The organism is Ectopseudomonas oleovorans (assembly GCF_029845265.1).
Lineage (GTDB): Bacteria > Pseudomonadota > Gammaproteobacteria > Pseudomonadales > Pseudomonadaceae > Aquipseudomonas > Aquipseudomonas oleovorans.
In genome coordinates, this window is sequence record NZ_JAOCLK010000033.1 from 1 (window position 1) to 55459 (window position 55459).

General features: G+C 57.2%; 37 protein-coding genes. 12 read left to right on the forward strand and 25 right to left on the reverse strand.

What is annotated here, in order from left to right:
- Nucleotides 1-275 precede the first annotated feature (275 nt).
- Nucleotides 276-1685: a tyrosine-type recombinase/integrase gene (locus N5J71_RS16090; protein WP_128651136.1), complete on the forward strand. Its 1410-nt coding sequence runs from the start codon at nucleotides 276-278 to the stop codon at nucleotides 1683-1685.
- 20 nt (nucleotides 1686-1705) lie between these two features.
- On the opposite strand, the gene N5J71_RS16095 is transcribed toward N5J71_RS16090, so the two are convergent.
- The 11 genes from N5J71_RS16095 to N5J71_RS16145 all read right to left on the reverse strand — a co-directional run bounded on the left by N5J71_RS16095 (nucleotide 1706) and on the right by N5J71_RS16145 (nucleotide 28393).
- Nucleotides 1706-3796 carry a UvrD-helicase domain-containing protein gene (locus N5J71_RS16095; RefSeq protein WP_279649094.1) on the reverse strand — a complete coding sequence of 697 codons (2091 nt, stop codon included), beginning with the start codon at nucleotides 3794-3796 and terminating at the stop codon, nucleotides 1706-1708.
- Nucleotides 3793-10113: a DEAD/DEAH box helicase gene (locus N5J71_RS16100; protein ID WP_279917219.1), complete on the reverse strand. Its 6321-nt coding sequence runs from the start codon at nucleotides 10111-10113 to the stop codon at nucleotides 3793-3795. Before N5J71_RS16100 ends, N5J71_RS16095 begins: the two co-directional genes overlap by 4 nt.
- Nucleotides 10114-10115: 2 nt before the next feature.
- Nucleotides 10116-11789, reverse strand: a complete 1674-nt coding sequence (locus N5J71_RS16105) for a DUF262 domain-containing protein (RefSeq protein ID WP_279649092.1) — start codon at nucleotides 11787-11789, stop codon at nucleotides 10116-10118.
- An 88-nt stretch (nucleotides 11790-11877) separates the two neighbouring features.
- Nucleotides 11878-12648, reverse strand: a complete 771-nt coding sequence (locus N5J71_RS16110) for an SMODS domain-containing nucleotidyltransferase (RefSeq protein ID WP_121391685.1) — start codon at nucleotides 12646-12648, stop codon at nucleotides 11878-11880.
- Complete coding sequence (locus N5J71_RS16115; protein WP_213159135.1) at nucleotides 12648-13187, reverse strand: SLATT domain-containing protein; 540 nt, start codon at nucleotides 13185-13187, stop codon at nucleotides 12648-12650. Before N5J71_RS16115 ends, N5J71_RS16110 begins: the two co-directional genes overlap by 1 nt.
- A 14-nt stretch (nucleotides 13188-13201) precedes the next feature.
- On the reverse strand, nucleotides 13202-13492 hold the full coding sequence (locus N5J71_RS16120; RefSeq protein ID WP_121391682.1) for a hypothetical protein: 291 nt from the start codon (nucleotides 13490-13492) through the stop codon (nucleotides 13202-13204).
- On the reverse strand, nucleotides 13485-15386 hold the full coding sequence (locus N5J71_RS16125) for a DUF4209 domain-containing protein (RefSeq protein WP_121391679.1): 1902 nt from the start codon (nucleotides 15384-15386) through the stop codon (nucleotides 13485-13487). Before N5J71_RS16125 ends, N5J71_RS16120 begins: the two co-directional genes overlap by 8 nt.
- The gene (locus N5J71_RS16130) at nucleotides 15383-20296 is read right to left on the reverse strand and encodes an Eco57I restriction-modification methylase domain-containing protein (RefSeq protein WP_279917220.1); all 4914 of its coding nucleotides are present in this window, start codon (nucleotides 20294-20296) and stop codon (nucleotides 15383-15385) included. The genes N5J71_RS16125 and N5J71_RS16130 overlap by 4 nt, the downstream gene beginning before the upstream one ends.
- Nucleotides 20297-20309: 13 nt before the next feature.
- Nucleotides 20310-23183, reverse strand: coding sequence for a DEAD/DEAH box helicase (locus N5J71_RS16135; protein WP_279917221.1), 2874 nt, complete (start codon nucleotides 23181-23183; stop codon nucleotides 20310-20312).
- Between the two features lie 281 nt (nucleotides 23184-23464).
- Entirely contained in the window at nucleotides 23465-25261 is a 1797-nt protein-coding gene (locus N5J71_RS16140; RefSeq protein ID WP_279649089.1) for a hypothetical protein, read from the reverse strand.
- Between the two features lie 12 nt (nucleotides 25262-25273).
- Nucleotides 25274-28393, reverse strand: coding sequence for a helicase-related protein (locus N5J71_RS16145; RefSeq protein WP_279917222.1), 3120 nt, complete (start codon nucleotides 28391-28393; stop codon nucleotides 25274-25276).
- Between the two features lie 170 nt (nucleotides 28394-28563).
- On the opposite strand from N5J71_RS16145, the gene N5J71_RS16150 reads away from it, so the two are divergent.
- Both N5J71_RS16150 and N5J71_RS16155 read left to right on the forward strand, forming a co-directional pair.
- Complete coding sequence (locus N5J71_RS16150) at nucleotides 28564-28917, forward strand: hypothetical protein (RefSeq protein ID WP_279917223.1); 354 nt, start codon at nucleotides 28564-28566, stop codon at nucleotides 28915-28917.
- A 356-nt stretch (nucleotides 28918-29273) separates the two neighbouring features.
- Nucleotides 29274-29477 (forward strand): hypothetical protein, encoded by a 204-nt coding sequence (locus tag N5J71_RS16155; RefSeq protein ID WP_102833536.1) that lies wholly within the window; start codon nucleotides 29274-29276, stop codon nucleotides 29475-29477.
- Nucleotides 29478-29797: 320 nt separating this feature from the next.
- Here the strand turns inward: N5J71_RS16155 and N5J71_RS16160 are convergent, their stop codons facing one another.
- The 8 genes from N5J71_RS16160 to N5J71_RS16195 all read right to left on the reverse strand — a co-directional run bounded on the left by N5J71_RS16160 (nucleotide 29798) and on the right by N5J71_RS16195 (nucleotide 41520).
- A complete protein-coding gene (locus tag N5J71_RS16160) occupies nucleotides 29798-31261 on the reverse strand; it encodes a hypothetical protein (protein WP_102833537.1) in 1464 nt (487 codons plus the stop codon).
- A complete protein-coding gene (locus N5J71_RS16165) occupies nucleotides 31230-32282 on the reverse strand; it encodes a hypothetical protein (RefSeq protein WP_004350171.1) in 1053 nt (350 codons plus the stop codon). Before N5J71_RS16165 ends, N5J71_RS16160 begins: the two co-directional genes overlap by 32 nt.
- Before the next feature lie 425 nt (nucleotides 32283-32707).
- Nucleotides 32708-33538, reverse strand: a complete 831-nt coding sequence (locus N5J71_RS16170) for a DUF7281 domain-containing protein (RefSeq protein ID WP_102833538.1) — start codon at nucleotides 33536-33538, stop codon at nucleotides 32708-32710.
- 3 nt (nucleotides 33539-33541) lie between these two features.
- On the reverse strand, nucleotides 33542-34786 hold the full coding sequence (locus tag N5J71_RS16175) for a hypothetical protein (RefSeq protein WP_128651149.1): 1245 nt from the start codon (nucleotides 34784-34786) through the stop codon (nucleotides 33542-33544).
- Nucleotides 34783-35445: a hypothetical protein gene (locus tag N5J71_RS16180; protein ID WP_121498070.1), complete on the reverse strand. Its 663-nt coding sequence runs from the start codon at nucleotides 35443-35445 to the stop codon at nucleotides 34783-34785. Before N5J71_RS16180 ends, N5J71_RS16175 begins: the two co-directional genes overlap by 4 nt.
- The gene (locus tag N5J71_RS16185; protein ID WP_279917224.1) at nucleotides 35442-39161 is read right to left on the reverse strand and encodes an ATP-binding protein; all 3720 of its coding nucleotides are present in this window, start codon (nucleotides 39159-39161) and stop codon (nucleotides 35442-35444) included. The genes N5J71_RS16180 and N5J71_RS16185 overlap by 4 nt, the downstream gene beginning before the upstream one ends.
- Nucleotides 39162-39233: 72 nt before the next feature.
- Nucleotides 39234-39896 (reverse strand): peptidase M15, encoded by a 663-nt coding sequence (locus tag N5J71_RS16190; protein WP_033991192.1) that lies wholly within the window; start codon nucleotides 39894-39896, stop codon nucleotides 39234-39236.
- Nucleotides 39897-39939: 43 nt separating this feature from the next.
- Complete coding sequence (locus N5J71_RS16195; RefSeq protein WP_079383059.1) at nucleotides 39940-41520, reverse strand: DNA recombination protein RmuC; 1581 nt, start codon at nucleotides 41518-41520, stop codon at nucleotides 39940-39942.
- A gap of 128 nt (nucleotides 41521-41648) precedes the next feature.
- Here N5J71_RS16195 and N5J71_RS16200 point away from each other — a divergent pair, with 128 nt between their 5' ends.
- Together N5J71_RS16200 and N5J71_RS16205 are read left to right on the forward strand one after the other, a co-directional pair.
- Nucleotides 41649-42524, forward strand: a complete 876-nt coding sequence (locus tag N5J71_RS16200; protein WP_279917225.1) for a WYL domain-containing protein — start codon at nucleotides 41649-41651, stop codon at nucleotides 42522-42524.
- Between the two features lie 14 nt (nucleotides 42525-42538).
- Complete coding sequence (locus tag N5J71_RS16205) at nucleotides 42539-43120, forward strand: plasmid pRiA4b ORF-3 family protein (RefSeq protein WP_033991189.1); 582 nt, start codon at nucleotides 42539-42541, stop codon at nucleotides 43118-43120.
- Nucleotides 43121-43561: 441 nt separating this feature from the next.
- Here the strand turns inward: N5J71_RS16205 and N5J71_RS16210 are convergent, their stop codons facing one another.
- The 5 genes from N5J71_RS16210 to N5J71_RS16230 form a co-directional block, all read right to left on the reverse strand.
- Nucleotides 43562-43843, reverse strand: coding sequence for a type II toxin-antitoxin system RelE family toxin (locus tag N5J71_RS16210; protein WP_004350182.1), 282 nt, complete (start codon nucleotides 43841-43843; stop codon nucleotides 43562-43564).
- Entirely contained in the window at nucleotides 43833-44078 is a 246-nt protein-coding gene (locus N5J71_RS16215) for a type II toxin-antitoxin system prevent-host-death family antitoxin (RefSeq protein ID WP_025297454.1), read from the reverse strand. The genes N5J71_RS16210 and N5J71_RS16215 overlap by 11 nt, the downstream gene beginning before the upstream one ends.
- Nucleotides 44079-44235: 157 nt before the next feature.
- On the reverse strand, nucleotides 44236-46341 hold the full coding sequence (locus N5J71_RS16220) for an NERD domain-containing protein (protein WP_279917226.1): 2106 nt from the start codon (nucleotides 46339-46341) through the stop codon (nucleotides 44236-44238).
- 122 nt (nucleotides 46342-46463) lie between these two features.
- Nucleotides 46464-47831: a hypothetical protein gene (locus N5J71_RS16225; RefSeq protein WP_279917227.1), complete on the reverse strand. Its 1368-nt coding sequence runs from the start codon at nucleotides 47829-47831 to the stop codon at nucleotides 46464-46466.
- Between the two features lie 74 nt (nucleotides 47832-47905).
- Nucleotides 47906-48784 (reverse strand): tetratricopeptide repeat protein, encoded by an 879-nt coding sequence (locus N5J71_RS16230; RefSeq protein ID WP_073660349.1) that lies wholly within the window; start codon nucleotides 48782-48784, stop codon nucleotides 47906-47908.
- 83 nt (nucleotides 48785-48867) lie between these two features.
- Between N5J71_RS16230 and N5J71_RS16235 the strand changes: the two genes are divergently transcribed.
- From N5J71_RS16235 to N5J71_RS16265, 7 genes are all read left to right on the forward strand, one after another.
- Nucleotides 48868-49860 (forward strand): helix-turn-helix transcriptional regulator, encoded by a 993-nt coding sequence (locus N5J71_RS16235; protein WP_279917228.1) that lies wholly within the window; start codon nucleotides 48868-48870, stop codon nucleotides 49858-49860.
- A 64-nt stretch (nucleotides 49861-49924) separates the two neighbouring features.
- Nucleotides 49925-50089: a hypothetical protein gene (locus tag N5J71_RS16240; protein ID WP_162836284.1), complete on the forward strand. Its 165-nt coding sequence runs from the start codon at nucleotides 49925-49927 to the stop codon at nucleotides 50087-50089.
- Nucleotides 50059-50889, forward strand: a complete 831-nt coding sequence (locus tag N5J71_RS16245; protein WP_279917229.1) for a hypothetical protein — start codon at nucleotides 50059-50061, stop codon at nucleotides 50887-50889. The genes N5J71_RS16240 and N5J71_RS16245 overlap by 31 nt, the downstream gene beginning before the upstream one ends.
- 117 nt (nucleotides 50890-51006) lie before the next feature.
- The gene (locus N5J71_RS16250) at nucleotides 51007-51336 is read left to right on the forward strand and encodes a hypothetical protein (protein WP_031692728.1); all 330 of its coding nucleotides are present in this window, start codon (nucleotides 51007-51009) and stop codon (nucleotides 51334-51336) included.
- A 102-nt stretch (nucleotides 51337-51438) separates the two neighbouring features.
- Nucleotides 51439-52407: a DUF932 domain-containing protein gene (locus N5J71_RS16255; RefSeq protein ID WP_044719494.1), complete on the forward strand. Its 969-nt coding sequence runs from the start codon at nucleotides 51439-51441 to the stop codon at nucleotides 52405-52407.
- Nucleotides 52408-52482: 75 nt separating this feature from the next.
- On the forward strand, nucleotides 52483-53487 hold the full coding sequence (locus N5J71_RS16260) for a YqaJ viral recombinase family nuclease (protein WP_279917230.1): 1005 nt from the start codon (nucleotides 52483-52485) through the stop codon (nucleotides 53485-53487).
- A 94-nt stretch (nucleotides 53488-53581) separates the two neighbouring features.
- On the forward strand, nucleotides 53582-54511 hold the full coding sequence (locus N5J71_RS16265; protein WP_033982522.1) for a recombination directionality factor: 930 nt from the start codon (nucleotides 53582-53584) through the stop codon (nucleotides 54509-54511).
- A gap of 309 nt (nucleotides 54512-54820) precedes the next feature.
- Here N5J71_RS16265 and N5J71_RS16270 read toward each other — a convergent pair whose 3' ends face one another.
- A complete protein-coding gene (locus tag N5J71_RS16270) occupies nucleotides 54821-55168 on the reverse strand; it encodes a helix-turn-helix domain-containing protein (protein WP_033982519.1) in 348 nt (115 codons plus the stop codon).
- Between the last annotated feature and the right edge of the window lie 291 nt (nucleotides 55169-55459).

Genomic DNA, 55459 nt, shown 5'->3' on the forward strand with positions numbered 1-55459 from the left:
AATCCAGTCACCGCTAAGTGACTGGATTTTCTAGGGTTTTTTGGTCGGGACGGAGTGATTCGAACACTCGACCCCTTGCACCCCATGCGCTTATTTGGTGGATTTCCATAGATCACCATGGACAACCACAAACAACGTAAACCCTAGTATTCACGGGGCTTTCAGGCTATTTTACCTTCCTGCAGCGTCTACCATCGTCCACCACCAGCCAAGCGTTTCGGTGGCACAAAAGTGGCACAAAATTCGGGCGCAAAAAAATTTACTAGGGGTAGAGAGTGGCCAAGCTGACGATCAAACAACTGGAGGCTTTCACTGCTGAAGATCATGGAAAGGTCTTCCGAGAGGATGGTGGACTGGTTGCCGAGGTGCGAGCTGGAGTGCGCGGAGTCACGGTTCAGTTCAGCTATGAATTCAAACTGGATGGCTCCAGAACCCGAAAGCGACTGGGCAGCTGGCCGAAGAAAAGCTTGGCGCAAATCCGATCTGAGCGCGACGAAGCGCGGGCACTCGTCACGAAAGGTTTGCACCCTACCCTTGCCGCCAAAGCAGCACGGATCGAGGCACAAGCGGCCATTGTCGCTACGATTGCTGAGGCCGAACGTGAAGCAGCCGAAAACAAAACAGTGGCAGACCTATTTGACGAATGGATACGGGATGGCGTCTCACGCCAAGACGGCAACGCAGAATTGATCCGCAGCTTTAAGAAGGATGTTCTGCCACTCATTGGCAAGAAGCCGCTGCGCAGCCTCACAGAGAAAGACCTGCTCACCGTCCTACGCTCGGTCAAAGCCCGAGGCCTGAACCGCACCGTAGTAATCCGCAGCAAAGACATAGGCCAAATGCTGCGCTGGGGAGAAAAGCGTAAACCGTGGCGCACCCTGATGGCAGACGGCAATCCTGCGGACCTGATAGACGTGAGCAAGCTGCTCGACCACCACTATGAAGAACAGCGCGACCGCCTACTTTCGCCAGATGAGATTCGCGAACTGCGCGATATCTTCGAGCGCCTTGAGCGTGACTACGAAGCCCTGCCCGCCGGCCAAAAATACTCCGGCATCCGTCCAGTCAATCCGCGCGTGCAATGCGCCGTATGGATCTGCCTGAGCACCCTCTGCCGCATCGGCGAACTGCTCAAGTCTGAATGGCGCCACGTGGATCTGGAGAAAGGCACTTGGTTCATACCGGCCGAGGCCACCAAAGGGCACAAGGGTAAGCGCCAGGATCACCACGTTTTTCTTTCAGTCTTTGCTCTTGAGCAGTTCAAACGGCTGCACAAAGAAACCAGCGATACGCTGTTCTGCTTCCCCAGCAAGGATGGCAAAAACCACGTCGACACCAAGACGGTCAGCAAGCTCATCGGAGACCGACAGTGTCGATTCAAAAACCGCAGCAAGCCCCTAGCAGGCCGCCATCATGATGACTCGTTGGTGCTGAGCAACGGCAACAAGGGCGAATGGACGCCCCATGACCTAAGACGCACCGGCGCAACCATGATGCAGGAACTTGGTGTCACACTGGAGATCATCGATCGCTGCCAGAACCATCTACTCGGGGGATCTAAGGTGCGTCGGCACTATCTGCACCATGACTATGCCAAAGAAAAAACCGAAGCATGGATGGTGCTAGGAGAACGGCTGGAGTCAATCCTTCGAAATCGTGCAGAAGGCAATACCGACGCGCTGTAAAATGCGGGTTGCACCGAGCCTTAACCCCGACTTAGCACAAAGAGATTCCTCTTGGCCCGCGTTGCCGCCACATGTAGCAGGCAGCGCTCTGCAAGCTCGGTATCCTCAGCTACGCCGGCGTCCTCATCTCGGCTGAACTGTTCAGCATAAGCGACCGACCCTTTGTAGGCAGCCACGATCACCACACCAAACTCAAGCCCCTTGATGCGGTGCATGGTTGCCAGACGTACCCCCTCAGCCTTCGCATCATCGGAAGTCGTGTTATCCAGACGGAGCACGGCAATTCCTGCACGCTGCAACCCATCACCAATGGTGCTCAGATCATCATTGGTTCGCGCCGTAATGCAGACTTGGCGCAACTCGATATCATCTGCCTGGAGCTGACCTAACAGCGACTGGATATGTGCCAGATCGTCCTGCGCGGATGAGGAGAGAATCAAGTCTGGCATGTCGCCGTGCGTTAGTGAGTGGTAGCCACGCAAGCTGTCGGCGTTACCATCGAGGTCATCAACGCTGCAGCCTTCCAACTGCGCACAGGCCCACTGACGGATTTCATCCGTTGTACGGTAATTGATACGCAGACTGCGACTACGACCACGCACCTCAATGCCTACTCGGTTCAGAACGACTTTGTGCCGATAGATGCGCTGATGCGCATCTCCAACGATAAACAGATCATTGTCAGCGGGAGGCACGGCTGCGCGGATCAAAGCAAAGGCTGCAGCGCTAATGTCTTGCCCTTCGTCTATCACCATGGAGCGTATACCCAGTACCGGCTTCTCCCGATCCAACAGCTGGCATGCCTCACGAAATGCTTCCTCCGGCTCCCGAAGGTTGGCCGCCTGGAGTTGTGCACGGTACTCGGCAAACACAGGCCAGATTGACTTGCGCTGGGTGCGACCAAGCTGCCCCCCGCGGCCAATACGGCTGGCACGCATATATTGATCTGCCGTTTCGCAGCCCTGAGGCAGCACAACACGCTCGAATTCGGCACGCATAAAGGGCAGAGATAAATCAGCCCCGGCAGGCATGGCAGACATCGCTGCCTGCCAGAAACGCCGACGATCCGCCTCTTTGTAAAGCAACTCATGGGGGTAACCAAAGCGGCGCAACAGACCCAAGGCCCATTGATCAAGATTGACCACCTGGATCTTTTCCAGCTCCTGCGGCGTACAGAGCATCTGCAAATGCTGGCGAATGTCTTCAGCCAGTGTTTTGGTGAAGGTGGTGAACAGAACTGGCTTACCAGGCAGTGCCGCGTACTGGCGCGCAAGCCTCGCGGCCCGGTGCATCGCCACCACCGTTTTCCCGGTTCCGGCACCGCCCGTTACCTTAACTGGGCCATTCCAGTCACGCTCCACCAGTTTGCGCTGGCTAGGATGCAAAAACACTCGCCAGCGCTCTAGGGGCGCGGCCAACAAAGCCTCCAGATCGCTGTCATCCGTCAGCACGACAAAATGTCGACGGCTGCCATCACGCTCAAGCGCCGCAGCAAAATCACCTTGATCCACCGCATCTGGAGCGCTTCGCTCGCTGATTATCTTCTCGTAGGAATCACCAGCAGCAAAAAGATAAAGCGCCTCGAAGGCCTCATCGGGAAGCTCACTCTGAAGAGCCTCCAGTTGCTCCTCGGTACACACCGCCCGTACCGCCGCCAACCGATCATCCGGAACCCCCAAACGGCGAATCTCGCGATCCTTGAGCGCATGGAAAAGGCCTACCCTCTCAGGGCTCTGCTCAAACTGCGCAGGCTGAGCATCGGAGACTTCATGAACCGCATACACCTGGATACTGCCCACATCCGGGTGAATAGCTACGCGATGGCGGCTGGCCCATTGATATGCTGCATCGTGCTGATCGACCCAGAGCAAGCAATACACATTCCCCACATCCGGCTTGAGCACAATGCCACGCATATTGTCATTGATGCGCACCGAGCGCATGTTCGCATCGGCAGCATCACGAATGCGCTCGTAATTGATCCCTGAAGCCATGGGGTTCTGCCGAAACTTGGCCACAAAATTCAGCACGGCCAATTGCTGAGCACGAGGCACAGCAGCAAAGGACTTGAGAAAGTCGTCAGACATCGCGATTTTCGGTGCCAGCGTCATGCCAGAGTCTCCATCAAAAGATTACGTAGCGGTTCAGGCAGCGCCCCGCCTTCAGCGACAAAACAATGCCACCCACGGTTCTCGAATACACCCAGGGTATCCGAGTAATCCGGCAGGAAAATCGCCACCTTCACTGCCGGCCAAGCCAGCTCTGCCTCCGCCAACACGCATTGCTTGTCATCCAGCAACTCAAAACCAGCAATAGGTGCATTAACCCCCATGGCGGCTAAGGCCTGACACCAGGATGAGAGTTCAGTAGCGACAATCTCCAATGCTTCCAGCCAATCGGCAGTTACATCCGGCTGTTGCAACAGAGGGCTGTTTAACAGCGTTGCCAGGCCGGGTATATCGGCACAACCGGCCCACAAATGGCGCAAAGGCAGCAGCAGGTTGAGCAAACGCCAGAGTTGCTGCCAGCGCAGCTTGATCTCTTCGCCCCCCATATTCTCTTGCAGCCATTCAAAGGCCAGCCAAGGCTCGTCATCTGCTGCGCACTTGCCGCCCATTACCTGGCGTAATTGGTCAGCACGCATCGCCACCGCCAGGGAGACACCATCCCCCAGAGCTCTGAATGACTGGCGTAAATCGGCATGGTTCGGCAGCAAGCACAACTCATCCAACCGCTGCATGAAGGCCCGCCCCTTCATGGTCTGCAATGCACTCTGATCACCCGGAGGCATCAACAGCCCCACAGCCAGCGCCACACTGTACTGGCGCATCTGCGCGCCTGTGACACCAGCAAGACGCCGATGCAGCTGAGTGAATGGCTCAAGCACGGCAAAGCCGGAAAAGCCCTGCAGCCCCATACCGCTACAGAGTTTCTCAACAACCTGTTGGGACTGAGCCTCTATCAGGTTTGGCCAGGGTGATGGGGTCTTGACTGGCTGCCCTAAAAGAGCCGCTTCAACATCGTCCCAGGTCAACGTCCAGACAGAGAAGCGCCCGCTCTTGGCTACGGCCATACGCTTGACGAGATCAGTAGTCACAATGTCCTTGTGGTACTGCCAACCGTCGACAAACAACGCAATCGGCAGGTCATCCACAGTGTCGTCAGGCCAGAACACGAAGTCCGGCCTGCACGGCACTACCACACCATCGGCCTCCCCAAGAGGCACCTGAAGCTCCAGCCGCCAGCGGCGCGCACCGGCCTGCAACTCATAGCCAGCCTTGCCCTTGAATAGCACCTCGCTCAGCTTGAACTTGCCACCATCATGCTCACGACGCAGTGCCTCGACAAAACGCTTCTCCAGCACACTTTCCAGCAGTTGATTGTCAGGCTGCACATCAGCCAGTTGATTGACCGGATGCAGTCCACCCTTGTGCTGCATCACCTCCCCCAACAGCTTCTGCGCCGTGCGGCGGGAGATCGACTGGCGCTCATGGCTGTTGCGGTAGCGATAGACACAGCGGTAGCAACCGTCGGTTTCCGGATTCTGATTGCAACTGCATTCATCAAGCGCCTTGAGGGCCGTTTCAAACACCTCCAGCAACGGCTCCGGCGCGCGCATCAGCTCTTTCAGATAACCCGTACCTCCGGGCACACTGTCATAGATCACCAGATAGCAACGTGGGTTGTCCGAACCGGCGGCCATTCGCATATCCAACGCGATTCGCAGGTGATCAACCGCCCCACGGAATCGCCTGGCCAGCCCCAACTCCAACGCAGCAACGAAGCTCAGCAGCGCTTCGTTGGTATCGGCAAAGCCGACCTCCGGAAGGAACAACCGAATACCTTCGCTGGTGAACTCTCTGTACAAGAACACGCACTGCTGGGTGCTGGCCTCAGGGTTCTTACGCCTGGAACACCAGGATGCGTGATTACGGAATAGCTCTTCTGCCTTACGCTTGCGCTGCAAGGTGCCGCACTCGGCGCATATGCTAAATCCGGGGCGGTTAAGCTCTTTGCCGCCGATCTCCATCGGCGCGCCCTGTTCCGACTGCTCACCGAAGTTGACCTCGCGGAAGGTCACTCGGTCGAGGAACTCGAAGCCGAAGGGGAAGCTTTGCTGATCGAACACGAATGCCTGGCGCACGGCATCAGGTGGGCTATCCACCAGAGCCTGGCGCACATAAAAGCCGCGCTCACGCTCATCCGAGTCATCGGCAATGCGGCTATCGCGATCTAGGGTTCGAGCAAATACCGTGGTCAGCCGCAACATCTCATGTACCCGACCACTGTCTTTCCACAAACCATCGCCGCACCGAGGGCAGCTCGGGTGCTGATCTCCGGAACTCAGGGGCTCGGTATAGGAGCACTGCCGACAAAAGCGCCAGTACTCCGGCTTTACCTTGGACACATCTACCTGGTTGATCACCACCTTGCGCCCTTCGGCATAGAAGGTGTTGTTCGGCGCCAACTCGGTAATGGCCGTTGACCCCGGCCGCTCATATTCGAAGGTTTCCGAATCCGGTGTCGCAGTACCCGGCTTAGAGTCCCGAACAATCATCGAGCGCAACAGAACGCCCTGTTCGGGGAAGGCATAGTTCGGCAGCAGGCCCTCATCGGTAAGCACGTTCAGCGTCGCCTTGCCCTCAATGCTGCCGATTAGTCGCGCCAGAGCCGTGCGATCCTGCGTCAGACGAGACAACTCCTCCTCCTGCTCTTCACCACGAACCGGCAGTGCCTGAAGCTTGTCGATCTCCTTGACCGTGGTATCGCGCTTGCGCTTGATGCTTTCCACATCGGAGGCAATACCCTGCAAGCGATTGATGATCTTCAGCGCCAAAGGGCTGTTCTGCGCTTCATCGCCCTCGATGAAACGCTGTAAGAACTGCTGCGTAGCTTCACTCAGTGGCGCCTGAGCCCCGTGATTGAACAGCCGCAGGAAGCGCTCCAGCAGCAGTGCCCGGTTCTGCTCGACAAAACTCAACCAGGGATAGGGGAAGCGCGTTGTGCTCTGATTAACGATGGCACTGAACACTTGACGAATTTCTGCAGGTATCTGCGCATTGCGACCGTTCTGCTGCACCCAGCAGTCCAGGGTAAAGGCGGTCAGCTGCCGCTCCAACACCGCCGAAGCATTCAGGAAAACCCCCGGAGCCTGGACCGAACCGGCGATCATGCTCTTGGGGTCTTCCCAGAAATACAGGTCATGCGGCTTGCTGGCAGCCAAGCTCATCAGCAGCGCATTACCCGTACTGCGCCCTGCCCGGCCAGCACGCTGAATGTAATTGGCTTGCTGAGGTGGCACCGAACATTGCAGCACGCTGGAGAGGTCACCGATATCAATACCCATCTCCAACGTGGGCGTTGCCGACAGTACATTTATCGCACCTGGTCGCCCGCTATCGGACTTGAAGTTACGCTCCACTGCCTCGCGCGTATCGCGGGGCAACAGCCCTGTGTGCTCATGAGCGACCACCCTTTGGATATCGGCATTGAGATAAAGCTTGCGGTAAAAATCCCCTTGCTCGGCAGATGCCTGCAGATGTCCGCGGCAGTCCTTACGACGGCACGGCTGCCCTGCTAGGTTCTCTTCTGGCCCAGCCATTAGACTGCTATGGCAACGATCACAGCGCCAGCCTCGACCACCCGGCACAACAGCAAAAGCATCCGGCTGCAGCCCCCATACGCGGATGTCCGACTTGCCCTCCGCCTCCACATAATCTGCCAGCCCAGCCTCGGCTAAGGCCTCGAATGCCAGACGATAAAGCGGCAACCACAGATGCTCGGCCCCCAGCGCCAGCCCATCCAGCTCTGGCAACGCCTGGAATGCCCAGGCGCGGAATATCCCGGAATGGCTGCCACTCACGGATGCGCAACGCTGGTAGTCGATCAAGGTGACAAAGCGCGGAGGTCTGGGGCCGCTTAGCAGTTTGAAATGGCTAGGGTTCTTCTTGTATCCCCAGGGACTGCTGCCCATGCGCGCATAAAAATTCAGCTCTTGGTCATGCCAGGCTCCCAGACGCTGCAGCATCTGGATAAGGCCATGAAGAAACACGGCCAAGTCATTGCCGTGAGTGCCAGCCAGTGGCTCCAGGGCTTCTCGCAGGCGAGGCCCCATCCAGTCCACCGCCTGCTGAAGGCGACCTGGTAGCGGCACCACGCTGGCCGTTGCCGTCGCAACCAAGGTTCGGCCGATATGTGCGTCCTGTCCGAACTCAGCTTTCAACACCCAAGGCAGTACCTTGTCCAATTCACGCCCCAGGTTGCTGCCTTGGGGCAGCTGGCCTTCCTCCATCAGCGTCTCGAAGTCGCGCAGCCATTGCAGTTGCGGCGGCAAGAAATTGGCCACATAGTGACCTTCGCCCAACCTGGCACGCCACAAGCCGGCAAAGGCCGCCGGAAGCTCAGCAAGGGTCAGAGGCCGCTCACCCGCCTGAGCGATTACCTGGGCCAACGCCGGACGTAGGTTCAGGCGCCAGGTACGAGCCGCGAGAAAACCTGCACGATGCGCCGCATCCTGAACGGAATCGGAAAAGGCGATCAGTTTCTTATCCGCATTGAAGCGACTGGCAAACAACTGCCCCACCATGACCGCCGCCAGGCTGGCTGCCTGGGAGCCAACAATGGTCAGGGTTTTGTAGCCATTGCAATAAGGACAGTCGTGGTGCGCCTTGGTGAACTTGGCACCATTGCGGGTGCTCTCTCGCAGATTGTGTGCAATATCAACCCGGACTAATGGTTGATCCTCACAATGGGCACAGTGGCTGTGCGCATCCTGATGCAAGGTGCCGCAAGCCGGACAGACTTGCTTGCGTTCAAACACTGCACGGTTGTGTTCGTTACCCACCGGGAAAACGAACCGAGTCGCCACATCTTCAGCAAAGAACGCGCTATAGAATCCCTGCAGGTCGTGCCCCAACTGATTGGGACTCGTCTTCTGCACAGTCGCACCCCAGCCCGTGGCATGGCACTCCCTGCAGTGGATGACCGGCAGATGCAAGCGCGTCAGATCGGCCTTGCGAAGATCATCGTGGTGACGCAACTGCGGGTGCTCATCCAGCGCAGCGACCATGCGGCGCAACTCGCGCAGCCAGATTTCAACTTTTACCTGCAGAAAGAAATCCTGATGGGCGTCTTTACGCGCATGGGCCACCAGCGCCAGCAGGCTGGACAACCAGAGCATGGGGTAACGTGGCTCATCGCACGCAGGCAGGCGACGCTGCAGCAGCGTCAGCAGATCGTCCAGCAGTACCGACTTAGGCCCTAACCGTTCCAGGTCACGCAGCAGGTTCTGAAAGGCAAAATGACTTTTTAGTCGTTCTCCCAGCGCACAGCGCCAACGAAGGTCCTTCACCTGCTCGACCGTGCAGGGTTCACCAAACCACAGCTCGGCTTGAGCAGCCAGATAGGCAGGCAAATCGGCATATTGCTCAGGGGGTAGTTTACCCACCTGCATCGGCTGCGGACTCAGGGTGAACTCCACCAATGCCTCAGCCAGGTAATCGCCAACCGACTCACGATCCTCGGAGATGACCGCTTGCTCATTGAGCGCCTCACCGAATACATCACCCGCAAACGCCAGTAGATCACCTACCCCGTCATCGCCCAGAGTGGCCGAAGTCCCCACACACACCAGTTGCCCCGGCGGCGATTGCAGGCGGCCTTTCAGGCGTCGGATCAAACAAGCAAGGTCGGTACCCTGCGCACCATCGAAGGTATGCAGCTCATCCACCACCAGATAGCGCAGCGTATCCGGCTGCTGGTGGACCCACAGCGGCGTATCGGCGGCACGAATCAGCAAAAAATCCAGCATCTTGTAGTTGGTCAGCAGGATATCCGGCGGGTTACTACGCAGCACATCGCGATCGGTAATCACCGAAAAGCTGCCATCTTCCAGTCGGCGTACCGTTTGCGACAGCTCGGCAGGCGCATCCCCTACATACAAGCCCGCACGAACGTCTGCCAGGCCAGCCGTTTTGACAATCTCCTTAGCTACCCGCCCAGCCTGGTCAGTCGCCAGGGCATTCATCGGATACAGGATGATTGCCTTGATCCCTCGCCGCCCCTCCGCCTGCGCCTGTCGGCAATGCTCCAGAATCGGATACAGAAAGCACTCGGTCTTACCTGAGCCAGTACCGGTTGCTACCAGCGTTGATTGCGCTGTGGCACCGCTCAGTCGAGCGAAAGCACGGGCCTGATGCGCATGCGGCACGAACCCTTCGAACAGCCAGGGAAAAGCCGGCGTGCCATCCCCCATATGCTTGCGAAACGGCAAAGGCAGCGACAGGTAGGGGCCCTTGAACACATTGCTGCGCTGCGCCAGAAACCGCTCTAACAAGCCCTCGAATCCATTCGTAGTCGAGGGAAATGCCGTACGCAGGAAGTCCGCGACGCCCTGGGTGAGCTGCTGGGAAACGATCAAGGGCTGCATGACTAAATACCCTCATCGCCAGTCTTTACCACCTTCAGGCCATAGAGACCCTCAAGAGCTGCAAGCATGTGCTTCCTTCTCTCAGCCACAAACGCCAAAGGCGCGTCCCAGAGCTCACTGTCTGTGGCAGGAACGAAATCGTAAGCTCCGAAGTACTTACTACCGTCTGCAGCTTTGAAAAACTCCCTTGGGTGACGTGCCCGCTTGTAGTTGTTGACCTCCGCTGAAACAGGCTGGAAGTTCCAAAGCACATCGACAGCTTCTTGGTATGCCTCATCTTGCCCATCAAGCTTGAGCGGAAAAATATGATCGACCTGTGGCTTGCTGTCGTGAAACACGTAGCTTCGACCAGGCATGAGCACCTTGGTGGAGAGCCAGGGTTGGCTCAGCAACTGGTACTCATTAAGTTCACCGGTACGGTTCTTCTCAACCGCAATCTGCCGGATCGTATCTAGAGGGAACGACCAATTGTTTCGGCCCGCCTCCATCGCTTCGCGGGCAAAAGCATTGACCATGGTTTGAGTATTCCAGTCGCATAACTGGGAGAGCAGGAAATACTGATGAACAAGCCTTACTTCTGACTCATCCCAAGTACGAATACGCCACTCGTGGCCATGGCGCTTTAGCTCGGTCAGGTAAGCAGCAATGGGCAAGACCGCCAGCCAGCGAGGCACAATCGAAGCATGATTGATGCTGAAAAGACCGTTCAAATAGCTACTGAAAACCTCAACCAACGGCTCGGAGTCATTCTCCAAAATATCCAGAAAAGCCGGGATGTCTTCAGCATCCAAGCGAGCTTCTGAGATACGGATAGTGTTCTTAATGAGTAGGTGAAAAAATTGAAGGATCGACGTGGAGGAGAACATAATTCCGCCACTTTTCTTGGTGATGGCTTCCGATAGCGCCCATAGTTTTTCTTCGTAATCGGACTGGACTGCCTTGATCTTACCCAATACCAGTTCCAGCTGGGTCAGTGCAATTCCACCGGTATTCAGTCTGCGAAAGACCTCGTTGACCTCTTTTTCGGTGTCAGCCTTCACCGAAAAATAAGCAATCGATTTGTGATTGGTATCTACGAAGATGTCCCACAAGGCGCTCAGGTTTCTTCGCACACGCAGCTTCAAGCCCTTGTCATCTGCCGCTGCAACTAGAGCACGATCCTCCAGGTCGACCTTCTCATCCTCGTTGCAACGCAAACAGGACAGCTCGGTCATACGCAGATAGCGCGGATCCGCTTCCGCGCCAGCATCACGAAACAGAAAACCAGTCTCATCCGCCTCAGCTGTTGCTGAGTCGAACAGCAAATCGAAGTGCAAAATGCGCCCGTTGAAACGATGTCGAAGCACCGAGTACAACGTTTGCAAGCGTTGCTGACCGTCATACACCAGAGCCTTGGCTGCGCCCCACCGCCCCTCGTCTACCTGACGCGCATAGTGGCCTGGTAGGTAATCCTGGACGAAATAGCGATACGGCACCTTCTGATCCGTTTCCCACAGCACCACGCCACCAATTGGATAGCGCTGAAGCAGCGAGTCCAGCAAAAGACATACATAGTCCTCCGACTCATGCCGAGCCCCCCACACATACTGGCGCTGTACCTGAGGCAGGTACCAGCCGTTATTGGGTGCATTCAGTTTTTCCAGTGCTTCACGAACAGATATTCCAGCGTACGACATGATTCATCTTCCCTGAGAGGGGATACCGTTAATTTGCTTTCTGCGCCAAGCAGGAGAAAGCCGACAATTGGATGACCAGCAGCGCCCATTACTCAGGGATCAATTTTTTCACTTCTTCTTCAGCACTGTACGGCATGCCGTCTTGCTCATACTGGCGAACCGTTGCAATGATTCTTTTAGCCCGCTCCACTTTCTCACGACGCCACTGTGTATCTATCGAGTATGGACTCAGGTTGTCAAAAACATTGAAAAGGTACTGTGCTTGGTTGATACACCCCCAATACGACAACCCAACAATCCATTTCTCAAGACTGTATGAGTCAAACACGTAACCGCTCCTAGCATTCCAAAACTTGACCAGCCGGATGGTCGGTTTGATCTTGAACAGCTCCTGATTGTTCTTCGCCGTCAGAGTCTCGTTGAAATCATTAGGATTGGTATCAAGCCACTCGCCATTACGGCCTACGATTTGGTAGGCATAGTAGGACTTAAGCGCTGGAACCAGATCGAACTTGATATGGTTAAGTTCCAGAACGATAGTGGGCGATGACTGCTTGATTTCTGACCGAGAGTAGTAAGTTTCGGCAAACCGCTTAACTCGATCAAGATAGGTCTGCGGCGTATAACCAGACTCCGAAAAGACGATCATGTAGTCGATATCTGAGCCTTCATCCATTTTTCTTGGCAAGATAGTGCCACGCGTGGATGAACCAAACTGAAATTGTTCAGACACATTCTTCCCAAAATAACTAATCAATCTTGCGCGCAGCGTTGTAATCGATGTATTGATAGAACGCTTCTCAGCATCAGAGAGAACCGCTTCACTAGCGCGCCTTTCTAAATAAGAAAGAACCGACATTACTTCTCCTTATCGACACGGTGTGTAGCTTCGCCTTTGTCTACACCATCACGCGCCTTTTCGTAGTCCCTTCGCGCTATCGGGTGGCTTGCATTGTTGAGCTCATTCCTGCGCGTTGTGAACTCATCAAGCCCGTCAATAGCCGACTGCTCATCGCAGGTGTGGTGCAGTTTGATCTCGCGGAAAACCCGAGCGTCATTGCGCAATGCAAGATACTGATCACCAGTAGATTTGTGTGCTGAGGCCCTCTCGGACGGCTTCAGAAATGTCATCAGCGCAGTCAGCACCGTGATCAAGGCGGAGAGCCCTGCTGCAGCCTGAGTGTAATCCTTCATAAAGGCAGCTCCGGCCACAGCACTAAGTACAACCGACGGAATCCCTAACCAGTAGTGATAGCAAGACCAGCGCTCTCCAGCATTGAACTGCGCCTTTCCAGAGTGGATGCAATCTTCTTCGATTCTTTGCAGCTCAGCAGCAATTGAGCTTTTGATATTGCAGCTATTGCTTTGCATGGAGCCCTCTCCCTCGGCATTGCCCATTGAACACTCCTCAGTCATGCAACTGCCGATTCAAAATTCGCCCAGGCTACCCGGTAGTTCGACACACGATCAGCCAGGGTGAAGGGGGCAATAGCGGATAGTACGGGTAATACGGTGTACCCTCTGTCATTGACGAAGCCGTTCGCGCCCAGCAGCAGATAACCGCCATCCAGCTCTGGCTCGTTGGAGAAGGCAACTACTGTTTGCATCAGCGACTTGCCCAGCTCGCTGGCGCGGTTGGACTCGATGCCGGTGGGCTCATCGACCGAGCTGAGTTCTTCAAAAAGATCAGCAGCGCTATGCATCGGTTGTACTCTCACTTTTCTGACCAGCCTGCTCTTCGCCCTCAACAGTGGCTGCCCGAGCGTTCCACCACGTATTGAACACCAACCTCAAACCCAGCCACCAGGCATAAACGGACGCAGCCGATCTGCAAGCGGCATCATCCAACAGCCCGTGCGCCAGTTCGTTGCGCAGGTTGGGGCCAAATGGATCGCAAAACAGCGCCTTCAACTCAAACGCCATATCATCCCCGAAAACCTCCTCAGCTTCGGGCAGCGCCATAAGGGTGCTTAAGCCGTTTTCGTTTTCTATCCCTTCCTTGTCGAGCGTCGTTGTAGAGGCTCCGGCCTGTTTCAAATGAGTGCGAACCATATGTTCGACCTGGGGGATGAGCAGATGCAGTGCCGCCTCGAAATCGCCGTCATAGCCGGCGAAAAGCGCTTTGCCGAATAGCACGCCCCTGCCACTCGGCACGATGGGTGAGTGCTGCGCAAGTTCGATGAAATCAGCCTTGCGTATGCGATGCTCCAACCGCAAAGCCTCCAGTGCAGGCAGGATGGCACCTTGCACCGTGATACCAAGAAACATTGCGTAATCCCGAACCATCGCGGCCTGAATGGTTCGTTCGTCGTTTGTCGATAACTCGGTAGCCAGAAGATTCAGTGCAGGACGCTTGGCAATCACACGCCCATCGCGACTGAAGGTCGTGCTCTCAAATATCCATTGCAACGGAAACTGCCTCATCCGCTCGATCACAGTTTCTCGTAAAGCAGCAACTCGCTCCCCCGGATGAATATTGGCGAGCATATTGAGGGCATCGAGAGCTGGCTTACCGCTGACCAACTTACGTGACTGCTCGACGAACTCGGTAATGTCCATGCTGGGGCTACGAATCACCCCCATTTCATCGAGTACCTGCTCGCCTGCCTGGCTCTGCTGCCGTCGTAACTCTGCGATACGCTCATCCACTCGATAAGTCGGCCGCCATTTACCAGGGATGTCCCGATAAATCTGTATCGCTTTCTCATACAAGCTATTGGCGATCATGTTGGATGGCAGGGCATTGACCGACTGAAAAGCAGCTTCCCTAACATAGGTTTCGGCCTGGGCGACGGTCATTTCCGCATGTTTTTCCTGCTGCCCCAGCCAGCGGAACCAATGGGCGGACTCTTCGTAGAAAGCCCTGGCTCCAAATACATCCCCCTGATCATCAAGCGCACGCGCTATCGCCTCCAGTTTCTGCGCAATGCCGCCCCCATCAACGCGGGCCAACCGGTGATTGCGCAGCATCCTGGCCAGCTTAACCCCAAAGAATCCGTCCCCCTCAGTACTCGCTTTAAGCGCATCAACGACTCGCTGTTGTAGTGTTGCGAGACGGTCTCCGCCCCCCTTGCCCACCATTTGGGCCAGCACCACCCCACGCTCCCAGCACTCTTGGCTACCTCTGCTCCAAGTGTTAGGACTGAGCGGCAGAACGCGATAGGCATCAATAGCTGCAAGCGCGTGCTTAATGTCCCGGGGACTGCCCACCAGCCAAAGCAAATCAGCCAAGCGTGCTTTAAGCAGGGGATCGTCAACAAATTCCATCACTGAGCGAAAAAGCGACAAGTCCTCAGCAGTGAAATCCTCTGGCAGCGCTGAGCGACGATCTTGGAACACCGCAAAGGGCTTGAAGGGCTCGGTCAGACTATTTGGATGCAGCATCATCGAACAGGCATCCGCCAGCAGCCAAAGCACTTTGGCATGCTTCTGACGACCCGCCTCCATTGCCGAGCCCGCAGCTTTGGAGAAGGCGCTCCACAACGCTGAATAGCCGAAATCTTCCTCAGCTATCCCCTGTAGAACTTCTTTCCAGCCACAGCCTTGAACGTCCTCCAACGTCACCGGCAAATCTGCTGGATATCGTTGCTGAGTCATTCCTCATCCCTTCTTTCAAAATGCGCCCAGGCCACTCGGTAGTCGGCTTCGCGGTCGGCGAGGGTGAAGGGGGCGGTGTAGCGAATGATGCGGTTGATCGGGCCGCCGGGTTGGGTGTCGTCCAGCACCATGCGCTCGATGACGGTGCCGTCGGCGAGCTGGGGCTTGCCGTCCTTGGGCATTACGTCATCCCAGCCAAGGCGTTTGCTTTCACGGCGGCCGTCGGGGTGGACCAGGGTGCAGGGCTCGTCCCTCTTGCCAGGTTTGCGCGGCAGGCCGACGCCGACCAGGCTCTTGCTGGCGGTGAAGACGATGCGGCCGCTGGCGTCGTACCAAGTATCCCGCTCGTTCTGGCGCATAACCGGGAACTGCACACGGTAGATGGTCAGCAGTTCGTCCAGGGTCAGACCGAGGGCCTGGGCGGCGAGTACGTCGATTTCTACTAGGGCCTGACGGCGGGCGTAATCGCTGCGCAGGGCACAGTTACGCTGCCAGTGTGGGGTAAGCTGGGCGAAGAACTCCTGCTGTAGACGCGAGTCGTTGCTGGCCCAACTGTCCTGCTGGAACGTGGGCTGCCAGCAGGCACGCCAGAGATCGGCGTAGTAGGTAGTCAAACTGTTAAGCACTAATGCACGTGTAGTGAGCCTAGGATTGCTGTCGAGTGTGGGCAGTTTCTCCAAAAGGCCATACACATCAGCCCGCCCTGTTGTTTTAGCGAAGAAATCAGCAATCAGCGAAGAGAAAAAAGCTGTTGATGTGAGCAGCACATCCACACTGTACAAAGCAAGACTTTGGACAGTGTTGATGTGCGCGAAACCTGGTGGAGTCAAGCAACCAATTAAGGTTCTCTCACCTGAAATGGACAACATCCTGCGAGCTGTAAAACGGTAATACGCGGTAATCGGTCGAGGTTCAGTCCTCTCCTCCTCCACCCAACTCACACGCGGTACGCGGTGCGCATACTCGACAGCATCACAGACGGGTAGATAGTTGCTTCGTGGCAGGTAGTCGCCGGATAAGAGTTCAAGGTCGAGGTTGTCATAGGCTAGTGGTGTAGAACAAACCAACCTTGGGGATTTGCTGAGCGGATTGCCGACATAGAAATGCGGGCCGGACAAGATGAACTCAGCCGGATCGCCAACAAAACCCTGCTCGCTGATGCTGCGACGGTGAATAGTGCCGTCCTTCTGAGCTCCGGTTTCATGCCACATTTCCGAGGTAAAGTATTTACCCTGTAAGTCACCGAGACGGTGCGGAACGCGAGCAAGCTTCTCCAGCACGGAAACCAGCTCACGACTATGTACAGCAGGCAGGCGCGCTTGTACTGCAGGTGTACCGGGAGCGTCGTAGAGCTGCGCAAAGGTTCTTAGCTGATCGCTATTTACTTCAATAACCCTTGATCTGTGACCTGAAAAATTCCAGCCACCTAGCTCATGCTTGATACCTGGTGTCATGCCACCGCCAGGGTGTTCTAGACTTGCGCTCACTGTACTCGGCAAAAATACGTTCGCCATCGTAATGAAGTTAGGCTTCGCTTGCGTGCCAGCATATACATTGATGCTGAACGTAACCCAGTGCAGCACCTCCGAAAAAAGGTGCTGGACATTCACAAATTGGTAGTGCGCCCGCAAACGCGTATAGAGCATCTCACGCAGTGGGCCACCCTTGGGATCGTCATATACCCCTTCTGGGTGAAGTAGCGCCTGCACACCACTACCTACTTGCCACACTAGAGGCAGGAAGCATTTGTACAGATTGCTTTGCTGGCCCTTGAGCAACGGATAGTTCTGAATGGCATTGAGAAACTCCCCCATGCCCTCAGTCGCCACACACTCGACCAGATAGTCAGCCTTGGCCTGCGGCAACGCCGCAAATACCGCCTCACGTTGATCCGCCGTCTGTTTTGCGCTGAGTTTTCGAATGGCAAAGCGCGGGTCGAAGTCCGACAGCAGCGACTGCTCGTTCCACTCCACCTTGATCCACGGCGGGTTACCTAGGATCACATCGAAGCCGCCGCGGGCCTTGAACACATCGGCAAACTCCAGCGCCCAGTGCATAAAGTGCTGCTGGCCGGCGACCTGCTGGGCCACCTGCAGTTGCGGCAGGGCTTCGACCAGCGCGGCGATATCGACATGACCGTAGCGGTCGCGCTCGGGAGTGAAGTCCAGCCCCTGTTGCGGCTGAGTTTCCGGAAACAGGTCATCGGCTGGGGCACTGCTCAGGCTGGCATTGCCGAGCAGCACGGTTTCCAGCACAAACCACCAGTGTTCGCGGCTGGGCAATTCGCTGGCCTTGTCCAGCGGCCAGAACCACAGGGCGCACCAGGCATCCATCACCAGCTTGAGGCGACGGTAGGGGCTGGCGTTTTTCTGCGCCTCGCTGAGCATCTCGCGCTGGTAGATGGCGTCCTTCTGCGCGGTGCTGGTGGGCGCGTGGTTAGCCGCTGGGTCGGGCCAGACATGCAACTCGTCGCAGGTGGCCTTGCGTACCCGCGCCAGTTCCTCGGCGTGTTGCTGCCAGAGTTTTTCCGCCGCGAGGCTGAGGGCCTGTACGCGACGTACTTCATCCTTGCTCAGCGGGGCGGTAAAGGCCTTGCGCCATTGCTTGAACTGCTCGAAGGCGGCTGGCTCCAGCGCTTTGACCACTTTGTCACTGACCATGCCCATGCCTTCAGCGGGCAGCAGGAAGTGATAAATCTCGGTGGCCTGCGGCGCCTGCGTCAGCGGCAATGCCTTGGGCGCAGCAGCTCGCCAGTCGCGCTCGGGCAAACCGTTCTCGCCTTTACCGGGGGTGAGCTGGGCGGTGCTGAACACCTCGCGGCGCGCACCGACCAGCGAGTTGCCGTTGTACAGCTGCAGGCCAAACCAGGGCACATGACTGCCCTTGAAGATGGCGTTAAGCCAGAGCGAGACCTCGGCCAGCTCCACGGCAATGGGGTTGAGGTCCACACCGAAGACATTGCTGTCGGCGATGTACATCTTCACCCGCTGCTTTTCTTCGGTGTACTGCTCGTGCGGGATACTTTGACCCAGCTCTTTCTGCTTGGCCTGCAGGTAGGCTTCGGCCAGCTGGTTGACGGCCTCGTTCAAGAACGCCGCACTGCCCATGGCCGGCTCACAGATGGTGAGCTGAAGAATCTCATCCGCCGTTTTGCCAGGGAGGATTTCCTTTAGCGCATGCTCCACCAGGCACTGGGTGAGCACTTCCGGGGTGTAGTAGGAGGCGGACTTTTCCCGGGCACGACCGGCCAGGCGGTAGATAAAGGTACCTCTGGCGTATTTGCGCGGGTTGCCACCGAACAAGCGCTCAGCGTCGGTGTACTGACCGATGGCGCTGACCGGGACGAAATAGGCGGCTTCCAGCGGGTCGAGTTCGGCATCCTTCTTCTTGTCCGCGTCGGAGCTTTCTGGCTCGTCGCTGCTGTCGAGGTCGTCATCGCTGTCGGCGTCGTCCCCCTCCTCGCCCGTGCTGGCTTTTTTGCCTTTGGGGTCGGGGCGGACTTCGTAGAGGTCTTCCTCGGCAAAGAAGCCACGGAAGGACAGCAGGGATTCATACACCGCACCGAGCTGGTTGATGCCCAGCGTGCCGTAACTGATACGGCCCCGGCGACGCTTGCCACCACCGCGGGACAGCGACATCAGCTCGATCACCTGTTGCAGTACGCGGTTGCGCAGTTTGACGCTGCCCAGCAGCGGCGTGCGCGCCGGGTCGAAGAGATGGCCCTGCAGCGGGGCGATGGTAAAGCCGGTGTCGAGCAGCAGGTCGTGCCCTGCGGTGAAGTCCATCTGCCCGCTGTTGTCCGCGCGACGCGGGAAGCCCTGCCAGATCAGACCGAACAGCTGCTTGAGGCTTTCATGAAAGTAATAGCCCTCCTGCGCCTCGCTGGTGCTCAGCGGAGTCTGCTCCAGCTCGCGCAGGTGCTCGACGCTGTAGCCCTTGAGGTAGGCCTCGGCGTCGATGGGGGCATAACCCAGCTCGGGGCGCGCCTCAATGTAGAAGAGGAACAGCAGGCGGTACATGTAGCGCAGGCTTTCGCGGCTGAGCTGCTCGGCCAGGTCGGTGTCGTTGCGCTCGTAGACCTTTTCCTTGGCCACGGTGCGCTTGTACCAGATGGCCTCGTTGGCGATCAGCTCAATGCACTCGCGCAGCGCGTACTTGAGGTCAGTGGAGACCTCGAAGGCATGCTTGTGGGAGTTGTCGTCCAGGCTGTCGAGCAAGGCCACGCCGCCTTCGGCGGGCAGCACCGACTGGCTGCCGGCCAGTGCCGCCAGAGCACGCAGTAGCTTATCGTCACGCGGGCCGAACAGGTCGGGCAGCTTGAAGCTGAGCAGCGCCTTGCGCCCCCACTTGCTGCGCTCGATCAGCAACCATTCCTCGTGGTGCACCAGCAGCACCCAGCGCGGCGGGTGATCGTCGGCGAACAGACGGCGGCTGAGGGCTTCTTCCCAATCGCTGTCGGTCTGGCGACTTTTGCCGTTGCTGTCGGTCGCCTGCGGCTTGAGCTGCAGCGGCCCCAGTTCCTCGTCATCCACTCCGGCAATGGCGGCGGCGATCACCAGCAGCGGCTGGTGCTTGGCATCACGGTAGGTGGCCAGCACCGGCAGCTCGCCATCGGCCAAGGCGAGGTTTTCCGGCGCCAGCTGGTAGCCGATGGCCTGCAGCAGTGGCTGCACCAGATCGATAAACAGGCTGGCACGCTCGCTGGCCTTGCGCTCGGTGAGGAAGCGCTGGCGGGCGCGGAAGTAGCCGTTGGCACCGGAGGCCGTGCGCAAGCGGGCGATTGGGCTATCAGCGCCCTGCTCCTTCCACTGGTCGAACAAGGGCTTGAGGTCTTTTTCGAGGATCTCGTCCAGGTAGTGCTGGCTGTAGAACTCGTTGGCGTTGGTCAGGCCGGCAATGGCAAAACTCATGGGGTTTCCTTCCTTACGCCATCAGGGCCGCGACCACGGTGAACTGGGCGCGGTCGTCCAGTTGCAGGGTGTCGCGTATCCATTGCTGGTAGTTGTTGAACAGCTCGGCGGTGTCGCTTTCCTTCTGCTTGCGCTTGGCCGCGTTGACCTGCTCGATGCCCTTGGCGAAATCCAGCTCCAGCTGGGCAGTGTGTTTGTCCTGCAGGGTTTTCAGCTTGCTCAGCTCGCTGTCCAGACGTGCCCGGCAGTCGGCATCGAAGGCCTGCTTGATCGGCCTGATGTGCTGCTGGGCGGCCTGAATCACACCCGGCAGTGCCGCTTGCAGGGCGCGAGCATCCGGGGCGTTGCCATCGTTGGCGCGAATATTCGCACCGCTGCCGAGGTTGCCGGCGAGACCGGTGCGCTGCAGGACATCCTCCAGACTAAGCACGCCCTGTACCTGCCCGGCGGCATTGAGCTGCACGCCCATCCACTCGGCGAGCACCGCCTGGCCACGCCGGTTGGGCACCTGCGCCAGCACCAGTACGATGGCCTCACCGGAATGCAGACCCCGCGCCACGCGCAGCAACGGGGCGCGCTGACGACCGAACAGCGCCATCAGCTTGTAGTCGAGCCACTGGGCAATGGGGTGCAGCGCCCAGAGGTAGTGCAACTGCGGCCAGGCGTTAGTATCACGGGCCTGGCGGATGGCGGACTCGACCACAGTTTTGTCGGCACTCAGGGCGAAGGTGTTGTCCTCCGGCCACATCTCGCTGGCCAGATCGCGCTTGAGCAGCTGCGCTAGGTCACGACTGGGCTGGAGGCTCAGCGTCTTGTTGGCGTCGTCGTATTTGACCGGCGGATAGTCACGCGGCGATTGCTCGGCCAACAAGCGCAGCGCATCGCGCAGGTACTGGTAGCTGTTGCCGAACAGGCTGGTGAGTTCCTGCGTCTGCGCGCTTTGTGGTTGTGCGGTATAGACGGCGGGGGTTTCCGCTGCGCCGGCACTGGCCCAGAGCGCCTCGAACGGATCAACATCATCACCCGCCAGCAGCGCCTCGAAGGCTTCCAAGGTGGCGTTGCCCTCGATCGCCTTGGCCACCTCAAGCTCTTCCAGTTCCTCGTCGTACAAGCCCATAAAGGCCGAAGGGTCGCCGATGTTCTTGGCGGCCTGCTCGTCCTTATCGATGAGGATTTCCAGGTAACGCAGGTCACCGCGAATGCGCTCGTGGCGCGGTTCGGTGAGCAGGTAGGCGATCTTCGGTGCGCGGGTCTGGCCGTAGCGGTCGACCCGGCCATTGCGCTGCTGGAACACCATGAGCGACCAGGAAATATCGAAGTGGATCAGGCGGTGCGCCTGGTAGTGCAGGTTGAGACCTTCGGAGGCAACGTCCGAGGCGATCAGCAAACGCAGTGGTGAGTGGGTCTTGCCGAAGTCCTCAACGGTTTGCTGGATCTCCTGATCCGGCAACTGGCCGTGGAGGATGGCAACTGCTTCGTCCTTCAGCCCCAGCGCCTTGGGCAGTTCCTGCTGGAGGAATTTAAGGGTCTCGACCCGCTCGGTGAAAATCACCAGGCGGTCACTAGGGTCGCGGCTGTCCCAGCGCCAGTGCTGGCCATTGCGCAATTGCTCGATCAGATGCTGGAACTTGCTGAACTGCTGCGGGCCGATGGCTTGCACCAGGCCTTGCAGGTCACGCAGGCCATCGAGGTCCGGATGCTGCGGGTCTTTGTTCTCCAGCTTGCGGATGCGTTCCCTGAGGGTCTGCAGGCAGGCTGCCGGTGAGGAAAACAGGGCCTTTTCCAGCACGGTACGGAACAGCATGGCGCCGTCACGGGCACCTGAGCCTTCACTGTTCAGCTTCAGCTCGGCCAGAGCATCGAAAGCCAGGTTTTCCGCGGGGCTGGCATCGGCGGCAAGACGGAAGACCTCGCGCTCGGGGAAGTCCTGTTTCATCTGCTCGCGCACGTCTTTTTTGAAGCGGCGGATGAACAGGTGCTCGACATCGTCGCGGGTGTAGTCCGCGCCGGATGGCAGCACCGTAGGGTCAAGCATGCGCATCAGGCTGGCAAAGCTGTCCTTCTTACCGTTGTGCGGAGTAGCGGTAAGGAGGATAAGAGCATCAGAGCGCAGTGAGAGCAGTTCGGCCAGGCGGTTGCTCTGGGTGCGGTTGCCCTTGTAGGAGACGTTGTGGGCTTCGTCGATGATGATCAGATCCCACCAGGCCTTTTCCAGGTAGTGGCGGTACTCGCTGTCGCGCTTGAGCGTATCGACCGAGATGATGGTGCGGTCGTAGTAGTTGAACGGGTTGTGGTTGGCCGGAATATCGCGACGAATGCGCTGGATACCGGCCGAGTCCAGCCGGGTAAGCGGGATGGTAAAGCGGTTCCAGAACTCCTGCTGGAACTGGCGCATCATGCTTTTGGTGGTGACCACCAGAATGCGCCGGGCCTTGCCGCGACGCATTAGCTCGGTCGTGAGGATTCCGGCCTCAAGGGTTTTACCCAGACCCACGGTATCGGCAATCAACAGACGCGGGCGCAGTTGTTCGAGAACCCGTTGCGCCGGTTGGAGCTGAAACGGCAGCGCATCCATCACGGCGTGCTGACCGATCACCACGGCATCATTCTGCAGCGCCGACTGCCGCAGGCGCGCCTCGATAAACAGGCGCGAGGCAGTAAAGGTGGGCGACTCGTCGTAGATCAGCTCGGTCTTGGCCGGGTCGATCAGGGTGATGTCTTCCAGCTCGGTGAGGAACAACGCATGGCGATTGCGTACAGTTTCCGACACACCGATACAGGAGAGCTGCCAGCCCCCGAGGCTACACTGATCGGAGTTCTGGATGATCCACTCTTCATCGCGGATCAGCGCACGGGCGCCAGGCGCCGGGGCTTGGGTCAATTGCATGGCGTACCTTGTCTGAATTTCGTTATGCGGCAACTATGCCTAGGGCTGCCGCCAGATCATGCCTAGCCGACAAGCCAAATTTCGCGGGGATGGGGAGGAAGGCGAGACCTGATCATTGCTCATCCCTGATAGCCCTTTGGTGGCCTCTTACAGAGGCCATCACCTTAGCTAGACGCTCCCCCTCGGTAAAGCATGCCATCGTTAACTTTTCCTTTGCCAACAAAGACTTTCAGCGGCTCGCCTGGCCAGGGCAATTCAATCTCCCCTCTGCATCATTCCATTTACTTCTCGATATAGCGCTCACTGAAATCCACCCTCGTAGCTTTCTCAGCCAAAACAGGAACCTCCATAACCAACTTATCGAGCTTCAACTGGCTCAGACCAAAGGCAACGGAAAGGCGGTCATAATCAGCTCTGTGTAATCCAGGGGCCACTAATCCTCGCGGTTTCTGTAACGGTTTCGGAGTAACGCCAAACCAACTGAATCCTCGCGCAGAATGTAGGTCGCTCTTCAGCTTGGCGTAAAAGCCCGAACGACTACCGCCACCACAGAGAAACATGGGCATACCAGCCATCTGTTGCCTGTCGAGTAGCCTCTCATTCGCCACGTGAACGTAGGTGTCCTGGACAACCTGGCGACTCACCAGCGCATAAAAAAATTGATCGAGACTTCGACCTTTGAACTGGACATCAACCCCACTGAAGTACCCATCTACCCTATCGGGAAGGGCCTCCTCGGCATCAGTCAAGTGACTGATGGCATGCACGGCCTGTCGCAGGTCCGGCCTATCCGGAAGCTTTTGCGCCAGCGCCGACTGCAGCCAATCCATACGCTTCTTGTGAAAATTCATCACTCCATAGGGCTCAACCGTGGTTCTAAAAATGACCAAGCTGTCTTTGCGCTGCCCCCTCTTGCGCTCGACACGAAACACAGAGGCATCCAGTGTTCCCGCACCTACATCAACCATTAGATAGATATTGCTGGCGTGAGGGTCGTAGGCACCTGAACTGACGAAGCCATAAATTTGCGCAGCAATTTCTGGCTCCACCCTTACTTCAATGTCTTCGCTGTCACACTCAGCCTCGGCACCACCGCACAAGGCTTCTGCTCGTTTTAGTGCTAGGCCTATCGTCTCTGGCGTCAACTGCCTCTCGGTCGAGGCGATCCAGGCCGCAGTGCTTACCAGTTGGTAAAGTCTTACAGTTTTTTCGTCACGGCGACTTGCAACTGGTAGCCCAATAGCAAGATCCCAGACGATGGCTCCTGAGTAGGTTTCTCCGTGAGTGCTCAGCAACCAGCCTCTGATCATCCTCAGCGCCAGAGCAAGAAACCCAACGACAGGCATTTGAGCTTGCAACGACTCGGCGTTAGCTAACAAAGCAAGCTTAAGATCCTGATAGGCCTGGCCCTGCTCCTCCAGGCTGTATCCGTTTTCGCCCAGATAAACCCTACACGGCAGCAGGTAGCCCTCAATGCCCTGGATATCTCTGAACGGAACTGCGTATGTAATCTGCCTCTCCCCGTCACTGATGACGGCCTTGAGCGTCGAGCTGCCAAAGTCCAGCCCCAGGCACAAAAACTTTTCGTCTGTGCTTTTTTTCAACTGAGTCTCATACCCTTCCAGCGGCCACTCCATGAGAGGGGCGGATTGACCATGTTGGAGCGTATGCCAAGTAACGCAGGCCCCAGCAGTGGCGGTAATCAAGTAGTCTGGATCACTGCGCAGACTCTCAGTAGAGCCCCCCTTACCCCCCTCAGACCCGCATGATTGAGCCACAGCCTTGCTGGTAGCTCCCTTGGCTACCGGCTCCGGGCTTGACCAACGCGTGATGCAGGTTCCATTGGCCGTCACCGTAACCTTCTTTCCGCTTAGCGCTGAAGTCGGCTTTGCAGCCTGTTTGTCTTTGACTTCCTTTCTTTTATTCCTGGGTCGCGCCTTTCGTTCCTGATTGGCATCTGGTCGAGTAACTTTCTTCTTTCGCTGATCCAGCACCGGAACAGCCTTTTTCTTAGGGGTCTCCGGTAAAGGCACACCGGCTTTCTCAAAAGCTTCCTTGAGTATTCCTGCGAGCTTCATGTGACCTCCCTATCAACCGATCTTGATGACTCCAGCTGTAACGAAGTGGTTCTCAGCCTCAAGCTTTTGTTTGAGGCGCAACTCCGCCTCGCGCTGTTCTCGCCGCTTCAATGCGGCATCACGCTTACCCTTTTCAGCCGGGATCATGCGCTCTTTGCCAGACTGCCGAAGAGCAACCATACGCTCATTGATACGCTTGACCTCCAAATCACAGCGGTCGCGAATCAGCTTGATCAATAGATTGACGCGGTCGTTGTTCTCATCCCGCATTGCCTGCCTGACATCGCTAAACTGGTCAGCAATCTGGCTGCGGCACTCTTCGTAGGCATCTACTACCGAATTTGGCACCAGTAGATTTTTTGCTGCCGGCCAGTCCTCCCCTACTAACGCGGCGAGATTCACTAGCTGCTCGGCGCGCTCTGCTTCCAGTCCATTCTCGCTATCAAGCGCCTTGGCGGCATAGACCAGTCGCTCATTCGTCTGTGCGCCACTAAAGCTCCAACGCGAAACGACGAAGGCGTAAATACCAGGTTCAATACCTTCCGATGCCAAGCACGACAGCTGGACAGCGCTGATGGGATAACGCTGGTTGGCTTGATCCTGGCTACCGAGCTGACTGGTAACGAAGCGCACCAATGGATGATCTTGAGCCACACGTTCAAAACGCGAAGAAGGTGCACGATGGCAGTTCTCGAACAGTACCGGAAGCGCCCTGGCATCAAGCAACTGCGTCTGCCCTTGCAGTCCCTTATCCTGAATAAACTGACTGAGTTGCACCCGCAGATCCATCGACAATTCGACGTTGTACAGCTCCAGTTCATCATCTACAGGGATGAAGCGAGTACCCGGGTAGCTGTCCAGAATGAAATCCGTCACATAGGCATGTAAATCATCGGAACGCACGTAACGCCCCAGCTGCTCAGCCGCACGCACCTTGTTCATGATGAAGTCGCCATGAGCAACCAAATTTGGAGCCGCGGCCTCCAGCCGCTCCTGCCGAAGCTTGGTTTCGGCAAGGGCCTGCAGATTCTGTTCGATACGTTGCGTTTCTTCCTCAGGACTGAGCTGATGACTGAAAAGCTCCTTGGTCATCTTTTTGATGACGCGCCCAATGATGGACTCCATGCTACCGAGCGCCTGACGGAAGATGTCCAGACGCATCAGCAGACGATCATAGATGCGCTCATCAATGGTGTTGGCATACATCAGGTTCCAGATCAGGATCTTCTCAGACTGCTGACCCAACCGATCAACCCGACCAATCCGTTGTTCGATCTTCATAGGATTCCAAGGCAGGTCGTAGTTCACCAACAGAGACGAGAACTGCAGGTCTACTCCCTCCGAACCGACCTCGGACGACAACAGAACCTGGGGCCCTGAGTCGGCTTTGAAAGCTCGCAGTATTTCGTCTTTATCATCCCCTCCTTGAAGTACGACGCAAGAGATGCCGTCCTCGTTCAGCCGTTCACGCAGGTAGGCAAGAGTTTGCCGGAAGAACGAGAAGAGCACGGCTTTCTTCCCGGGAAATTGCGCACGATATTTGCGCAGATGATCCCGTAGCAACCGATACTTGCTGTCATGCAGCTTCAGTTGCTCGTAGTCGCCAACTGATTGAGATATCTCAACTAGCTGCTCGATCAGGCTGCCGAGGACCGGGGGCTCGTCGATCTCATCATCACTCTCGTCCTCTGACAGTTCGTACATCGCTTCGTCGAGCCCAGCCATACGCCCACGACTTAGCTTTTCCTGCCAAGCACGACAAGCGGCGGGCATGCAGCTGGCCATCTGGCGCTGGGGTGTTGTCAGGATGAAGCCCGTCAAGAGGCCGTTCTCTTGACAGTACTCACGCACTCGTTGAGTCACCTGATCGTAGAAAGCTTGCTCCACCTCGTTGAGAGGAGCGCGGAAATCCAAGGGAACGCGAATGACCCGATTTTCTTGCACTTCGCGTTTAAGCGTTCGCGTAACAACTTTGCTCAGCGGGTGTACCCGATCGAGTCGATCAGCAACCTCGGAGCGGCTATTAGGTGCTTTGAGCTCTTCGTCTGAGGGTGGCTGATTGAGCATGGACGCAAGCTGCGCACTTTCATCCAAGAACTGGTTGTCCATCGCTTGACGTATGGCCGCACAGAACTCATCACGATTAACCCGACCGGCCAATACCGCATCACGCAATTGCACGATAGGACGCGTGACGGCCATGCTCAGGTCAAACAGGTACTCGTGCGGAAAGGCCGACTCATCAAGCAACTTCAACAAATTGAACAAATCAGTGTCTGCTAGCTGGATAGGTGTAGCGGAAAGCAGAACAAGATTTTCAACAAGAGGCCTGAGCAGGTGACCCAGAAGATTGGTCTTTGTACCCGTGTTGCGCAGGTAGTGAGCCTCATCTATCACTAGCAGATGCAGCAACGGATCACCAGCTGGGTCGGTATCCTCCAGGAAGCGAGCCAGCTTGGCCGCACCCTGCTTATTGTTTAAGGCGTCGTAATCGCTTGGTGGACGCAGCCCTTGCATGCTGGCGATCAATGCAAACTCCTGCCTAGGCCTGCCTCTAATGCTTTCGAGACGCTCACGCAGCTCTTCGGCATTGACCAATTCGGCCTTGATGCCAAACCGGTTTAATAACTCTTCACGCCACTTGTTGCGCAGCACCGCAGGACAGATAACCAGTAGCCGCCGCGCATCGAATCGAGCTCTTAGCTCTGTCCAGATCAACCCCGCCTCAATTGTTTTTCCCAGACCAACCTCGTCGGCAATGAGAATGCCGTTGCTGGGTGAGTCCAAGAACTGCAGTACAGGCTTAAACTGATGCGGGTAGAAGTCCGTATTGGTGGTCTTCAAGCTGTAAATGAGGTTCGCCAGCTTGCCACTCAATCGATGGTGAGTAATGGCTGTACGCAGATTTTTTGCTAGGGAATAACGGCCTGCGTTGAAGCAGGCAGTGGGACTGTTACTCTCATGTAGGATAGGATCCAGAGCACTTGGCGGGAAATGATCCTCCGTGCCATCCAGAAGGAAAACTTGAAGGCGAAGACGCCGCCCACTTCCTTCAGTTCCAACCCCGATAATGCCCATTCGCGCCGGATTATCCCTCAGCCGCACCTTTGTGCCCGGCTTAAGCTCATTCATATTCCCTTTCTCCGCAGCACGTGTGCTCGCAACCTCTGCGACAAGCGCTAATAACTCTGATTTTTCTTACCGCGCCTGATTGGCAGGCATGAAACAAACAACATCAATTAGCCACTACCAGCATCCTGCCTAATCAGCCAGGAATTGTCATCTTCCACGGTTTAAGCTGCTTGGTGCTGCGGCCGACGTCTGTGGTGGTGAGCACCAGGCTTGCTGACGCAGAAGTCAGGGTTTCTGTGCCCAACGGTAACCACCGCGCCATCTACTACAACTACATAAGCGTTCTGGGCTTTCTCGGCCAACTGCCGCTCAGCCGAGGAGAGCTTGAGCAACAGCCGCTTAAAGCGCGCTCGGTCGAAGAAGTACACCTGCGCCCCACGATTCCAGGTATGGCATCCAAAATCGAGAAGCCACTGGACCTGCTGCTGCCGGATACCGCGCTGACTGCATCGCTGTATAGCATGTGTGGTGTACTCCATTGCCCTTTTCCTCTGCGCTGTGATAACCCATCCTGTTTGAGTTAGGCATCCCTGCCAGTGGCTCCATCCAGCCCATCCAGTGGGCATAGCTGCAGGATATGTCGCCCAACTGGACGCACCAATAATGGGCTTTCATACAGGTCAAGTATTTAGGCAGGTTGACAGCTCCTAGGGATGCCTCCGATCAAAAAAACGGGGCAGACCTCCGGGGAACCCGTCCGGATTGATGACGCGTTCGGTTCAACCCGGTAGAGGTGGTGAGTTTCTTCAGCTTTCGAATAAAGGAATTGTCGTTGCGTGGTCAGCGTCTGGCCAACACCTCTCCGATTCCTCCAGCTAGTGGCATGGCGTCCACCTGTTTTTGGTGGACACCATTTCAAGCCTCTTGTGGAGGATCTCCTGTGCCAGGCCAACGACGCTCCTATCCCAAATCCTTCAAGGCCCAGGTCGTCGATGAGTATCCTCTCGCCCCGAGTCTGCCGGCCACCCCGAGTGCGGCCGACATGGCCATCCAGATCGCCATTTCCCATCGGGCCGGCAAACTGTCGGTGCAGTGGCCGGGCAACGACCCTGAGGCTGCGCCCGCTTCCTGCGCGAGCTGCTGAAGTGATCCGCATCGAGCGCATCTGGCTCGCCACCGAGCCGCTGGACATGCGCGCCGGCACTGACACTGCGTTGACCTGGGTGGTTCAAGTGTTCGGTGCGGCGCAGCCGCACTGTGCCTAACTGTTCACCAACAAGCGCGCCAACCAGATGAAGCAGATGTTGTCAAAGGGTTGAGGGTACCGAAGTCCATTATGCAGCAGATTGGATCCGCGACAGAGTAAAACAGCTCACCGCAATCAAACGGCCCAATGGTGAAACTTCGCCCCTATGCGCAAGCAAGGATATCTTGGCCACAATGTACAAAAGGGGCTTCAGCTTTTTACGACGGCTTCGCCGGAGTCCTCTGTTGGGGTATCGACTTCGACTGGGGCGCCGGATCACTGGAAGATGGCTGTTGGTATGCCGGGGCTGGGGCAGAGGGCGAAGAGGGAGCTAGCGATGTAACCGCAGTCGGAGCGGTATAAACGAATGCGAAAATTGCAATCCCCAACGCCGCGGCACCGAGCATTGTCAAGCCTTGGCAACTGACCCTGTAGAAGAATCCCTCAGCTTGTTCAATGGGGTCACCCACCATTTTTTTGAATTCAGCCTCGGAGAGGAAGCGATATAACTTCGGTTGCCAGTCATGGCGCAGCTTTCGCTGAATGTTTATGAACTTCCGACCCGACATCACATTGAGCGTCGTATACCCAAATGCAACTGCCATTACGAGCGAAATGAGGTATGGGTTAATCTGCAATGTTAGCCGCGCGACGATCAAGCCCATGCCCACAGTCAGCGCCGTAGAGATCGCCGTGATCGCCTGGCGGGTAGCCTCCGTCGCCTTCGAGGTTTCCTCGGTAACAGCCTTGCGAAGGTCTCCCAAGGATTTGAGGGTGTCCTTGGTGATCTCTGAAACCGACATCTGATAAGCAATTTTCGCGCAATCCAACGCAGCAGAAAGATTCTCCTTGAAGTACTGCTGTACCTCTCCATCTGCCCTACCAGACCGGGCAATCTCAGCAGAAAGCAAAATATGCTTAACCTCGGCTTCCCGTGCATTCTCGAACACCCAAACTGCGGCGTCCTGGACGACCTCGAAGTCTTTCAGAGCCATCTGTGTGTCGCCTTCAACCGCTTCTTTGATCGTCAGATTCAGCTTGGGCGGCCCTTTGAAACTGAGATTGCTCCCGGTAGTGTCGATCTCGTTCGCAAAACACCGACTCAAAGCATCGATGGCATACATTGCCCAAACCATGTGCAAAGAATCATCACCATCCAGGCCATGCCCTTCTGCGAGCAACCAATGGCGCACATCCTCTGGCACAGTCCGGACATTAGCCGACTCCTTCACCAGAAGCCGGGGTGATTTAGTCCGCGGAGACTCGACGAAAGCCTCTCCTTCACCCCAATCGCTAAACGACCTTGCACGAGTGTTGAAGGGCTTGGTCAGGCCGAGCACATGCCAAAGCTGCGCAGGATGTCCCTTGTCGAGAAAGCCCTTGAAACCCTCCTCTGTCGCCACATACAAGACCTCAGCCTGAACATGCGCCCCCAAAAGAGGCTTCTCCAGCTCAGCACGAAACGGCCCGAAGTCTTCGTCACCGTCTTCGACTTCAGTTTCGATACCCGCGCTATCAAAGATCGTGAACGACCAGGTAGCAGCGGAGGCTGCCTGAGCAATTGCCCGGGCGGCTTCCGCTTGTAGGTCAGATACGATGAGGGTTGTCTTTCCCTCAGTAATCAGCGCCTGACGCTTCCGTGACAAGTCGTTAAGAAGGCAGGCCAGTCTTTGGTGTGACAACGCTGTCCTCCGTGACCCTATCTGTATCTACGATGATTTGCTTCTTATCCCCCTTCAGATCTACCACCGTCACATTGGGGTTCTCTGCCCTGTCGGGAAACAAGATTGTGACGCCTTCGGTCGTGACGATCTTGCGCATGTATGGCTGCCGAAGGATCCGCCGATCGGGCTTGAAGCTGAGCTCGTGTAGCTTGCTTTTCCTGACACGGCTGCGCGTCTCACGCTCCAGACGATTGGCTACTTTCTCATCTTCAGGATGCCCAGCAGCCAGCATCACTGCCTCAACAATCGCCTCTTCATCGATCCGTCTACGGGTTCCGAGATTGGCCTGGGCTTTCTTCAGCGCTTTGGCCACATCCTGGCCTGGCAGATGAGCTATGCAACTCTGGAGCGCCGCTTTGAGTACCTTGCGGGTGATCTCGCTCAGCTCCGTGTCAGAGACCGCCCTGCTCACAGCCAGGAAGTCAGCGAAGTAGTCCGTGAGGTCTACGCCCTGTTTCGTCCGATCAGTAGCCGAAATGTTCTGGTCTGCAACACCGCCGACCACACGGACGAGTGCAGTTTTCTGAATGGCCCTCTTTTCATCCACCAAGGCATTCACGATACGGCGCAGCTTCTTCCCAGGAGCTCCGTCGTTCTGTTCCAAGGCCAGCTTGTAGTCGTATTTGATCAGGCTATAGATCTTCACATCGGGGTCTTTGACCGCTAGTTCGAACATCAACAGAACCCCATCAGCACTGCCGACCACGTGTTGCCGGTTGAAGCTGGCGGCCAGGCTCTGTGCACCATCAACAAACGATGTGTCTCCGGCTGCAATAGCTTCAATTTCTTTCCGGGTCGTAGACACAGCTTTAAACATGAAGACCGGCGCAGCAGCCATGTCCACAATTTTACCGATAAAGAATGCCTCCTCCTCCAAAGCCCGCTCCGGCATGGCCTCAAAGTGCTTGGTACCCACCACGTGCAGGATCATCCGGGTGATCTTGAGTGAATCTGTCTCTTCGTCCGAAAAAAAGCTCATGCGATCTCCATATAGGCATGCCCTCCTGCACGGAAAGAGAAACCACTCGTCTCGGCAGGCGCCTTGGCGGCGATGGCATCAGTTGCAGCCTGTTGAGGCTGGTGCCACCCCACAATCATGGGATTGGACGTAATGCTGTGGTCGGAGCATATCCGTAAACACTGGCAAGCAGCCAGTACGCCAAGGCGGCGTGCTGCTTGGTCGAGTAGTATGGCATTGCACGAACGGCGGGGAGGGTCTGGAGACTCTGCATGAAGTCCATTCAGGGCAGAAAAATGGACTTTGAGATGCACCGCTGGATGCCAGTATTTACGGAGGTAGTTTAGGGAGGATATTGAACTGCGGGAGTTGAGCTCTAGGAAGCTGTATCTATCACATCTTGAATTCTGCCGCTTAGTCGCAGGAATGGGCATAACTGATCACACTCATCTCAGCGCAATGAGTTCCAGAACCTGGCCTGCCATCGACTCCTGAGAAATCGCCAAGCGGCGGCGGAGCATATCGGCCACGATGGTGCCCCCTCTCCTTTCTAACCACTCCACCGCGGCAGACTGCCTATCGAAATCTGCAGGCTTGTTGAGGCGTGCCTCAAGAATGTGTGCGATCGTCGCCGGAGCTGGCACCACCACCGCCGAAGCGCCAGCAGTCAGCGAGTTCATCAGGCCCTGCGGGTCGTAGTCTGGAAAGCTTATTAAGTCGGAAATCCCTTCCCTCGCAGCAGAAACTGCCCTCGGCGACCACTGTCGATCGCCCCGAAACAACATAGGTACGCCCTGGAGTTCTGTCGGCAGTTGGTAACGGTGGGCCGCGAGCATAACGCTCAGGTTCTCTACCAACAGCACTTTCTCTAGCCCATGCAGGTCAATAGCCTGGACGTTCAACGTTCCGCCGCGGGGGTGCAGGTAGTCACCTGATGGCAGGAGAACCCTGCCCGATGGATGAGCGACCAGCACCAGCCCCTCGCCTACCGTCCGGCCACTGACCTTTTCGTTTCTGGAGATCGCAGCCAGAGCCAGCCTGTCCCCCTCGAGCGCTGCCGTGCTGTGCTTCAGCGGATCCAGGGACATGTCCTTTCTCACCAGCGCAAGCAGTGTTTGGTGATCCGCAGCCGTCAGCAGCAACGCCGATGTACCGAGCTTCGTACCTACGCCGTATAGCTGGTGGATCTGCCGCCAGGTATCCGTAAGAGTGATTTTGTCCTGGTGGCGCCGCACCGCATTCATGATCGCCGTCAGGTGGCGCTTATTGGTCAGCATGCGTTATCGCCTCAACACCCTATCCAGGGTCAACTCCAGGACACGTCGGTTCGCCGAAAACCGACTATGTGGTGCCATCGTCGGCACAAGGCGGTAGTTCAGTTTCTTACCGTTGGCTTTGGCGAATGCCGCCTGCAACTGGGCATAGCCATCCAGGGCGTAGAGCCATATCCCGTCAGGGATGTCGGGATCACCACAGTCTTGCCAGTAAGCGGTAGCCGATTGAGGTTTACCAGTGGCAATCAGCTCCCGAAGCATGGCCTCCAAGTGGACACGCACGAAGGGTTTTTCCAGCTCCTTTTCCTGATTGGCGCCTGAGGGGACAATTTTCGATTCACGCTCCTGGGCGGCTGCCGCTGGCGCCGCTTTGACCTTCGGTGCCGGCAGTGAGGCTATCAGCAACTCCAGCTGCTCAAGGTTCTCGCCGGCGTCGACGTCGCAGAACGCATTGCCGCCCAGTGAAAGTGGAGCAGCACCAGCCCAAACTGCAGCATCAAGTCGTTCAAGAAGTGGCTCAAGATCGATTACACCGCCGCCCTGCAGGTGAGCGTCGACGGCCTGGGCCACCTGGCGCATCTTGTTGCGCTTACGCACTGTCAGACTGAGCCGATCAAGCCGACCAATCATCTCGTCGAGAGCGAAGCGGTTGCGGGACACCGCACCCAACAGACCATCGATAAGTTTGCCCCGCAGCGCCCGGTCGCTTCTTGTCAGCTGCAATAGGCCCGTGTGTGTAAACAGGCCCAACTTCTCGTGCAGTCGCTTGAGCCGGTCGATCGCATTTTTGATATCGCGGATCCTGTCGGTGAGCCGGACGGAGAATCCATATCCTCCCTCAATGAATGCTCTGGTGACGTTCTGCTCGTTTCTCAGGTGCTGCACCACCTGGCGGGTGGTATTGGTGACACGCCGCAGGTGGCGCTCGGTCTCGGCCGGATCGCCAGCTGCCTTGGCGCCATGGTAGGCCTCGCACCCCTCCTCAATGCTGATTAGGATCTCCTTGAGGTCAGGCGCTACGCGATCAAACCCTTGGATAGAAATTTGTGCGCCCACGTCGAGCAGTAGGCCACTGAGATGCAACAGGTCGCTGTCCTCCTCCACCAGGCCTTTGGACATGAGCCACGAGAGGCCCTTGGTCATACGCTCCGGGGGCGTGATGCCTGTTTCGTCGGCCAAGGCCATGGCTTCCAGCAGATCAGCGTTCGCTTTCAGGTGCTCGCCTAGCCTTACCCAGTCTTCTGCCTTCACAGTTCGAGGCCTCTTTGCTCCAACTGAGTCGAAGATGGATCCGGCTCCGGATCCAGGCTTAGGCTGCTGAACTCAGCCACCCAGGCCAGAATCATGTAGAAGTACCCCATCTTGCCAGTGGCCACGTAGTTCGCGGACTCACTACTGCGCTTCACCAGATAACCCGCGTCGGCCAGGGGCCGCAACACCATCGCCAATCGTTCTTTGTTGTCCTTGGCGCTCTTGGACTTGCTGAAGAACTCGTGGCCACTCAGGTCTCGCAGCTGATCCCTGTAGGTGGGATTGTTCTCGATGGCCTCGAGCAGATCCGAAAAGGACACCGTGTCGCCGGGCGCTAGGCACGCATCGGTACGCCCAGAGCGATTGAAGAGGCGGATGAACTCCAGGCAGGGCTTGAGCTGATCGCGCATCTGCACAAGTTGCATAGCCGCTGCAGCTCTATCCTTGGGGTCAGACAGATCGGCATACCGCGAAAAGTACGTGTCCGGGGCAGTTTCTTCACCGATGGTGCCCAGCTCCCGGCCAAGAGGCGCCAGCGCCGCCCTGACCTCTGCCTCAACACCAGGTGCGCGAAGCTGACGATGGAGCTCTGGATAGGCATATTGGCAGATGAAGCCACCAGAGAGCAGGGTTTCGAGGACATCGCGAATCTCGCTCACGATAGGTACTCCTCTGCAGCCAAAGCCTCATTCAGTTCATCCAGCTCCTCGTGCACGTCCAGGCCGTACTCCTTGACGACGATCGTGCCGGTATCAGCCTGCCTCTCCAGGAAGTAGCGGTTGGTGAACTGTCGAAGCAACTCCGGCGCACCACCTGGGAAGCATGCCAGCATGGAGATTCCCCGCTGGTTGAAGTAGTTGACCAAGGCAACATAGTTCTCCGGCGAAAGCTCCAGAGCCTCATCAATGGGGATCGACATTAGGAAATCAGCGTCTTTACGCAGCAGCTCGAACAGGGAGACGTAGATCATTGCAACGATGATCTTGGTCAGACCGGTGCTGCTGAGCTCAATCAGCTCTGAGTTGTTGGTAGCAATCTTCGTCCGGCCCTGGTCATTGCACGACACACTCACGTCAAAGCACTGCTCCAGGTCAGAGGTGAACTTGCCCTCATTGATCTGCCTGGCCACATTCTCCAGGGCCTCGACGAAGTTTTCGGTAGGCATGACGCCATCCCCCATGGCCTGCCAGCGGCGATAGTGCTGATCGTAGATGGATAGATCAGACCAGAAGGACATTTCTTGGATGCGAGATGTAACCCTGAACTCGAACTGTTTGATCTGGGCAAATGCGCCAAGCACCTCCCGAGCTTTCTGCGTCGCATCTCGACCAAGCTGCTGGATGCTCCGATGCAGCTCCAGTAGCTTGGTACGGCGGTCACATAGCTCATCAGAAAGGTTCTTCGCCTGCATGATGAGCTTCGTCTTCTGGTCAGGATGCGAAACGTCGATGTATTCCTGCAGGCTCGGTGCCGCTTCCAGCCAAGCCAAGTCAGGTTCTGCTGCTGCATTGCTGGCCTGACTAGCGATCTGCTCGATAGCGGCGCCCTGCGGTGTGTGCAGGAGTTGACGTGTCCTGAACTGGGACAGGATCTGGCGATAGGCTTCAGAGGCGGACTTCTGGAGCACTCCACGCTGGCGCGTCAACCTGGTCACATCCTCGTCGATGTCCTGCGCTGCAAATCCGTCTGACAAGGTGCCGGGATCAACAGCGTCGACTTGAGTAAGGCGATTGAGTACACCGTTGAGCAACCTGGCCTGGGCCTCATCCTGCTGCCCTTCCAGCGTTAGTGCCTTGCGCTGGTCGACAATCTCTCTCAGCCGGGCTTTGACCTCTTCGTTGTAGTCAGTGATCTGCCTGTCTACCCTGGCTACCTGACCTTCCAGGTCAGACATCTCGGCGATTCGTATCGGGAGCTGCGGTAGCACGTTCTCCACCCAGTGGCGGTAACTCTCGATAATCGATCGCTGATCAGTGATCTCCTTAATTTGTGAGTCAAGCTGGTTTATCTCTCGCTCGAGCCGGCGATTTTCCCTGTCATCAATGCCCTCACTGCGGAGCTTGACCGACTTGTCGTTCTCGATGGTCTGAAGCTCTGCGTTCAGCCCTTCGGTGATTCGCTGCAATGCAGCCTTGTGCCCCTCGGTCAGTCGCACACGCTCTTCAGCAAGGTCCTCACGTGCAGTCTTTTCATTCGTGGTCAGCTCCAGCAAGTACCGTCCGTGAACCGACTTCAGCTGCGTAATACTTCCGTCTTTCTCGGCCAAGGCCCGTTGCGCCTCAGCAGCGCGCGCACCCTGCACTTCGACGTAGGCACTGTGCTCATCCTGCGCTCGTTCGTACAGCGCCTTGCGCTGTTCACGCCGCGATGCGAGTTCAATTCCGGCTTGGCTCTCATCGTTCTGGCACTTGCTCAACCGAGCGGTATGCTTCCGGAAGCGCTCTTCCAGAACACGATTCTGCTTATCCAGGCTCTCAAACTCGGCCTGGATACCCTCAAGCCGGAGCGTCAGCGACGCAATTTCTTGTTCCAGCGCTTCATCGCTGGCGAACGCTGGAACTGATAGCCCTTGAAGCGCCAGCTCAAGTCCATAGAGAGATTGTTGGGGGGACTCCAGCATTGCAGGGTTCAGATCAGTTCGCAGGAGCGTCTCTACCGGAACCAGCCTGGCGATATTGTCTTTCCAGCTTGGATGATTCTTTCGCAGGTACCCAAGCATCGTCTCTGCACCAGCGTTAAGTTGCTCCTTCAGCGCGTCGCGCAGCTTCGCTGTTTCGCTACGCTGCTTATCAAGCCCCTGGAACGCAGACACCAGCCTGGATTGCTCATCCTGCAGGCTCTTTTCCTCTCCACGGACAACTGCTAATTCGGCCTGGAAAGCGGCCAGCAGAGCAGCTTGCTCGTCTATCGCGTGCTGAGCTGCGTCAAGGGCGTCTTGGGAGCTAGGAAGAACCTTCGTTTTCTTCAGGTGCTCAAGCTCGGCTGAGGCGCGAGCAGCGGCGGAGGCTAGCAAATTGCGTTGCTGTTCATGCTCCTCGAGTTCAGTGCGCTGCTCCCTTTCGGTCTCTTCCTTACGACGGCGTAAATCGTCCTCAAGCTCATCCTGCCGCTTCTGGATAGCCTCCAGCGCAAGATTGTGACGAGAGTGAGCCTCCTCTCGCTGCGCTGACGCAGCGTCCCTGGCTTTCTGAGCCCGCGCGTCATAGACCTGTCGTATGTCTAGGCCCTTAGTGTTGAGCTTGGTCAGGTGATCCTGCTTCAGATCGCGGTGAGCGATCACCTCGTCGAGGTTGTCCGCTCTCGCCAGAAGGTCTGCCATTCCCGCCTGTTCGTACTTTTCCTTGGCCGACTCAATTTTACTTACCGAGTCCGTGGCCTCAGTAAAGTTTGCCTGTAGGTGGCCACGTTTTACCGCCAGCTCCTGGCGCCGAGCGTAGGCGTCATCGTTTATGCGCGTCTCTCGATCAGTAAGCCCACTCAGAGCTTCCATTCGTGCAGCTTCGAACTCGCTCAGCCGAGTCACGATGTGGTTTGCTCGGGCCTTTTGGATACCGAGCTGGCGCGTGATTGCCTGGTGGTCAATTCGAAGTTGGGACAGTGACACCACCTTAGGCCTCAACTCGTCCATGAGGAGATAACCAGCTCGGTTCTCCAGCACCTTGTTGAACGGAGCAGCGTTCAGGGTTTCCAGGGTGCGGCCGAGATCAGAGTTATCCTGCTCGAGGATCTCGGCCATAGTGGCCTTCATGGTGTCGAACGTACCGGCGCTGGCAAGGAGTGCGAGTGCCACATTATCGATGCCGTTGAAGTCAGTCCGCTTCGGAGCCAGCGAAAACGACGGACGGAGTGCCAGGACCAGCTTTCGCTTCTGGGGATCCGTCAGCTTCTCCATGTTGGAGTAGCCGCTGTTGAACTGGATGATGTGCCGGTAGTGAATCGGCTGAAGCTCAGGGCTGCAGTCGATACCTTTCACTGCCAGATGACGTATCAATTCCCCTGCCCTGACCAGTTCTCCGGACTCATAGTCTCGGTAAAGCAGATCTGGCTCCCAGGCGTGTGCCACGAGGCGATAGGCGTAGCTGTCACCACTGCGGTGCATGATCGCGCACCGCGGCGCATTCATGGAGTTGGTGTACTCGAAGACGATATAGCTGGAGGCATTGGGCAGATACCAGTTAGCAAAGCTTTCCCGGTTACTCCCTGCCTTGACCAACTGCCCTGGCGCCGCCCCGTAAAAAACGGGTATGAGCTTCAGGAACGACGACTTACCGATGCCATTTGTGCCGTTGACGCTGGTGTTCCCGCTGATCGCTATCTCAGCTTTGGCCCCTGCGCATAGCGAATCGATAAGAACAATCTTGAGCAACTGAGACATCGTTGATTCCTTTCAGATGGCACCGACACATCGATAGTCGGCTGATTTTTTTGGCGGTAACAAGTGTCAAATCTACAGTGGTCTTTCCCCAATCAAGCTGGCCAGCCAAGGCTCCACAACGGATTTCCTAGCTTCAAGGTCCATAAATGCCAATCCATCCTTCACCAGCGCCTTCTTGTTTCCCGTATGCGGATTTGTAACGTAGGTGCTGATACTAGGAAGTACGTCAGGATTTGCACTCCACCTTAGGTTGAAGGCCGCCAGCCTGGGAAACCAGAACTGGCTTGCGTACGGCAGATTGTCGTGAATCCACCAGGCCAGCGGCGTCCAGTCCTTGCGCTCCTCATACCAGGGCAACAATGCCGGCACCATGATGCAGGCAGTCGCGCCCAGATGTCCTTCGGCGTCCGGATAATCCCAAATGTGCTCTGCGTAGTTTTTTTCGTTGGCGGCACAGTTGTACTGGTTGTTGTTCTCGGCGCCCTTGGCGTTGACTGCCGGCGCTCGGTAAGCCGAGCGAATGACAATCCGCCCAAAGCGCTCCTGCAGAGGCTCCAACAACTGTTCGCACAGTCCTCGCCCGGCTTCGATGGCGCGGTCCGGATAATCCGGAATATTAGGGATGCCCTCGATCTGGCTGATTTCCGAGTAGAGGAAATCCCGCATGAAAAAGTGCTTGGATAGCCGGACGCGCCCCAGGTCCTCGAGCGCCTGTACCGTTGCTGGTTTCTTCATACTGTTTTGCTCCTTGCAATTCACTTGCGTGCTGCGGCAGGGTTCAGGCCTGCTGCTCAGCGGGCATCTGAGAGATCAGGTTGAGTTCCAAATCCGCCCGGTCGACCCAGACCTCATTCAGCTCGCCTTTGACCGCTACGCCCAACTGACGGAAGTCGCTGACCTGTTTGACCAGGTTAGCCTTGCCACTGACCAACTGATCGCAGGCTTTCTTGTAGGCATCCTGCGCTCTGTCCAAGCTGTGGCCGATGGCATCCATACTGCTGAGAAAGGTGCGCAGCTTGTCGTATACCTTGCCGGCACGCTCGGCTAACTCGGCTGTGTGCTTGTTCTGATCCTCGAAACGCCACAACTGGCGCACGATGTTCAGGCTGGTCAACAGCGTGGTTGGCGTCGCCACCAGCACGTTCTGCTCGATGGCCTTCTGGAACAGTGTTTCGTCCGCCTTCAGCGCCTCGACGAAAGCCGACTCGATGGGCACGAACATAAAGACCATCTCAGGCGCATTCAGCCCCGGCAAGTCAAAGTAGCTGCGATCAGAGAGCTCTTTGATACGTTGCCCAACGGCCGTCACGTGCTCGGCAAGCGCCATGCGTCGCTCGGCATCGTCCTCGGCATTGATGTAACGGGTGTACGCGTTGAGCGAGACCTTGGCATCGATGATCAGGTGCTTGCCTTGAGGCAGGTAAACGATCACATCGGGGCGCTGGCGATTGATCTCGCCGGTGAAGCTGACCTCCCGCTTGAAGTCCTTGCCGTTGACCAGGCCGGAGCGCTCCAAGACATTCTCCAGAATCAGCTCGCCCCAATTGCCCTGCGCCTTCTTCTGCCCTTTCAGCGCTGTAGTGAGGTCCTGAGCCTCCTGGGTGATCTGTCGATTCAGCTCCTTTAGGTGATGCAGCTCCTGGGTCAATGCAGCTTGCTGCTGTACATCCTTGTGGTGAATGTCTTCAACCTTGGTACGGAAACCCTCGATCTGCTCGCGGAAGGGTTTAAGCAGTGCCTCCAGTGATTGCTGACTGTGCTGCGAGAACGCCTGGCCTTTGGCTTCGAAAATCTGGCCTGCGAGCTGCTCGAACTCCAGTTTGAGCTGGTCGCGGCTTTCCTTTAGCAGCTGCTGCTGTTCGGCAAAGTGCTGCTGCTTCTGATCGAGCGTACTGCTCAGCGTGGCATGCTCCTTGGTCAGGGCCGCGAAGCGATCCTGCAGAACATCGTGAACTTGCTGCAGCCGGGCACTCGCCTGCTTGAGCTCATCATGCTGCTGAAGCAGTTGGCCATATTGAGCACGAGCGGCGCTGGCAGCGCTCTGCACCTCGGCCAGTTGAGCGGATTGATCGCGATATTCGGTACGCAAGCGCCCAGCTTCTTGCTGAGCGAACTCGACCTGCCGCTGAAGCTGTTCAACATGAGCCTTCTCCGCCCGCAGACCAGCACTCAGCTCACGGAGCTCATCGTCTTTCTGGTGAGATGCAGCCATGTGCTGCTCTAGTTGCGACTGACAGATCTGCAAGGCTGTAACCGCTTCACGACGGCGCAATACCTGCCAGTAGACTGCAACACCCGCCAGCACAACCAGCAACAAACTGCCGCTAATTGCCATCCACGACAACCCAATCATATTCATGCTTCGACACTCCCTTATCCGCCAGCCCAACAGGCTGCTTGAATGACAACTTCAAGGTATGTAACTTGAGACGACTCATCTAGAGTGTTTACGTGTACAGGTAAAGTTTTCGAGCAGATGGAGGAGCCATGAAACGCAAGCAATCAATCGAGTCCGTACGCTGGGATTTGGCGTTGCGCTACCGCCTGATCGAGACGGTGGCTTGGTGGGAAGGTCGTCTGACCACCAATCACCTGATTCAGAGCTTCGGAATCAGCCGCCAACAGGCGTCCAAAGACATCAACTCCTATATCAGCGATTACGCGCCGAAAAACCTGGAATACGACAAGCACTTGAAGGGGTACGTACCGAGCCGGCACTTCAAGCCGCTGTTCATCGACGACAGCGCCAGCGCCTATCTGCACCTGCTCAATCAAAATCAGGACCGCGCGCCGCATATCGAAGGCTTGGCATTGGCCTATGCCCACACGGAAGTGTTGGAGGTTCCAGACAGGCCTGTCCGCCCAGAGCTTTTACGCCCCATCTTGAGAGCGTGCCGCGAAGGACTTCGACTGGATTGCAAGTATGTGTCCCTTAGCGATCCCGAGGCAGAGGAACGATTGATTGCGCCACACACACTGATTTATACGGGCATGCGCTGGCACGTCCGAGCCTATTGCGAGAAGAGCCGGGACTATAAGGATTTTGTACTTAGCCGATTCCGAGGAGTCCCTGTGCTGGAGGACGAACCATCTGAGAACGGCCGTGATGATGATAAAGGCTGGAATACCCCCGTTCAGGTGCGACTCGCACCTGACTCACGCCTTAGCGCCGAGCAGCAAGCCATTATTGAGACGGACTACGGTATGCAAGGTGGCCAACTGGTTGTCGAAACCCGTGGTGCGCTGGTGCAGTATGTGTTGCAGCGCTACCAGATAGACCCAACCAAAGTGCACGCAAAGCCAGAAGCACAGCAGATTGTAGTCGCCAACCTCGATGAGCTGAAACCTTGGCTGTACCACTGACCGACGGAGCCTGAATGGCCACGCATCCTCTGCTCTACACCCTGCATATTCAGTTGGAGCCATTGCACTTCAACCCGCCGATCTGGCGACGCATTCGCGTCAGTGGCGACTGTTCGCTGCGCAAGCTGCATCATTTCATCCAAGCCACGTTTGGCTGGAGCAGCAACCACCTGCATGAGTTCAGCGACGGACTTAATCGCTACACGCCGCTGGACGCTGAGTTCGCCGACATATTCGAAGATGCGCTGGACGACCGTAAGATCAAGCTGAAGCGAGCGCTAAAAAACAGCGATCGCCTGCACTATCTCTACGATTTCGGTGACAGCTGGCAGCATGTGATCGCAGTGGAGGCCATCGAGCCCTGTGACTTCAGCGGCACTTGGTGCGAAGTGCTAGACGGCGCCCGAGCCTGCCCACCGGAGGACGTGGGCGGCGTGCCGGGTTACCAGCACTTCCTGCAAATCATCCAGCAACCTGACTGCGGCGAAGGTCGCAGTGCGCTGGAATGGGCAGGCGGCAGCTTCGATGCAGAGCTGTTTGATCGCCGCGCAGCGGCCGCGGCAGTGCAACGGATCTGCAACAACTTCTGGGGCTAGGCGATATGACAAGGAGGCGCCGTGCATCTGCGGGCAAGCAAGCTCGCAGTAGCCCTCGAAGTCAGAACTCACTCCCCCCAGCTCCAGAGCGCCTGATTTCAACAAGAACTGAATCGCACCATTAATTTGGACGGATCCTAATCATGAAATTAGACGGACCGTTATCACGCAGATAGACGGCAGCTGATCATCCTCATCACTTGAATCTGGCTGAGCTCAATCAGACAGCACGACCACCGTAAGCGAGCCGTGCCAGCCCAATCATCAGTGGCATCGAACCCAGCAAAACTAGGTACTCACTCAGTGAGCTCAGAATGATCATGGAAAGCCTCCTCGGTAGTGACGAGATGACCATAACCTCGATCCTCACGTGCTGCGACACGTAAACTTTCCGCCCGTAAAGGTTTCAGGCAGATCCAAACCTGCGCTAGCCTCCGGTCATTAACGGCCCTTGGCAGATTGGTAAGCGGCCCCGCGCTCGCGCTTGCCAACGGCAACCACCACGACCACCAGGCGTTCATCTTCGACGCGATATACCAGGCGATAGCCCGATGTACGCAGCTTGATTTTGTAGTGCCCCGGCATATCCCTGAGGGCGTCGGCCTGAACCTTGGGATTATCCAGGCGCTCGCGCAGTTTCTTTTTGATCTGCTCGCGCACCGTATGGCCGAGCTTCTGCCACTCCTTCAGGGCTGAGGGCAGGAACTCCAGCTCATAGGTCATCCAAACGCACCGGGACAGACTCCTCGCCCGAGCGAGCCTTCACTATTTCGACCAACTCCAGATCATCTAGGCGCTCCATCATCTGCTCATAGAGCTCTGCCGGCACCATGTATCCCATGACGCGATTGTGGTTGAGCACGGCGACAGGCATACCACCTGCACCAGCCAGGATGCCCGACGGATTTTTCTTCAACTCAGAAACGCTGACAGCGACGTCAGCCAAGATACTCTGCATATCCAAGCCCTCCAATAAGACCTTAATTTTGGTCATTATTTAGAACCATAGCAAGCTTTGCTGCGCTGGATTGATGAGCAGGTCATGCTCAGACCAATGCTGCCGTCAGTGCCTAGGACAAGTCCGGTTGCCAAGGCCTACGCCAGGTAGACGCCGCTTAAAGTAAGCCCCGCCAAACCTCGCTTCGCTCGATCACTCGGATAAACGCCTGAACGCTGAATCCGTCCGGATAAAGTGTGGCGATCGCCTCCTCTTCCTCCGCGTCCTGATCGAAAGCCCTCAGGTAATGCTGCTCATCACGTAGCGCGACTTCCAGGACTTCTCGGGATACAACCAGAGCGCCATCAACAACCTCCCCATCCAGCTCAATCGAGGTGTCTACAACCCAGGTGTGCAAGGCCGGCGACGGATCGGAAATCGCCAGCCCCAGCGCGTCACGCAAGTCAGAGTCCGCCAGCAATGCTGGGAGCACCGCAGGGCTTTTACGCTTCAGCTGCCTGGCAGCCTTGCGTAACGTATTCGTGCGGTGGAGCCAGACTTCGTGACCGTTGGAACGGATAAAACCTGACTTGACCTCGAGCAATAGCAACACGCCTTCGAGGCACGCCAGCACATCAATCTCTCCTACATCGCCCTCATCCATGCGAGGCGGCTGGTAGCCCACCACCACCCGGAAACCTCGCTGCCGAAGAGACGCAGCCAGTTCGTGTTCGACACGTTCTGTTTCGGAGCGAAGCTCAGGTCTGCGCGGATCTACGCGACGCAAATTGTTTACCGCGGCCGTGAGGCTGTTCTGTCTTCCCGCAACCCAAGGAAACTGAAAGCTGAAGCGGCCGATTTTGTAGAACGGCCGCTCGTATAGCCTTGGCGTCGGTTGATTAGGCGCTTGCTTGATCTGCTCGGACAGCGCCTGAAGATCACTGGTCCAAAACTGCAGAATGGCTTTGGCGGCCTCAGGATCCCCCATGGGATGCTCATCACTGACCGTCCACGCACGGATCCGCGCCACTTTCTCCGGCAACTCCGACCAGGTCATGGGAAAGCGATTCTCTCCCTGCAGCAGCCCCTCAAAAGCCAAACGCCCCAGTGCCGCTATGGGATCACCGGAGTCAGCCAGGTATCGCCGATAAGGTTGCAGATAGGCCTGCTCGAAAAAGGCATTAGTCAGCTCACTGGCAAGCATGGCGTGATGCAGCGTGACCTCTGCCCCATTGTTGAGCCTGATACTTTCGCCGAGCCCAAAAACTACCTGCAGGTAGAGCTGGCTGCGAATCGCTTTGATGTACGCGAGCTGGTTGGCCTCATGGTTTTCAGCACTACCGATGACCTGCCCCGCCAGCTCAGAAGCCGCAAAGACATCGACCGCGCGGCACATCCAGTAGCACCATAGCAGCTGGCTTTTTCGCTCAGTACGCTGCCAGCGCAGGGTACCCCCGTCTGTTTTGTTGAAAATGACTGATTGCCCAGGCTGAAGCTGGTAATCGCATTCACTATCGAAGCAAAACCAGTCGATGGAGCGCTCATAGTCAATGAGCTCGCGCGTTGCATCGATCATCACGCCGAGCGCTTCCAGGTTCTGAACGCACTCAGCGCCCTCCCCAGGCTGCGGAAACAGCATTGGCGACAAATGTTGTCTCAACGAACGGCCAAGCACATCCGTAGAAAGCCGAAAGTCAGACTCGCTGCAAGTCTTCAGCTTGCGCAGGATGATCCGCTCGTAAGCAACCCAATCCATGCCCGCAGGATCGTCACCAGCATCCCCGAGACGGGTATAGGCCAATACGCTGAGATAGGAAAGCAGCTCCAAAAGCGTCAGAGACTGCAGTTGTCGCTCAGCACTCTTGATCACGGCTTCAAAGGGTTCCAGCTGCAGCAGCAGGCGCTCGCAAACCCCAAAGAACGTCTGCCACTCATCGCAAGTGCAGCTGCTCTGCAGATGAACCCAGAGAGGCGAATCTCTGCGCGTGAAAAGCTTGGAGTAGCGAATGGCCCAGCGCAGCTGATCAGGGTGGTGAACTGCCAGGTGATCCAACAGCTCAGTACTGATCACGTCATCAAAATGCAGTACACGTGCAAGCGCCAGACTGGCCAGAGCAGCTCCCTCTACATTTGCGGGCTGCCACCAGAAATCGGCGCCAGCCAGCCCAGAGGCGCGATGCCTCTGGGTGTACTTTCCGCTTGGTCGTTGATCGAGAAAGTCATGCAGACACTCATCAAGCGCAACGCCGCATGCCAGGTAGCGCGCATACTCTGCGAACTGCATCTGGTAGTAGTCCCTGCACCGCAAGTTAGGCCCCACTAGCACTCCCCGAGGCAATAGCAGCGGAGGCTAGAGCCACCTGACCAGCAGCCGATGAGCCCGTGCAATGCCTAACGTGCAAAAACTCAGCCTTCCTGCTCAGCACGTTGCACCTCAGCCCAGAAAGAATCGATATCGATCGTACGCGCGCCCTGATCGAGCCCAAGCCGGCGCAAATCGAGTGTCCAGCTCAGCGATCGAGCAGAATATCCCGCTGTAGGAACAATCGCCCCCAGCTCCTCCAAGACAGCAGCGAGCTTACTGGTATTGGGCGGATTGGCCCCGGTCGCCTGAAAGTAGGCTACCCCCATGCCTTTTGGGGCAGTGCCATCACGAACATCGGTAGCGCTGTTTGCAAGGGGGAACGCACTCGAGCCAAAGTCAGTCCAGAGCTGCATCAAGGTTGAAGAGATGTCCGCCAACGTAAAGGTCGGACCACCCTCGATAGCAATGCCACTGTCCGTCAGTTTGTAGCGAAAGGGATTCCCCTTGCTTAGCGTCTGACAGTCGTTCCAAAAACTATCGGCCTCATCTTCTCGGGCGGGGTCCATGACCTGCTCGGGAATCGCCGCGGATGCGTCTGCCTGAGTAGCATCCAGGTCATACCCAATCATGAAAAGCGCCGCCTCGAGCGCCCGTAGACGAGTATCAAAACACTCAATCTGATTGAATCGACTGTTCTGCGCCGCAGCCTGGTCCAGCACGTCACTGAGCAGCCAACTGGCCTTCAGATTCCAGGCAGCATGGTTAGCCCCTGACTTTAACCTCGGAAAGAAAAATTCTGACTGGCCTGGGTTACGCCGTTTAGGGGACGGGTCATTAGCTGCGCTCTTTGCAGGAGCCCACGGGAAACGAAGCTCTTGTGGCACCTCCGATAGCTCTGCGGCCTGGCAAAACTTCACAACGGCCCAACCCAACGCCGCAGCAACACGGCTGTCATAAATAACGAAGCGGTCGCAGATGAGTGAATAGACCTTGGTCATCCCGGCATTGAACCGGAGATCTTTGGCAACTAGCAGAGGATGATCAGTGCTTCCTGCATCCAAGGCTTGCCTGGTGCTGGATAGAACCTGAGGTAGATTGGCTTGGTACGCATGCAGCCAACGTACATTGCCAGCACGTACGCCACCCCATGTCATGACGTCGACGGCAGCAGTTACAACCGAGTGAGCGCTTCCCTGGGATCCCATTGCGCTCCGAAGATCCTGACTGAGCGCCTGAAGAGTGGCTGCGCTGGATTCGAAAGTGGTGCCAGTCGGCTCTCCGAGACGCTGATTGCCTGGGTGCGGCCAGTGATACTGGGCATAAGCGTCATAAAGGCTGTCGCAGCGCCAGACACATCCCGAACGACGGTTCGTGTACTGATGCGCGAAGGTATCACCATCGAGGTTCTCACTCATCCATTTGACGAAATTCGCTACGGCGGGAGTCTGTAGGTAGGTGCTCTTTTCCATTCGTGACGTCCTTGAGAATAATCTTGAACCAACCTGGTTGCTGCGCCAGATCAAAGTCTGAGGCTGGGAATAAGTCAATTGTCCTCAGCAAGGCGCAAGCTAGAAACCTCATCCGCATCCCTCATCGCGATCGCTGTGCTACTCCCTTGGTCGATAGCAAAATCACGCCAGAAGCGGTACAGCCGACGCTCGGGATCAGGTGGTGAATTGAACGGAGAACTGTAGAGTTCAACAAGCGCTTCGCTCGCGCACCGCTCACCGAGCATTGCGGACCATTGCAACCAGTAAACCCCGGAGGCCATGTCGTGCTCTGTCGATGATTCATTCAGTGCCAGCCGTCCACGATAAAAACCTGCCAGCACATCCCCCTCTTCGACCGCCCGCTTGTACCAGAGCATGGCCCTGCCATGGTCGACCATGACACCTTCGTCACCCTCTTCGTAGATTGCTCCCAGCGCCAGCGCAGCACCTGGAGCACCATGCTCGAATGCTTGCTCGTAGTAGTCGATGGCAAGAGCAGGATTCGTGACCATCCCCTTGCCGTAGTAAGCCTGCTCAGCCAGGTTGAAAAACGCTTCGCCGCTGCCCTCGACAGCAGCTAGCTTGAACAGCCGCCTGGCCAATATCGGGTCAGATGCCAAGCGCGTTCCATTGAGCCATAACCAGCCCAAATCATTCATTGCATTGGGGTCGCCATCAACGGCCGCAGCCCTCAGGCAAGCGTATGTTTGATGAATCTCGATCAGGTCAACCAATCCCAGCAGTGGATTAGCCGCTTTGACTTCATGCAGATTGGCAAACCTGGCCTGCCCTGCCAGCTCCGCGGTGCGCAAGGATGGAATCCCAACCCCGCTGTAGAGACGCTGCATTTCACCCGGCTCGACAACCACAACTTGCTCAGGCATCGGGAGCAATCGCTCCAGCAGATTGAACACACAGACCGATTTGCTCATGCTGCAGCCCTATCGTTAATCGCAGGGCTATTTTCCGTGAGTCTTGCGACATCTCATGTCGTGTTGAGCACAAGGATGCAAACGTGGATCAGCTATTTCGCCAGGACCTGATTCTGGGAATTCTTCCCGGCAAGGAAAACGCGTTGGGCAGTACAGCCATTCGCGAGCGCGTAGCTCGACAAGGTCTGAATGTCGACCTGAGGACGATCCAGCGGGACCTGAGCGATCTGAAGGAAAAATACCCTCATGTACACAGCAGAAAAGACGGACGCTCGACGCTGTGGTGGGCGGAAAAGTCCCTTTCCCGATTGTCGATGCTTCCCACCGATGCCATGAACCTGACCATGATCATGGATCACGCCACGCGTTTTGGGATGGCTGCGCAAGTCGAACGACTGGCCCCGCTTCGTGATTACGCTGTTTCCCTGCTCAAAGGCAACCGGCCCAGTCAGGATGTTTCCAATAAGATCACCAGCAACACGCGCTTCATTACCCTGCAGCCCAGCGTGGTCAAACAAGAGGTGCTGGACCTCATTCAGCAAGCGCTTTTGGACGGCATGTCAATCGAAGCGCTCTACCAGAAGCGTGGCGCCGACGAGCCCAAGCTGCTCCAACTAAAACCGCTGGGGCTGTCCTATCAAGATTCGAACATCTATCTCTCGTGCGTCTTCAAGGGGTTGCCTCAAGGCAGTATTGCTGCGCTGCCCCTGCATCGTTTCAGAACCGCACGCACGATGTTCGAGGATATCGCTGCGCCAGAGGACTACGACATCAATTCAGTCCCCGCAATGCGCAGCCTGGTGGGTCTGAGAACGGATCATCCTGTCCAAATCCGACTCCGCGTCAGCCACACCTTGAGCGAGCGCCTGCAGGAGAACCCACTCACTGAAGACCAGACTCTGGAACCGGAAACGACGGACTGGTGGCTTATGAGCGGCAGCATCCACCTCAGCCAGGGTTTGGACCTGTGGCTACTAAGCCAGGGTGAGCATCTGGAAGTTCTCGAGCCCACCGCCCTGCGTGCGCAAATCGCAGCGTCGGCTAAGCGCATGGCGGCTCTTTACGCCGGCGAGTGATTGCGACACAGGACGTCGCCCTTCGGCAGCATCATGTCTCCACCTTAAAAATGGAGACTTGCTGATGAAAACCTACTCCGCCTTTTTACAACGTGTCGTGGCGAATGCGGGGCCGCGGGCCAATTTCACGATCACCGTCCAAGCGGTGAACTCGGCCATGGCACGGGTAACAGCAGAAGCTCAGTACCCTGGATACAAATGCATCAACGCTCCGGTGCAAGTCCGGTAACTGTTCCCATCATGCGGCCTCGGGACTACCTGTTTTACCTGCTGGGCATCGGTGATGACCCGCAGGTCGCCGTGCCACTCGTTGCGCAGCAGTCGTCGCCCCCGACTCAAGAGGGCTGCTACGAAATTGCCTTGCTCGCCGCTACTGAGGAGGAGGCACTTCGGGCATGCAAGGAATTCCGTGAGAGAGGTAGCAGCTCCCACGAACTCCCCAAGCAGAGGCAATCGCGCCACAACTTCCACGCAATCGCTCCGGATGCCACCTGGCCAACGCAGCGATTCCACGAGCTTCATTGGCTATGCAGCCACAGGGACTCGCCAGCCAATCTACAGCGCCTGAAGGGGCTGGCCGACATCATCCATGTACATTACCTCCGACCAGCTCCTTCAGCGATGCCCGCCGGCATTCGCGTCTATCAGTGGACGAAAGAGCAAGACATGTTCGACTTCTGGCATACCCTTTACGCTGCCCGGGACAACCCAAATTTACTTGGGTTGGACTGGACCAGTTATGCCACCTGGAGTCCGCAACAACTGATCGGCAGGTACGTCTCAGCGCAAGCGAAATCCGCCCTTCAAGCATTGCAGCATTTACGAAACCGCGTGCGACTTAACCAGTCAGATCGAGCACAGGAGGCACTGCTAGTCGCTGAAGGCACGCCAACGCTTACGCTCGGCGAGTACGCACAGATAGTCGACAGTCTGGCGGAAGTACTGGGGTGTGAAATCGCCCCAGTGCTTCATCTCACGGATCTGCATGAAGGGTGCAAAATGAAACTGCTGATGTTTTCTCCGCAGTGACGGGCCCCGCTACTGACTGCAGCGATCAGATATAACGAAATTTCAGACCTGAATCATTTAAGGGAAGACGGGTGCGTATTGCCCTCTTCAGCCCTTCCCTTCTCAGGAGCCTGAACGATGTCGATTAACTGCCCTTCCTGTAACTCTGCTCGCGTCACAGCACGCAACCATGCCCGCAAAATCGGTGGTGCAGCCGGCGCTGTAGGTGGAGCCGCGACCGGCGCGGCGAGCGCTGCCGCCGGAGCACAAAGCGGTGCGGCTCTGGGCGCGGTCGCGGGCCCCATCGGGGCGGCCTTGGGTGGCCTGGCTGGTGCCATCCTGGGCGGCTTGGCTGGTGGCGCCGTCGGCAGCCTCGCCGGTGCACGCATGGGTGAAGAAATCGATGCCCGCGTGCTCGATAACTTCGAGTGCCATGCCTGCGGCCACGTCTTTTCCCTCGACCAGTAGCCCTCCTACAAGGCGCGCCACGCGCCTTCATTCAATCCGATTCCCACCCACCCGGCATTCGAGTGTCGGGCGATAGCCAGTTACTCTGGCAAGGAGATCTTTATGGCTCACCTCATCGAGCAAATGGCCTACGTCGGAGCCACCCCGTGGCACGGCCTGGGTAATCAACTCACGCAAAAGCAGCCCCTGGAAGTCTGGCAGCGCGAAGCCGGTATGGACTGGCAGATCCTTGAAAGCCCCGTGCACTTCAAATCGGATGCCATCGGCCATCTGGGCACCATCCATTCGTTCCCCGAGCAGAAGGTATTGTTCCGTTCGGATACCAAGGCGCCGCTGTCGGTGGTCTCCAAGCGCTACCACACCGTGCAACCCCGCGAAGTGCTGGAGTTCTACAGGGATCTGACCGAGGTCTCCGGCTATGAGCTGGAAACCGCTGGCGTACTCAAAGGCGGCCGCAAGTTCTGGGCGCTGGCGCGTACCGGGCAAGGCGCTGCACTCAAGGGTAACGATCAGGTAAACGGCTACTTACTGCTAGCCACCTCCTGCGATGGCACCCTGGCTACCACCGCCACGCCAACTACCGTGCGGGTGGTATGCAACAACACGCTGACCATCGCCCTGGACGGCACCAGTCGCGCGATCAAGGTCCCGCACAACACCCGCTTCGATCCCCAGGCGGTGAAGAAGCAACTCGGTATCGCCGTCTCGCAATGGGACGACTTCATGTACCGCATGCACGCGCTGGCCGAGCGTAAGGTGCAATGGCATGAGGCACTGGGCTTCTTCATGAACGTCATGTGCGAGACCAGCCCGACCGGTGCGCTGCCGGAACAACTGCCGAACGAGCGCGCTCTGCGCAAAGTGCAGGAGCTATATGAAGGTCGTGGTCGCGGCAGCCAGCTGGACTCGGCACGCGGCACTGCCTGGGGCCTGCTTAACGCCGTGACTGAGTTCGTCGACCACGAGCGCCGCGCACGCAGTAACGAGTACCGCATGGACTCGGCCTGGTTCGGCCGGGGCGCGCAGATCAAGCAGCGCGCCCTGGACGCTGCGCTGCAGCTCGCTGCCTAAGCCTCTATCAAATCAACCCTCGCGCCCGGTCAGCCCAGTGCTGGCCGGGCGTTTTTATGTCTGCAGGTGAGCAACATGAAAGCAACGTCACTGAACAGCAGCACCCGCAAGAAACGCCCTGCCCTGCGCCTGGTCAGCACCAAGGAGCTGCCGCGCGAGGACTGGCTGCAAATCCGTAAGCAAGGTATCGGCAGTTCGGATGCGGCAGCTGCGGTCGGCCTCAATCCCTACAAATCGCAGCTGGAACTGTGGCTGGAGAAAACCGGCCGCGACACCAAACTGCCGAAAACCGATCCGCATGACGAGGAAAGCCCGGCCTACTGGGGCAACGTACTCGAGCCTATCGTGGCCTGGCACTACAGCAAGCGCACAAAGAACCGCGTGCGGCGCATCAACGCCGTGCTCCAGCATCCGGATCCGGAAATGTCCTGGATGTTGGCCAACATCGACCGTGAGGTGATCGGCGCTGACGATGTGCAGATCCTCGAATGCAAGACCGCTGGCATAAACGGGGCACGCCTCTGGAAAGAAGGCGTGCCCGAGTATGTGCAACTGCAGGTCATGCACCAGCTCGCCGTCACCGGCAAGCAGGCCGCAGATGTGGCTGTACTGCTCGGCGGTCAGACGCTGGAGATTCACCGAATCGAGCGGGACGAGCAGATGATCGCGCGGCTCGTCGAGCTGGAACGCAGGTTCTGGCAGTACGTGGAAACGGACACACCGCCACCGGCCGATGGCTCGGCATCCGCTGAAATGGCCCTACGTTGCCTCTACCCGGAAGACAACGGCCAGGTCATCGACTTCAGCTGCCATGCCGGACTGACTGCAGCCTTCATCGAGCTGAAAGCCGTTCGCCAGTCGATTGCCGACAAGGAGAAGCGAGAAGCCGAGCTCAAGCAGATGTTGCAGCAAGCCATGGGTGACGCCAGCCGGGCTGAGTTCGCCAGCGGTTACGTCAGTTGGCGCAAGGCCAAAGACAGCATTGGCTTGGATGTCACTCAGCTACTCAAGGACAAACCTTACTTGCAGGCCAAGTACGCGCTGCTGAAACCCGGCGCGCGGCGCTTCTTGGTCGGCTGAATCCGGCTGTTTTCATCCGTTCCCTCCCCCCTTGGCCAGTTCATGCAGTTCGCGCTGCATGGCTGGCCTTTTTTTCGTTTCCAGGAGAACACCCATGTTGAAAGGTCTGGCTCTAACGCCCCCAGTGATTGGGCGCATCTCAATCGGCAAAGTCGTCGAGAGAAACGGCAAACGTCTGCCGGAGAAAGACGATCAATTCACCATCACCTCCCAGGTGCAAGGCAAGGATGGCTGGTTACTGCATCCACTCAACGACCAACTGCGCCAAGGCAAAGAAGACAAACTGCGCAGCATCCCGATCCGTCTGATGTTCAACGAACCCGAGCTCAACTTCCGCGCCGACTACACCCTGTTCGATCGGCAAACCGGACGCCCGGTTTGTGTGGGCAATGGGGAAACCTGCAAGCGCATTGATCAGGACGGAATCCAGACACTGCCGTGTCCCTCGCCCGATGCCTGCCCACTGGCCAAAGGGGGCGCCTGCAAGCCGTACGGCCGACTCAATGTCGTTATTGGCGACGATGATCCGCTAGGCAGCTTTGTGTTCCGCACCACTGGTTTCAACAGCATCCGCACCCTCGCAGCACGCCTCAAATACTTCCAGGCAATCTCAGGCAATCGCCTGGCCTGCTTGGCATTGGAGCTGCGCCTACGCGGCAAATCCACCCGGCAAAGCCATGGAACGCCCATTTTCTACGTGGACATCACGCTGCGTAGCGGCATGAGCGTGGAGGAGAACCTGCTGGCCGCCAAGCAATTGGATGAGGCTCGCCAAGCAGCCGGCTTCGACCAGCGCGCGCTCGATAGCGCCGCGCAGCAAGGGCTGGGCAATGGCGCCTTCGAAGACAACGAAGAGGACAGCGGCGCGATTGTCGATGAGTTCTTCCCGCTCACCGAGCCAGCGCCCACCACCAGCGAGCCTTCAACCACACAGCGCACAGCCCTGGCCGCCAAGCTGGAATCGCTCAGCAGCGAAGCGAGGCCCTCAGTCTCAGGAGGTTCTTCATGGAAACACGATGCCTGATTTGCGAATCGACGCTCGTGGTCACCAAGACGCAGGCGCAAGCCGTCTCTCTACTGCTGGGAACGCTAGGCGGCTTCTTGGAGGGCTGCTCGGAGACGCGCGTGCAGAGCAACACGCACCAAAACCACAGTATCGGCGATATGTTTCAGATAGTGCTCGAACGGCTTACGCGCGCAGTAGAAAGCGCAACCTCTGGATGCGCCCAGAGCTGGGAATTCGCCCAGGACGTTCAGCGTTTTCACTTCGGGGAATTCGAGTGCCTTTGCCTGCGCTGTGGTGCACGTTTCGACCAGCAGCCTAGCGAAACCCTTACGCCTCAGCCAGGCGATCCGCCAACTGCTCGACCAGCCCCAGGATCAACTGGCGATCCTCCGGTGAGACCGTAGCCAGCATACGACTGATCCGTTGCGCCTGATCGTCGGTTCGCGGGCTTGCTTCTGTCAGCAGGTCCGCGGCCTCGCACTCGAAGATGGCGGCGAACTCCAGCAACCGAGAAATGTTGGGGATGACGATACCCCGCTCAATGCGGGAAATCGCCTCGCTGCCAATGCCAAGCCGCTCCGCCACATGCTCTTGCGTCATACCGACGCGGACACGCTGCTTGGCAATCGCTCGACCTACAGCTTCGGCCAGGTGCTTCTGATCAATCTCGGACATGTCGCCTCCCATCTCGACCTGGATGGTTGGCTAACCACTTATTGACATGAAGGACTCAAAAAGTTGAACTTCAACCTTTAAAGTCCATAGACAACCTAAACACTCAGGAATCCCCCTGCAGGATGCAGCCCGCTTCAAACCTTCCCTTTCATTTTCAAAGCATTCGAGGATCACATGAACCTGCGAACGATCATTCTCGCGCCGCTTCTGCCCCTGGCGCTGGCTGGCTGCAACGAAGCCATCGATACCGTCAAGAACGGTCGAATGAAAATCAACGAGCAATACACCGTC

Excerpts from the sequence above, each read along its gene's own strand:
- N5J71_RS16095 (WP_279649094.1), bottom strand. The coding sequence starts at position 3,796 with ATGACGCTGGCACCGAAAATCGCGATGTCTGACGACTTTCTCAAGTCC.
- N5J71_RS16120 (WP_121391682.1), bottom strand. The coding sequence starts at position 13,492 with ATGCATAGCGCTGCTGATCTTTTTGAAGAACTCAGCTCGGTCGATGAG.
- N5J71_RS16200 (WP_279917225.1), top strand. The coding sequence starts at position 41,649 with ATGAAACGCAAGCAATCAATCGAGTCCGTACGCTGGGATTTGGCGTTG.
- N5J71_RS16110 (WP_121391685.1), bottom strand. The coding sequence starts at position 12,648 with ATGTCGGTTCTTTCTTATTTAGAAAGGCGCGCTAGTGAAGCGGTTCTC.
- N5J71_RS16225 (WP_279917227.1), bottom strand. The coding sequence starts at position 47,831 with ATGGAAAAGAGCACCTACCTACAGACTCCCGCCGTAGCGAATTTCGTC.
- N5J71_RS16130 (WP_279917220.1), bottom strand. The coding sequence starts at position 20,296 with ATGAGTTTTGCCATTGCCGGCCTGACCAACGCCAACGAGTTCTACAGC.
- N5J71_RS16145 (WP_279917222.1), bottom strand. The coding sequence starts at position 28,393 with ATGAATGAGCTTAAGCCGGGCACAAAGGTGCGGCTGAGGGATAATCCG.
- N5J71_RS16260 (WP_279917230.1), top strand. The coding sequence starts at position 52,483 with ATGAAAGCAACGTCACTGAACAGCAGCACCCGCAAGAAACGCCCTGCC.
- N5J71_RS16230 (WP_073660349.1), bottom strand. The coding sequence starts at position 48,784 with ATGAGCAAATCGGTCTGTGTGTTCAATCTGCTGGAGCGATTGCTCCCG.
- N5J71_RS16185 (WP_279917224.1), bottom strand. The coding sequence starts at position 39,161 with ATGTCTCAGTTGCTCAAGATTGTTCTTATCGATTCGCTATGCGCAGGG.
- N5J71_RS16190 (WP_033991192.1), bottom strand. The coding sequence starts at position 39,896 with ATGAAGAAACCAGCAACGGTACAGGCGCTCGAGGACCTGGGGCGCGTC.
- N5J71_RS16270 (WP_033982519.1), bottom strand. The coding sequence starts at position 55,168 with ATGTCCGAGATTGATCAGAAGCACCTGGCCGAAGCTGTAGGTCGAGCG.
- N5J71_RS16135 (WP_279917221.1), bottom strand. The coding sequence starts at position 23,183 with ATGCAATTGACCCAAGCCCCGGCGCCTGGCGCCCGTGCGCTGATCCGC.
- N5J71_RS16215 (WP_025297454.1), bottom strand. The coding sequence starts at position 44,078 with ATGCAGAGTATCTTGGCTGACGTCGCTGTCAGCGTTTCTGAGTTGAAG.
- N5J71_RS16240 (WP_162836284.1), top strand. The coding sequence starts at position 49,925 with ATGAAAACCTACTCCGCCTTTTTACAACGTGTCGTGGCGAATGCGGGG.
- N5J71_RS16220 (WP_279917226.1), bottom strand. The coding sequence starts at position 46,341 with ATGCAGTTCGCAGAGTATGCGCGCTACCTGGCATGCGGCGTTGCGCTT.
- N5J71_RS16100 (WP_279917219.1), bottom strand. The coding sequence starts at position 10,113 with ATGCAGCCCTTGATCGTTTCCCAGCAGCTCACCCAGGGCGTCGCGGAC.
- N5J71_RS16125 (WP_121391679.1), bottom strand. The coding sequence starts at position 15,386 with ATGACTCAGCAACGATATCCAGCAGATTTGCCGGTGACGTTGGAGGAC.
- N5J71_RS16195 (WP_079383059.1), bottom strand. The coding sequence starts at position 41,520 with ATGAATATGATTGGGTTGTCGTGGATGGCAATTAGCGGCAGTTTGTTG.
- N5J71_RS16140 (WP_279649089.1), bottom strand. The coding sequence starts at position 25,261 with ATGAAGCTCGCAGGAATACTCAAGGAAGCTTTTGAGAAAGCCGGTGTG.
- N5J71_RS16105 (WP_279649092.1), bottom strand. The coding sequence starts at position 11,789 with ATGTCGTACGCTGGAATATCTGTTCGTGAAGCACTGGAAAAACTGAAT.
- N5J71_RS16205 (WP_033991189.1), top strand. The coding sequence starts at position 42,539 with ATGGCCACGCATCCTCTGCTCTACACCCTGCATATTCAGTTGGAGCCA.
- N5J71_RS16245 (WP_279917229.1), top strand. The coding sequence starts at position 50,059 with ATGCATCAACGCTCCGGTGCAAGTCCGGTAACTGTTCCCATCATGCGG.
- N5J71_RS16170 (WP_102833538.1), bottom strand. The coding sequence starts at position 33,538 with ATGCTGACCAATAAGCGCCACCTGACGGCGATCATGAATGCGGTGCGG.
- N5J71_RS16255 (WP_044719494.1), top strand. The coding sequence starts at position 51,439 with ATGGCTCACCTCATCGAGCAAATGGCCTACGTCGGAGCCACCCCGTGG.
- N5J71_RS16250 (WP_031692728.1), top strand. The coding sequence starts at position 51,007 with ATGTCGATTAACTGCCCTTCCTGTAACTCTGCTCGCGTCACAGCACGC.
- N5J71_RS16265 (WP_033982522.1), top strand. The coding sequence starts at position 53,582 with ATGTTGAAAGGTCTGGCTCTAACGCCCCCAGTGATTGGGCGCATCTCA.
- N5J71_RS16210 (WP_004350182.1), bottom strand. The coding sequence starts at position 43,843 with ATGACCTATGAGCTGGAGTTCCTGCCCTCAGCCCTGAAGGAGTGGCAG.
- N5J71_RS16115 (WP_213159135.1), bottom strand. The coding sequence starts at position 13,187 with ATGGGCAATGCCGAGGGAGAGGGCTCCATGCAAAGCAATAGCTGCAAT.
- N5J71_RS16165 (WP_004350171.1), bottom strand. The coding sequence starts at position 32,282 with ATGAGCTTTTTTTCGGACGAAGAGACAGATTCACTCAAGATCACCCGG.